This is a genomic window from Klebsiella sp. JN_Kp127, assembly GCF_040062505.1.
GTDB classification, from domain to species: Bacteria; Pseudomonadota; Gammaproteobacteria; order Enterobacterales; family Enterobacteriaceae; genus Klebsiella; species Klebsiella quasipneumoniae.
This window is the reverse complement of the sequence record NZ_JBEAHS010000031.1, coordinates 168407-225409: the sequence shown is the minus strand read 5'-3', so window position 1 is coordinate 225409 and position 57003 is coordinate 168407. Positions and strand designations below refer to the sequence as shown.

Sequence of the window (57003 nt, the reverse complement as noted above, 5' to 3'; positions counted from 1 at the left end):
GCCGCGCCGACCCTGATGCGTGATACGCTCTACTCCATCATTATGATCGTCACCGGCGGTCTGGTCGGTTTCTCCCTGCTGCTGGGCGGGCGTAAATTCGCCACCCAATATATGAATCTGTTCGGCATTAAGCAGTATCTTATCGCCCTGTTTCCGCTGGCGATTATCGTGCTGGTGTTTCCCATGGCGCTGCCGGGCGCGAACTTCAGCACCGGGCAATCGCTGCTGGTGGCGGTGATTTCGGCGGCCATGTACGGCGTTTTCCTGCTTATTCAGACCAAAACCCATCAGAGTCTGTTTGTTTATGAGCATGAAGACGACGGCGATGATGACGACCCGCACCACGGTAAACCGTCCGCCCACAGCAGCGGGTGGCATACCGCCTGGCTGCTGGTGCACCTGGTGGCGGTGATCGCCGTCACTAAAATGAACGCCAACCCGTTGGAAACGCTGTTGACCAGCATGGATGCCCCGGTGGCCTTCACCGGCTTCCTCGTGGCCTTGCTGATCCTGTCGCCGGAAGGCCTTGGCGCGCTCAAAGCGGTGCTCAACAATCAGGTACAGCGGGCGATGAACCTGTTCTTCGGCTCCGTGCTGGCCACCATCTCGCTGACGGTCCCGGTGGTCACCCTCATCGCCTTCCTGACCGGCAATGAGCTGCGCTTTGGCCTTGGCGCGCCGGAGATGGTGGTGATGGTCGCCTCGCTGGTGCTGTGTCATATCTCCTTCTCCACCGGACGCACCAATGTGCTGAACGGCGCGGCCCATCTGGCGCTGTTCGCCGCCTACCTGATGACCATTTTCGCCTGACCTCGCTTGCCCGTCCGGCGGAGTCCGGGCGAAAAAAAAGCCTGCCGGTTTTGACGCCGGCAGGCTTTTTCAGTGATGCGGTCAGGCTTACTTGCTGGTATCCAGCTCGTCGAAGCTTTTCACCAGATCGTCAATCGCTTTCATCTGCTTGAGGAACGGCTCCAGTTTATCCAGCGGCAGCGCGGACGGGCCGTCGCATTTCGCGTGGTCCGGATCCGGATGCGCTTCGATAAACAGACCGGCGATACCCACCGCCATACCAGCGCGGGCCAGCTCGCTCACCTGCGCGCGGCGACCGCCGGAGGCAGCGCCAAACGGGTCGCGGCACTGCAGCGCGTGGGTGACGTCGAAAATAACCGGCGAGTTGTTGGAGGCTTTCTTCATCACGCCGAAGCCGAGCATATCCACCACCAGGTTGTCGTAACCGAAGTTCGCGCCGCGGTCGCAGAGGATCACTTTGTCGTTACCACCTTCGATGAATTTATCGACGATGTTACCCATCTGGCCCGGGCTGACGAACTGCGGTTTCTTGACGTTGATCACCGCTCCGGTTTTGGCCATCGCTTCCACCAGGTCAGTCTGGCGCGCGAGGAAGGCGGGAAGCTGGATCACGTCCACGACGTCAGCCACCGGCTGCGCCTGGCTGGCTTCATGAACGTCGGTGATGATTTTCACGCCAAAGGTCTGCTTCAGCTCTTGGAAAATCTTCATCCCTTCTTCCAGACCCGGCCCACGATAGGAGTGAATGGAGGAACGGTTGGCTTTATCAAAGGAGGCTTTGAAGACGTAGGGGATGCCAAGCTTCTGCGTAACGGTGACGTAATGTTCGCAGATGCGCATCGCCAGATCGCGTGACTCCAGCACGTTCATCCCGCCGAACAGCACGAACGGCAGGTCGTTCGCTACGTTGATATCACCAATGCTAACCACTTTTTGTTTCATAAATTCGCCTTATCAGGGTGTAACCGGAATGGTTCCAGACTAATGCAATGTAATTTGTTTGTGCGAAATCGTGTTGATTTGTGCGCGGATCATCTCGCTGATCGGATCCTCCGGACACTGTTCGACAAAATAGCTCAGGTCCAGCAGCGCCACGTGATCGCAATCCAGCTGGGCGTATATCAGCCCGCGGTCGCGGATCTCATACGGATCTTCCGGGTTAAACTGCAGCAGCGCTTCGCTGGCGCGCAGGGCCAGCTCCATCTGCCGCTCTTCCATCAGCGCCGACTTCAGGGTGTCCAGCAGCTTGCGGATCACCTCGGCGTTATCCGCTTCGTCGAGATCTTCATTAAACAGTTCCGCCACCGGCCCGATGTTGCCCTTCAGCCATACCTCCAGGGTATGTTCGTCGAGGGTTTCGCCGTTGAACGGATTAATCAGCCACATCTCTTCGCTGGTTTCCGGGTCCGCGCGCAGCAGCATCTGGGTCGGGAAGATCACCGGCACCACCGGCAGCCCCAGGCGCTGAGCGATCCACAGCAGGATCGCGCCTAATGACACCGCGCTCCCCTGGCGGTTGACCAGCACTTTATCGAGCCATAGCGCGTCGGATAGACGATAAACGCCCTGCGAGGCGCCAAAGCCCCACTCCTCGTAAAACAGCGCCAGCAGGCGTTCTATCTGGCGTTCCTGGTCCCACGAAGGCGCAATCTCCTCCTGCGCGAGGCGCAGCAGCCGCTGCAGCTCTTCCTCGACAAAACGCGTCGGAAAATCGTCGCGGACCTGTTCAGAAATGAGGACCATGCCATCACACAATGGCGCTTTGTTAAATTCGAAATCCGCTAATGACCCCATGACCTACCCCAGTATCGGTATTCTTGTGATGGCGAGTTGAATGATGATAAACAACACCACCAGCGCCAGCAGGAACGCGATAAAGCGGCTCTGCTGGCTGCGCGGACGACGACGGCCCAGCGCGATAAAACCTAATGCGATGTAAATGATAACGCCAAACAGCTTTTCAGTCAGCCATGCGCCGTCTTCTGTGAACGGCAGGTAGTGCGTTATCGCCATTAATCCCGCACCGCTGAGAAACAGCAGCGTATCGCTGCAGTGCGGCGCAATTCGCACCCACCGCTGGTTCAGCAGCGGGCTCTGGTGATACATCCACCAGTAACGTAAAACGAACAATCCTACCGACACCACCACGCTGGCGATGTGCAGGTAGAGGACAGCCGTGAATAAGTTCATCAGCCAACGTTCTCCATGTCGGGTAAACGTCCGAGGGTCAGACGCTCATTGTCGCCATAGTCGCGGCAGGTCGCGACATCCAGATAGCCCGCCTCGCGAAACAGGGCGCGTACCGCTTCGCCCTGGGTCCAGCCATGCTCCAGCAGCATCCAGCCGCCGGGCTGCAGATACTGCCGCCCCTCGCGGATAATCTGCGCCAGATCGGCCAGCCCCTGGTCGCCTGCCACCAGCGCCGTCAACGGCTCAAAACGCACATCGCCTTCGGCAAGATGCGGGTCGGCGGCGTCGATATAGGGGGGATTGCTGACGATCATGGCGAAGCGCTGCCCGGCCAGCGCACTGAACCAGTCGCTTTGCCGTATCGTCACGTTAGCAATGCCCAGATGAGCGGCATTACGCAACGCCAGCGCCACGGCGTCCGGCATCACGTCCACCGCGATCACTTCACAGTCAGGACGTTCGCTGGCCAGCGCCAGGGCAATGGCGCCGGTCCCGGTGCCGAGGTCGAGAATACGGCACGGCGCGACGGGCAGACGCGCCAGCGCCTGCTCCACCAGACATTCGGTATCCGGGCGGGGGATCAGCGTCGCCGGGGAGACAAACAGCGGCAGCGACCAGAACTCCCGCTGCCCGACCAGATGGGCGATGGGCTCCCCGCGCTGGCGTCGCTGCAGGAGCGCCTCCAGCGTCGTCGCCTCGTCGGCGGACAGCGTCGTTTCGCCGAAGGCCAGGATCCAGGTGCGCGCCCGACCGGTGACGTGTCCTAGCAGGATCTCGGCGTCGCGTCGCGGACTGTCGCTCTCCGCCAGGCGGGCGATTGCCTGCTGCAGCCAGGCCTGAAAGGTCATCATTCCTGCTCGGACAGCGCCGCCAGCTGATCGGCCTGGTGTTCCTGGACAATCGGCTCAATCAGCATGTCGAGTTTGCCCTCCATCGCCTCATCGAGACGGTAAAGGGTCAGGTTGATGCGGTGGTCGGTCACGCGGCCCTGCGGGAAGTTGTAGGTACGGTTGCGATCGCTGCGGTCGCCGCTGCCCAGCAGGTTGCGGCGCGTGGAGGCTTCCGCCTGCTGACGCTTGGCCACTTCGGCGGCGCGGATCCGCGCCCCCAGCACCGACAGCGCCTTGGCTTTGTTTTTATGCTGGGAACGTTCGTCCTGACACTCCACCACGATGCCGGTGGGCAGGTGGGTAATACGGATCGCCGAGTCGGTGGTGTTAACGTGCTGACCGCCCGCGCCGGAGGAACGGAACGTATCGATGCGCAGATCCGCCGGGTTGATATCCGGCATTTCCGCCTCCGGCAGCTCCGGCATCACCGCCACCGTACAGGCGGAGGTGTGGATACGCCCCTGCGACTCGGTGGCCGGCACGCGCTGCACGCGATGGCCGCCGGATTCAAATTTGAGCCGGCCATAGACGCCGTCGCCGCTGATCTTGGCGATCACCTCTTTAAAGCCGCCGTGTTCACCTTCGTTGGCGCTGAGGATCTCCACCTGCCAGCGGCGCGATTCCGCGTAACGGGTGTACATGCGGAACAGATCGCCGGCAAACAGCGCCGCTTCGTCGCCGCCGGTCCCGGCGCGCACTTCCACGAAGGCGTTACGCTCGTCATCAGGATCTTTCGGCAGGAGCAGGACCTGTAGCTGTTGCTCCAGCTGTTCGCCTTTATCTTTGGCGTCCCGCAGCTCTTCCTGCGCCATTTCGCGCATTTCCGGATCGTCGAGCATCATCTGCGCGGTTTCAATATCCTCCTGCACCTGACGCCAGTCGGTATAGCAGCGCGCCACATCGCTTAGTTGAGCATACTCCCGCGACAGCGCGCGGAATTTATCCTGATCGGCAATCGTCGCGGCATCGCCGAGCAGCGCCTGCACTTCTTCGTGGCGCTCGTACAACGCTTCCAGTTTGGCAACAATAGAAGACTTCATAGGCGTGAATTCACCCTGTCCTGAAAATAAGAGAAAGGTGCGCTATTCCAGCCCGAGGCTGTTGCGCAGAATATGCAGGCGTTCGTCGTCCCCGTCACGGGCGGCCTGCTGAAGTGATTTGGTTGGCGCGTGGATCAGGCGGTTGGTGAGCTTACGCGCCAGATCCTGCATAATTTCCTGGGCATCACCGCCCTGCTCCAGCGCGGCCAGCGCCTTCGCCGTCAGCTCCTCACGGACCTGCTCGGACTGAGAACGGTATTCGCGAATGGTCTCGCTGGCGCTCTGCGCGCGCAGCCAGGCCATAAATTCGCTGGTCTCCTGCTCGACGATCGATTCCGCCTGCACCGCCGCGGCCTTACGCTGCGCCAGGTTATGCTGAATGATGTTTTGCAGATCGTCGACGCTGTAGAGGTATGCGTTAGCCAGTTTGCCGACCTCCGGTTCGACGTCGCGCGGGACGGCGATATCCACCAGCAGCATCGGCTGGTTGCGCCGCGCCTTGAGCGCACGTTCCACCATGCCTTTGCCGATGATCGGCAGCGGGCTGGCGGTGGAGCTGATAATGATGTCGGCCTCTTTCAGCCGTTCGTCGATATCGCTGAGGGCAATCACCTCGGCGCCCACTTCTTCCGCCAGCGCCTGGGCGCGTTCACGAGTGCGGTTGGCGATCACCATTTTGCGCACGTGATGTTCGCGAAGATGGCGCGCCACCAGTTCGATGGTTTCACCGGCGCCGACCAGCAGCACCGTCACGCTCGACAGGGATTCAAAGATTTGCCGCGCCAGGGTACAGGCGGCGAACGCGACGGAAACGGCGCTGGCGCCGATATCGGTTTCGGTACGCACGCGCTTGGCCACCGAGAACGATTTCTGGAACATCCGCTCCAGTTCGCTGACGTTAAGATGGCCGCGGCTGGAATCGGCGAAGGCTTTTTTCACCTGACCGAGGATCTGCGGTTCGCCCAGCACCAGCGAATCAAGGCCGCTGGCGACGCGCATCAGATGGCTGACGGCATCGTTATCCTGGTGCCAGTAGAGGCTTTTACGCAGGTCTTCTTCATTGAGGCCGTGGTAATCGCACAGCCAGCGGATCAGCGCTTCCTGCAGGTTATCCTGCTCTTCTACGCTGAGATAGAGTTCCGTGCGGTTGCAGGTCGACAGCACCACCCCACCCTGCACCATCGGCTGAGCCAGCAAGCTCTCCAGCGCCTTATCGAGCGTTTCCGGCGAAAACGCAACGCGTTCTCGCAGGGCGACCGGCGCTGTTTTGTGATTGATGCCAAGAGCTAAAAGGGTCATTGTGAGGGAGTAGTACCAGCGTTGCTAAGGTTAGTCTGAGTGCATCATACAGGATGCGCGTAATCAATAAAAGAGAGGCTCCCCTTTTGGAGTAATAGCCAAAGCAAGACCGCCATTAAGGTTAATTTTTTGATTTCAGACAACTTGAACGTAGACGCTATCGCCCGGCGACGCTAGCATTAAGGATTATAAATGTAACCTGCTACACAAATCGGCCCGCTGTTCCCCTGCCGCCGGATTTCACTGTAGACATCAAGGATTTGTCATCATTATGAATCGACTGTTCCGCCTGCTGCCGCTGGCCAGCCTCGTCCTGACCGCTTGTTCTGTTCATACCCCCGAGGGGCCTGGCAAAAGCCCGGATTCGCCGCAGTGGCGCCAGCACCAGCAGGCTGTTCGCAGCCTCAACCAGTTCCAGACCCGCGGGGCGTTTGCCTATCTCTCCGATGAGCAAAAAGTCTATGCCCGCTTCTTCTGGCAGCAGACCGGCCAGGACCGCTATCGCCTGCTGTTGACCAACCCGCTGGGCAGCACCGAGCTGTCGCTGACCGCGCAGCCTGGCAGCGTGCAGTTGATCGACAACAAAGGCCAGACCTACACCGCCACCGATGCCGAAGAGATGATTGGCCGCCTGACCGGGATGCCGATCCCGCTGAACAGCCTGCGCCAGTGGATCATCGGCCTGCCGGGCGACGCCACCGACTATTCGCTGGACGATCGGTACCGTCTGCGTGAACTGAACTACACGCAAAACGGCAAAACCTGGCACGTCACCTACGGCGGCTACACCAGCGATACCCAGCCCGCCCTGCCGTCTAATGTCGAGCTGAACAATGGCGCCCAGCGCATCAAGCTGAAGATGGATAACTGGATCGTGAAATGATGAGCCGCTGGCCCTCACCTGCAAAACTGAATCTGTTTTTATATATCACCGGCCAGCGGGCCGATGGTTACCACACCCTGCAGACGCTGTTTCAGTTCCTCGACTACGGCGATACGCTGACCATCGAACCGCGCGCTGACGGCGAACTGCGCCTGCTGACGCCGGTGGTCGGAGTGCCGGACGAAGAGAATCTGATCGTTCGCGCCGCGCGTCTGCTGATGCGCGCCGCCGGCGAAAGCGGCCGCCTGCCGGCGGGCAGCGGCGCCGATATCAGTATCGATAAGCGCCTGCCGATGGGCGGCGGTCTGGGGGGCGGCTCGTCCAATGCCGCCACCGTGCTGGTGGCGCTCAACCATCTCTGGGGCTGCGGACTCTCGGAAGATGAGCTGGCGACCCTTGGCCTGCAGCTGGGGGCCGATGTGCCGGTCTTCGTGCGCGGCCATGCCGCCTTTGCCGAGGGGGTAGGTGAAATTCTGACGCCGGTGGAGCCTGAGGAAAAATGGTACCTGGTGGCCCATCCGGGCGTCAGTATTCCGACGCCGATCATTTTTCGCGACCCGGAGCTACCACGAAATACCCCGCGCCGGTCAATTAATACGTTATTAAATTGTGAATTCAGCAACGATTGCGAGCTTATCGCAAGAAAACGTTTTCGCGAGGTTGATGCCGCGCTTTCCTGGCTGTTAGAATATGCGCCGTCACGCCTGACCGGCACAGGGGCCTGTGTGTTTGCTGAATTTAACACCGAATCCGCTGCCCGTCAGGTGCTGGACACTGCCCCGGCATGGCTAGATGGCTTTGTGGCGCGCGGAGTAAATCTCTCGCCGCTCAAGCAGGCCCTGCTCTGAATCCTGCGCCGTGAGGGCGCATCGTTCATGAGTCAGCCGGGGAAATTGAGTTACGGTGACAACGTCACCCTGTTCCAGACGTTGCATCGTGCTCTTTAAATACACCGACTGGATCGAATGGCGCCAGCCCGCACATTATTGGCCCATTCATCCACCACTGGACGCATGCCTGAGGTTCTTCTCGTGCCTGATATGAAGCTTTTTGCTGGTAACGCCACCCCGGAACTAGCACAACGTATTGCCAACCGCCTGTACACTTCTCTTGGCGACGCCGCTGTAGGTCGTTTTAGCGACGGCGAAGTCAGCGTACAAATCAATGAAAACGTACGCGGTGGTGATATTTTCATCATCCAGTCCACTTGTGCTCCCACCAATGACAACCTGATGGAACTGGTTGTTATGGTTGATGCTCTGCGTCGTGCTTCGGCAGGTCGTATCACCGCCGTTATCCCTTACTTCGGTTATGCTCGTCAGGACCGTCGTGTTCGTTCTGCTCGTGTGCCAATCACCGCGAAAGTGGTGGCAGATTTCCTGTCCAGCGTCGGCGTTGACCGCGTGCTGACCGTTGACCTGCACGCAGAACAGATCCAGGGCTTCTTCGATGTGCCAGTTGATAACGTGTTCGGCAGCCCAATCCTGCTGGAAGATATGCTGCAGCTGAACCTGGACAACCCGATCGTGGTTTCTCCGGACATCGGCGGCGTGGTTCGTGCTCGCGCTATCGCTAAACTGCTGAACGATACCGATATGGCTATCATCGACAAGCGCCGTCCGCGCGCCAACGTCTCCCAGGTGATGCATATCATCGGCGACGTCGCGGGTCGTGACTGCGTGATGGTCGACGATATGATCGACACCGGCGGCACCCTGTGTAAAGCGGCAGAAGCGCTGAAAGAGCGCGGCGCGAAACGCGTATTCGCTTACGCGACGCACCCGATCTTCTCCGGCAACGCTATCCAGAACATTAAAAACTCTGTGATCGATGAATTTGTCGTCTGCGATACCATTCCGCTGGCACCAGAAATTAAAGCGCTGGATAAAGTGCGTACTCTGACGCTCTCCGGTATGCTGGCTGAAGCTATTCGCCGTATCAGCAATGAAGAATCAATCTCTGCTATGTTCGAACATTAATCGAGCCGAGCACAAAAACCCGCTGCGGCGGGTTTTTTTGTCTCTGAATTTTTAATTCTTCCACAAAATCATTCGGCATGCGTCAAGGCGGCAAGTGAATGAATCCCCGGGAGCGTACAGGCAGTACGTGACCGGGATAAATGAACGCAGCCAACACAGAGGCATCCCGAAGGATGATGTGGCAATGACCGATGCCTCCTTCACCTGCCATTCAGTTGACAGATGATGCGCTCATGGATGAAACATTATTGTGAACAGATTATTTTCCTCACATGTGATGCCTTTCCGCGCCCTCATCGACGCTTGCTGGAAAGAAAAGTACACCACTGCCCGCTTTACCCGCGACCTGATCGCCGGGATCACCGTCGGGATCATTGCGATTCCGCTGGCGATGGCGCTGGCGATTGGCAGCGGTGTGCCGCCGCAGTACGGCCTCTATACCTCAGCGGTGGCAGGGATTGTGATCGCCTTAACCGGCGGATCGCGCTTTAGCGTTTCCGGACCGACCGCCGCCTTTGTGGTGATCCTCTATCCGGTTTCCCAGCAGTTCGGCCTGGCGGGGCTGCTGGTGGCGACGCTGATGTCGGGGATCTTTTTAATGCTTTTCGGACTGGCGCGCTTTGGCCGCCTGATCGAATATATCCCGCTGTCGGTCACCCTCGGCTTCACCTCCGGGATCGGTATCACCATCGGTACCATGCAGATTAAAGATTTCCTCGGCCTGCAGATGCCCCATGTGCCGGAACATTATCTGCAGAAAGTGGCGGCGCTGGCGATGGCCCTGCCGACCATTAACGTCGGGGACGCCGCCATCGGCGTCGTCACCCTCGGCACCCTGATCCTCTGGCCGCGGCTGGGTATCCGTCTGCCGGGCCACCTCCCGGCGCTGCTGGCCGGCTGTGGGGTGATGCTGGTCGTCAACTTGCTCGGCGGCGATGTGGCGACGATCGGCTCGCAGTTCCACTATCAGCTGGCGGACGGCACTCAGGGCAACGGCATTCCGCAGCTGCTGCCGCAGCTGGTACTGCCCTGGGATATGCCGGGTTCCAACTTTACCCTGAGCTGGGCTTCGCTGCAGGCGCTGCTGCCCGCGGCTTTCTCCATGGCGATGCTGGGCGCTATTGAATCTCTGCTGTGCGCGGTGGTGCTCGACGGCATGACCGGTACCAAACATAAAGCCAACAGCGAGCTGATTGGCCAGGGGCTGGGCAACATCGTTGCGCCGTTCTTCGGCGGGATCACCGCCACCGCGGCGATTGCCCGCTCGGCGGCGAACGTCCGCGCCGGCGCCACATCGCCGATCGCCGCCGTGATCCACGCCCTGCTGGTGATCATGGCGCTGCTGATCCTCGCCCCGCTGCTTTCCTGGCTGCCGCTGTCGGCGATGGCCGCCCTGCTGCTGATGGTGGCATGGAACATGAGCGAGGCGCATAAAGTCATCAATCTGCTACGCCACGCGCCGAAGGACGACATTGTGGTGATGCTGATGTGCATGTCGCTGACGGTGCTGTTTGATATGGTGATCGCCATCAGCGTCGGGATCGTGCTGGCTTCGCTGTTGTTTATGCGCCGTATCGCGCGCATGACCCATCTGGCGCCGGTCAACGTCGAAGTGCCAGACGACGTGCTGGTGCTGCGGGTGATCGGTCCGCTGTTCTTTGCCGCCGCCGAAGGTCTATTCAACGACCTGGAGACCCGGATCGCCGGCAAGCGCATCGTGGTGCTGAAGTGGGACGCGGTGCCGGTTCTCGACGCCGGCGGTCTGGATGCCTTCCAGCGCTTTGTGAACAAGCTGCCGGAAGGCTGTGAATTGCGCGTATCTAACCTCGAATTTCAGCCGCTACGCACGTTAGCGCGCGCCGGCGTCAAGCCGCTGCCCGGACGCCTGAGCTTCTACCCCGATCGTCAGGCCGCGCTGGCTGACCTGTGATCACCCGGCGGCAGGCCCCTGCGCCTGCCGCATCAAGGCTCCGGTCGCCTGCTGCAGCCAGCTCAGCACCGCCGGCGTCATCCAGGTGCCCTTCATCAAATGCGGCTCCTGCTCCATTGCCTGACGAAACTTCTGCAACGTCTGCGGCCGGGTGCCGGCGTAGGACTGAAACAGCTCAAGCCACGCCCGGGCCAGCGCCTGACCCGACGCCGAGTCCGGCGCTACGCCCTCACGGCACGCCTGATGCAGCTTCGCCACCAGCGCTGGCCACTCCTGTAGCCGGTCGAAGTAGTGCCGGCGGGTGAACGCCATCTCCTCGTCGTCGAGATACCGCGCCCAGATAGCCAGTTTGCTTTCGGCAAAGGCTTCGGTGATAAAGGCAATGATGGCCGGGGTGACGCCGGTCTGTTCAACCATTTGCGGCTCGGCGGCATGCATCTCGTTCAGGCGGGTCAGAAACTCCGGGCGCCCAGCCGTATCCTGCTCCAGGCGCTCCATCCAGCGCGTCGCCAGACTCATCGCCTGCGGACTGTCCGTCGGGCAGCCGCTCGCCATCAGCGTCTGCACCTCCTCTGTTAGCTCGCGCCACGCCTGCGCGCGCTGTTCATCCTGTGCCGCAAACGGCAGCACGGCTAACTCCTGTTGACTAAACCAACGATCGTACATTTTCATTAACTCCAGCGTAAGTAGCCAGGACTCCAGATCGGGTTCATTGCCGCTCGCCAGCGCCTCGCGCAGCGCCAACAGCCGGTCGCGCAGCCTGCCGACATCGCGCAGTTGGTCATTAAGCGTCTCTATCTGCTGCGTCAGCAGTTCGGGCAGCGACAGCGTTCGCCGATCGAGATAGTCCTTGATGGTGGCGAGCGTCAGCCCGGTCTGCGCCAGCGCCTTGATCATATGCAGGCGCTGAACCGCGGACAGGTTATAGAGCCGATAGCCCGCCTCGCTTCTGGCCGAAGGCGTTAACAGCCCCGTCTGTTCATAATGATGCAGCGTACGCACCGTCAGCCCGGCGCGCTTCGCCAGCTCTCCCACCTGAATTAACATGACTGCTCCTCTCTGTGGCCAGGACCGCTACTCTGCTGCCTGACGTAACGTCAGGGTCAAGCGAAAAACGCGCTTGATATTCACTTTTGGCGGCAACCATAGCATCCCGAAGCTCAGGTCGGAACGGGGGTCGTCAAATGGCGGGAAAAAGAAGAAGAGATAACGAGAGGCACAGTAAAACGCATCGGTCTTCAGGGACCGATGCGGGAATCATGCTACGGTTAGCTGTGGCGATGCTGATTACGACGGCAGCGTTTATCGTAGTGGCGCACCCACCAGTAGCGGTCGCTGACCTGCTCGTGACCGCCAATACGGGCACCGGCCAGCCAGAGCACCGCACCAACGAAGATGCTTAAGATTGCGCCATGCGCAAAGAATTGTGGCAGGTTAAGCTGCGGAAGCTGGTTCAGAATGGAGTAACCCACCCCCACAACCATCACCACCAACCCTAACCCCATGAGTACGTTACCGAGTAACGAAGCGTTTTTGCGTTTCATGTGTCACCTCCGGACTTTGGGTTGCCAGGGAATGTCCCCAAATCTTATAGGTGTAGTATAGACAAGGTCTCTTCTGTGGAGTGCGCCCACGATCACATTAGTGAACAGCAAATAGACAAAAATTTACAAATAAGCCTATGAACAATATCAAATTCTAATGATTTAGAGAGTAAATCATCAATGCTGGTATTGTCTCGAGGCCAGAACTTTGTCAAGCGCGCCCGCAGACAGTACACTACGCGGCAGAGAATGCCCCATGCAGGAAAGAAAACGTGACCATTAAACTGATTGTCGGCCTGGCCAACCCCGGTGCGGAATATGCCGCCACCCGGCACAACGCTGGCGCCTGGTATGTGGATTTACTGGCGGATCGCCATCGCGCGCCGCTGCGCGAAGAGAGCAAATTCTTCGGCTATACCTCGCGCATCAACCTGGCGGGCGAGGATGTTCGCCTGCTGGTGCCCACCACCTTTATGAACCTTAGCGGTAAAGCCGTGGCCGCGATGGCGACCTTTTATCGCATCAACCCGGACGAAATTCTGGTTGCCCATGATGAGCTGGATTTACCGCCGGGCGTGGCGAAATTTAAGCTTGGCGGCGGCCATGGCGGCCACAACGGCCTGAAAGACATCATCAGCAAGCTCGGCAATAACCCGAACTTTCACCGCTTACGCGTCGGGATCGGCCATCCGGGCGACAAAAACAAGGTTGTCGGCTTTGTCCTCGGCAAACCACCGGCCAGCGAGCAGAAACTGATTGATGATGCCGTCGACGAAGCGGCGCGCTGTACGGAAATCTGGTTAAAGGATGGTCTCACTAAAGCGACCAACCGTTTACACGCCTTTAAGGCGCAATAAGCCGTTGTCGTGCGGCATTTTTGCCGCGCACCGTGTATAATAGGCAAAGCTATTCAATTTTCTGCAATCTGTTCCTGATAACAGATTGATTATCCAAAGATTAAGGTGATTTAAATCATGGGATTCAAATGCGGTATCGTCGGTTTGCCCAACGTCGGCAAATCCACCCTGTTCAATGCGCTCACCAAAGCGGGTATTGAAGCGGCCAACTTCCCCTTCTGTACCATTGAGCCGAACACCGGTGTCGTACCGATGCCCGATCCGCGTCTGGACAAGCTGGCTGAAATCGTCAAACCGCAGCGTATCCTGCCGACCACCATGGAGTTCGTTGATATCGCGGGCCTGGTGAAAGGCGCGTCCAAAGGCGAAGGTCTCGGCAACCAGTTCCTGACCAACATCCGCGAAACCGAAGCTATCGGCCATGTGGTTCGCTGCTTTGAAAACGACAATATCATTCACGTGGCAGGTAAAGTAAACCCGGCGGAAGATATCGACGTTATCAACACCGAGCTGGCGCTGTCTGACCTTGATACCTGCGAGCGCGCGATTCACCGCGTCTCCAAAAAAGCCAAAGGCGGCGATAAAGACGCGAAAGTTGAGCTGGCCGCGCTGGAGAAATGCCTGCCGCAGCTGGAAAACGCCGGTATGCTGCGCGCGCTGGATCTGACCAAAGAAGAGAAAGAGGCCATCCGCTATCTGAGCTTCCTGACCCTCAAGCCGACCATGTACATCGCGAACGTCAACGAAGACGGTTTCGAGAACAACCCATACCTCGATCAGGTTCGCGCTATCGCCGAGCAGGAAGGGTCTGTAGTGGTGCCGGTGTGCGCCGCGGTTGAAGCGGACATCGCCGAACTGGACGATGAAGAGCGTGATGAGTTTATGGCTGAGCTGGGTCTCGAAGAACCGGGCCTGAACCGCGTGATCCGCGCTGGCTACGCCCTGCTGAACCTGCAGACCTACTTCACCGCTGGGGTGAAAGAAGTTCGCGCATGGACCATCCCGGTCGGGGCGACCGCGCCGCAGGCAGCCGGTAAGATCCACACCGACTTCGAAAAAGGCTTTATCCGCGCGCAGACCATCGCTTATGAAGACTTTATCGCCTACAAAGGCGAACAGGGCGCGAAAGAAGCCGGTAAAATGCGCGCTGAAGGTAAAGACTACATCGTGAAAGATGGCGATGTGATGAACTTCCTGTTCAACGTCTAATCCCGCTGGCTGGCGTTTCTGCCGCCATCGAGTAATAAAAAATCCACGCTCCGGCGTGGATTTTTTTCCTGTGCGCAAGGCGGCGCGCTACTCCACGATATGGGTCTCTTCTGCCGCCTCGTAGCCATCAACGATCTGCACAATCTTTTTTAACTCGTCCTCAATAAAAGCCGGGGTGGCGCTTTCCCCTGAGACCGGGTGATGAAGCTCCACCGAGATGCCGCTGGCGGCATTGGTCAGCGACAGGCTGATCTCCTGCGGATCCGCCGCAGACGAGGGTCGCCCGATATGCTGCGCGATGGTCGCCGCCACCACGCGCGTATCAACTTCCGCGAGATGCCCCCACCTCATTTCAACATGCCCCTGCTGCCCTGCCTTTATCACCTGCAGCGTGTAGCCGCTTTTTGCCGTTGCCATCTCTTTTCCTCCGGTTTCGTTGCCCGGGCGTCATATTCTCAGCCCGGTTTTATCAGCAAAGTTCGAACATTTCTGCCTTGCCGTTAATGACTCTTTTCCACATAGGTCTGCATGTTTTCTTTGGTCACTAACTCAAACGGGATCCAGACATGGGACTCGACTTTTTCTCCTTTAATCAGCTTCAACGCCACCGCTAAGGCCGTTTTGCCCTGACCAACGGCATCCTGGAAAACCGTTACCTGGATCTTATCGCTGGCCAACGCTTTCAGCCCATCCGGCGTGGCGTCGATGCCGCCGATCAGCAGCTTCTTCTGGCTCTTCTCCAGCGCCATCGCCGCGCCAATCGCCATCTCGTCGTTGTTCGCCGCCACAATATCAATCGCTTCCCCGTTGCCTGTCCAGTTCTGCATCAGATCCATTCCCTCGCTGCGGGAATAGTTGGCCGGCTGTTTCTGCACCACTTTCATCGCCGGATATTTGGCCACCACCTGCTCTACGTCCCTGGTGCGCTGCAGCGCGCCGGCATCGGTGAGATTACCAATCATGATGGCGACGTTGCCTTTGTAGTTCGCCAGCTTCGCCAGCGCTTCCATCTGCAATGTGCCGGACTCCCGCTCGTCCGAACCGACAAACACCACGCCAGGGGGTAACGTTTTGTCCCCCGGCGTCCGGTTCACATACACCAGCGGCATCCTGGCCTGCTGCGCCATCTTCGTCAGCTGCGGGGTGCTGGCGGAGTCCACGGGGTCAACGATGATCGCGTCCACGCCGGAGGCAATGAAGCTCTGCACCTGATCGGCCTGGCGCCCGGTGTCGCCGCGGGCGTCTTCGAACTGCACCTCGACCTGGCGGGCATGAGCTTCTTTCTCAATGGACTGACGAATAATGGTGAGAAAGTTTTGATCGAAGTAAGCCATCGAGACGCCGATCTTCTCCGCCAATGCCGAAGCGGAACTGGCCAGAAGGCCAACTAACAGGATGATGTTACAGTGCTTCATAGCATGCCCTCAGAGGTCGAAATAAAATTTTCAATATAAAATTAAACGGTATATTTAAATCATTTTCAGACTACGAAGGGCGTAGAGTTCTTGCAATCATGATGTAAAGAAAATGTTGCCATGCGCACACTTTATTTCACCGCCTCACTCACCGAAGGCCCACCGGTTGCGGGTCGCGCAGCGGGCGGTGGCGCCGGCTGTTTTCGCTTCAGCAGGGCATACTCCACGATCAGCTGTTGCAGATGCAGTTCGGCGAGACTGCCGCGGGCGGCTGGCCAGGGTTGACCTGCGGGGAGCGCGGCCAGCTCGCGCAGCTGCTCTTCCAGCGGAACGGCGCGGTTAAGCGACTGAATGATGGCAAACACCGCCGTTTTCAGTTCGCTCACCGTCAGGTACTTCCCCTTCTGCTCGTCGAGGGCATTGAGCTGATCGGCGAGCCGTTGCAGCTGACGCATGCCCTCCGCCCAGCCGGTGAGGTTTTCCGCGGGCAATGCCGCAGCGCTTAGCTGCCGCTGCCACTGCTGCGCCAGGGGCTTTGCCTGTTCCGGCCAGCGGCTCAGGGCCAGCTGGACCAGCCGGTCGCCGTAGCTTATCGCCCAGTCCGGCGCCAGCTGGGCGAGATCGTCAAGCTGGCGCTGCGCCTGGCGCAGATCGACCGGCGCGTGGGGAGATGCCCCCGGGAGGTCCGCTAGCGGCCCGGCCTGTTGCGTCATCACAGTTGGCGGCAAATCGGTCTGGCGCAGCGCCAGCCATCCACCGACGGCGATGCCCGACACCGCCAGCATGGTGACCATTCCGGCGATAAATGGCTTCCAGCGCGCCGCGGCGACCGGAGTCGATGCCATCCCTGGCGCGGGCCGCTTTGCTGGTGAAGACGGAGCCAGCGGCTCAGCCTCTGGTCTACGTTGTCGTTCTGGCGCTGGCTCAGCCTTCGCAGCATCCTCTTCGCTGACCAGAGCGTCGGGAAGTGCCGCCTCAGACATCGCCACCGGCGGCGCGACGGGAGGCGCTGGCGCAGGGTCGAGGTTCTCGAAGCGGGTTGCCGTGCTGCGCAGCAGCGCCCGCAGGTCACTAAGCGGGTTTTCAGGCGCGATCTCAAGGCGCTGGAGCACCGCGTCGAAGGTTTGCAGCGAACACTCAGCCTGGCTAAGCGACGCAAGATCGTCCGGGGTGAGGTTCAGGGTGCGGATCACCTGCCGCAGCCGCTTGCTCAGGGTGCGGAAAATCTCGGTGCGGGCCGGGAGCGTCTGCGGCCACAGGTTTTTACCCTGGTGGGCCAGCAGCGTTTCCAGCAGCGATAGCCCCTCGTTGATCCCTGCCAGGCCGTCCAGCCTGGCGCGGGCCAGCGTATACCAGGCGACAGTCTGCAGATCCGCGCCGTGATGCTCCAGCAGCGCACGGGCAAGCTGCTCGGCATACGGCCAGTTAATATCCGGCCGCGCCGGGTGGCTGAGCTTGTTCATTTCCGCACGCAGGGCAATAAAATCAGCCAGCGTGCGTGGGTCGCCACCGATTTTATAGCGGCGGTCTTTATGTGTTGTCATCATGATGTCTTTCAGCGAGAGATTAGAGGGCGGAGCGGGCGTCAAGGTACTGCTGACGTTTAAGGTGGCGGATCAACACCCTGCCTTCAGGCATAAACTCTGTACCGTAACGTACCAGACCGATATCCTTCAGCTCAGCATCAATGGCATAGCGCAGTTCGCCGGGCGCATCCTGATCGAGCATCACCACCGCGATCCGCTGCAGGCGCGGTTCGTATTTCAGCAACACCGCCGACAGCGTGCTCATCAGCTGATGCGCCGACGCCGGCATGCCCTGGAGGATAGCGGTCATATCCGGCAGGCCGTAGTCCGGCAAATGCGCCAGCGTTCCGGCCCGACAGTTGAGGATGCGCTGCATGTTATCGAGCACCGACAGGATGACCTGATCCGTTTCGCTGACGTTGTTCAGGTCCAACCCGCCGGCGAAATTGCCGTAGAGGATGTCGTACAGGGAGGGACGAGGCATTTCACTTCTCCTTAAGCGGGTGCAGCGTCAGTTGATTTTGGCTGGCTTCGATAATGCGCGGTCTCGCCGGGTCGAGATCGTCCCGGGTGAGTACCAGCCGCCAGCTATTTAGCGTCAGGTCTGGATCGATAAACATGGCCGCCACCGCCACAAACTGCGCGCTGTTTTCCATGGGCATATCAACGGTCACCGATTCGCCCGGACGCAGGCGAATATCTTTTTCCGCCACCCGGTCCGCCTGCAGCGCCTGGCCATCGCCGGCAAACAGCGACGGGTAGTCAGTATTGTCAAACGCCTGCCGGTCCTTCAGCTGGTAAATACGCACCACCGTCGCCAGGGAGGCGCCTTTGGCGTTGTTATTCACGCCTTCCCGGGCGCGAAGATCCAGATGAAGCGTTTTCACCTGGGGGTAAAAAATAGACTGGGTCACGGAAACGGCGCCGTCTTTTACGGTCTGCGTCAGGCCGCAGCCGGTTAAGAGGGTGACCATGAGGAATGCCAGTAACGTGGCGGAGGGTTTAACTGCGGTAATCGCCATCTTCATCGCTCTCCCTGCGGTGGAGGTTTTCCCGGACGCGCTGATAGCGCCCCAGATAAATCGTGATCCTGTCGTCAGCCTGCTTCTGCGCATCCAGCGGTTGCAGCACAGCCGTTCTCCCGAGCTGGACGGCATGCGCCTGCTGGCAGCAAAGTTGCGCATTCGGCAGTAAATGGCGGGCGACGCAAAGCTGCAGCCGCACGTCGAGATGAGATCCGAGCCAGACGTGCAGGAGCGCCATCAGGTCGCTGAACAGTTCGCCGCCGGGCAGCCAGCCGCGGACCTCATCAGGCTTTTCCGTCGCCAGCTGCAGCAACACCTGACCGTTCACATCCGTAGCGTGAGTTCCCATCACTGGCCGATGTTGCAGGCTAACCGGCTGGCGGACGCTCATCGCTAACGGCTGCGACAAGGGGATCCGGCAGGGATCGTGGTGGTACACCGTCGCCCGGGTCCCCGGAGCCAGTAGCGCCACCAGCGCCTCCATGCCTTCCCCGGATCTCCCCGGCAGCATCATTACCGGCAGCAACGCCAGAAATCGCGACAGCGGCGCTGCGGCAACGGCGGCACATCCCGGTATACCCAGCCCCGCCAGGCCCAGCAGATACTGCGAGGTGTTGTCCGTGCCACCCGCCCGAAAGGTTGCCGGGTAGGAATATTTGCGCCAGATACGGTAATACTGGACGATCAGCCGATGGTTAAAGATATCGAGAAAATCCTCGGTCGCCTCGACGCCTTCCCGCCGTTGCGCAATGTCATCGCTATAGTGGGTCGGCAGCGGGGATTCCACGCCGTAGAGTCCCATAAAAGCAACGCGCACCGTCGGCAGCCGGGACGGTTCGGGATCGTCCATTCCACGGATTTCGCCGGCCGGGAAACCCATCCCCGGATGAGGGCGAAAGCGTATGGGTTCATCACCTAATAGCCAGCCGCTGCCGATGATCGGCGCCTTCGGCTGGATCTCCTCCAGCAACTGGCAGAAGCGGTAAAAATTCATGTACGGCAACTGAGGCCGGAGCTGCGCCATCAGCCGGGCAGGCGCAGACTGTGATTCTCTTTCCACCGGATACATTTCCCTTCAGGTTGAACAATGAGCGTTAGCTGGTTGAACTGATTCATATCGGCATACAGCGCGAAAAAGCGGTTGAGCATGTCGCCAAACAGATGGACATCCCCCATGCCGGTAAATCCACTGCCGTCGAGCGTCACTTCGATATCCAGCCCGCGCAGCAGGAATCCCTGTTCGAAACGCTGAATTCGGTGATGGCTGACCGCCAGAATGGCGTCCAGACGACGGTTATTGAGCTCATCCTCCCGCCAGTTGTAGAGCGACAGCGTACCGCGCAGTACCTCGGCGCTGCTCATCATGTTGAGAAAACGGGTGCCCAGATGGCTCATGACCCGCCAGTGGTAGCGGTCTTCCGCCGGGGGATATGCCGGCAGCGTGGGTTTACAGAGATTACGGACGGTAAGCGGCGTGGCTGATATCGACTCACAGCGATCCAGCAGCGTGCTCTGTAGCGCCCGGCGCGGCAGCTGGCCGTTAGTGCCGGTGATGCGCAAGGAGACCGTTTCCCGCGCCAGCGCCCGGTCAGCCTCCCATTGCTGTCCGCCGAGGATAAGCCAGGTATCGTGCATGCCGGTGACGCCCCGTTTGACGCGGGTGTGGTAGTAGCGCTCCGGCGCATGGCGACGCATCATTCCCCCCTGGTGACGAAAGCGGGTGAAAGGCACATAGCGCGCCTCCCCGGTGCGCCCGGAGCCGGTCACGCTGTCGACAGAATAGATTTCGGTATGCCCGTCCTGCAGGCGCTTCGGACGCAGGAGGTATTCGCTCTCCAGCCCGCTGATGGTCAACGGATCGGCCTCGAGGGTAAACAGGTTAATCACCGGCACACAGTGCAGGCGCAGGCTGCTTGCGCTGACGGGTAAATCGCTTTGCCAGACCTCGCTGAACACCACCTCAAGCGTGAAATCCGATATCCCCGCCGGCAGGGTGATGTTTTCGAGGCCATTTAGCTGCACGAACATAAATTTTTCGCGAAAGGTGAAATACTCGAGCAGCAGCTGATAGCCGCTGAAAGCGCTCTCCCCCTTCGGCCATAAACGATCCTCCTCGCTGAATCCCCCCGGCGAAAAATAGCCGTCCAGACTTACCCGCTCCGCCTGCCCTGGCAGACGCAGGTAAATCGCGGCCTGGCGTCGGGTCAGCCACAGATGAAGAGCGCTGCCGGTAACGGCGTCTTCCCCCAGGTACAGCGGCAGGCGGCGGAGATCGGTCTGCGACCAGTCTGCCAGCTCGCTACAGGTGAAGCGTAGCCGCAGGACCGAACGTCCGTCCGGATCCGCCGTCATCACCGCCTCCTCTATCGCCAGCGGATTAAGCGTCAGATCGCGGGTGGTTCGGTACCGGCACACGGTATTTTTCGGCCCCAGTGGGCGGGAGCTTATCTCAAACCCGGCGGGCACCGTTTCCACCATCTTCATCGCCGGCAGCGTTGGGGTCAGCGCCACGATCGATAACGACGGAATGGTGCGCAAATAGTGCGGCCACAGCATGCTGACCAGCCCCTCGGTCAGCTCCGGCAGATCATCATCAATTTTTTCGCGCAAGCGACCTACGGAAAAGGCAAAGCCTTCAAACAGGCGCTCAACGTAAGGGTCCGGCGTACCGGCTTTATCGAGATCCAGCATCGCCGCCCGGTCGGGGTGAGCCTGCGCGAACGCTTTTGCCGCCTCGCGCAGGTAGCGCATTTCAGCGTCAAAATATCGCAGGGTTAAATCGTCCATTATGACTATTCCATTATTCGTCTTCAGGGAGACACGCAGCATGGCTGCGCGGGCAGATTAGTTGGCCGCCGGGCGGCCATGAGCAGAGGAGGCCCGGCGTCGCAGGTCAACGCCAATCAGTGAGGGAGGCGGTTTCAGTATCCCTCTTCGCCGGGTATATCGTCGGTCAGCGGAACACGCTCAGCAGGCGCGCGCACGCTGAATATCGTCTCAGGTAGCGTAAAGTTTCGCAGGGCCAGCAGCGCCAGCGGTCCTTCCCCCGACTCGGTGCGCAGGGTGTAGTTCAGCGACAGACCATCCGGCGCTTTCCAGCTCAGGCTCCAGCTGCTGCTCGTTCCGGGATAAGCGCTGACCACCGCCTTATCCAGCAGGCGGATCCAGCCCCAGGCGCCCGGGAAATCGCCATACTGGCGGGTGCCCGCCCGGGTACTGATCCAGCTCAGACTAGCGCCCGGCGCTTCGGTGTCGGCGGGCCAGCTGAACCGCCGCCAGGCCGGCATCTGGTTCATGTAGACAAGTTTCTGGCTGTCAATCACCAGCTCCGTCTGCATCACGCCATCCGCCGTGCCCGGACGTAGCGAAAAATGCAATCCCGCTTCGCCATTGGCGAACGCGACGTCGGAGAGATGGCTCAGGGTATTCATCGCCTGCAGAAAGGCCGGGTTAAACGTCAGTCCTTGGGCATTGATACTGTCCGCCATCCAGCGGCTCCCCTCTTTATGTAGCACGCCATTCAGCCGGGTCTGCAGAAAGCGAGCGATGCGCCCGGTCTCGCTATTGAGATATTTTGCCAGCAGCGGGAGAGAGACTTCACTGCTGGTATTTTTAAAGGGGTAGCGGCCGCCAAAAGCGCGATTCCAGTCCTCCACCACCGCGCTGCGCCACTGGGCGTTGAGACTTTCCGCCGCCGGCGTCAGCACCTGCTGCCAGGCCTGCTCCATCGGGCGAACAAACAGCGTCTGTCCAAAACCACTCCACTGCTGGCCCAGTCCCGCCGCCACCAGGCTGCCGTAGTCGCGCGTTTCGGTTAAATCCACTGCCTTGCCCTGGAACACCGTCTGCGCAAGCAGGCGGGTCATCGCCTGCGGGTCGGTGGCGTTGGTGACCTGCTGCAGGCGCGGACGCACCTGGGTGACGCGGGTCAGGAAGGTCTGCAGGCTAAGACGGCTGGTGGACGCCCCGCCGTCGCGATTGTCCAGCAGCGCCAGTACGGGCCCGAAGGTGGCATCCAGAGGACCGCGCACGCCACCCTGCTGGTCGATGGCGGGCTGCCCGTCGCGGTTAAACAGATTTTTCGCTGATTTGACAAGCTAATCGGCAATAGCTTCCCCGGTCTGGCCGGTTCGCCCCTGCACGCTCAGGGTGTTCATCAGCGCCACCAGCGGCGACTGGCGCACATCGGCCATCAGGGTCAGCTGGTCGATGGCATCGGAGAGGGTCTCCACGCGCTGCCAGCGTAAGCTGTTGAGAAAATCCAGCCAGGCGCCGCTGAAATCAGCGAAATAACGCTCCGCCAGCCGGACTCGCAAGGCTTCCGGCGACGCCGACTGCGCGGCAGGCTGCTTCGCGTCGCTCAGCACCCAGTCCATGTCATCGCGGCGTTCCGCGACCACTTTCTCAATGGCGGGCTGCACCGTCTCTTCCCAGGCTTTCCGGCTGAACATCCCCGGCACCACCTCATCGGTGGTGAACAGGCGCGACGCGTCGGTGTCGCCGGTCATGTCCGCCAGGTGCAAGTCCGCATACTGGTTCGCCACCTGCGCGAGCATCTTCTGATAAAGCGTGGACTCACTGTTGCGCTGGCCCAGTTGGCGAATTAACCGTGTGCGCGCCTGGCTGACCAGACCGTCATCGACAGGCAGACGCCACTGCGGATGCGACGCCAGGCTGGCAGCGTAAAATGCCAGTAGCGAAGGGCCGCTGCCCTGCCAGACGGCGTCCGCCACGCCGGAACGCTGCGGCCACTCGCGCATCAACGCTCCCGCAAACCACGCAGCATCCATTCTCTCCGGGCGGGTCAACATCAGGTACAGTTTCAACTGGTCGTAAGCGGTCTTCGTCATCTTCTCACGCAGCGGGCTGTCCGGCGGCAGCTGTGCGAAGGCGTTCAGCTGCCGCTGAAGGTGCGCTGCTGCCGCATCGCGCAGCAGCGGCTGCGCCCTCTCTCCGTAGCGCGGAAACAGCGCCGCCAGCAGGTCATCGTTCTGACTGAGGCCAGCGCGGGCATACCACGGCGCGCCGTGCTGCGAGCGGTATTCCAGTTGAGAAAGCGTTTTCTGTAACGCGGAGAGCGCATGCAGGCGAACGGCCAGCGGCTGTTTTCCCGCCGAGGCCTGCTGCACCTGCTGCTGTGCGGTCGCCACCAGGTGGCGGTTGGCGATAAAAGAGACTGTCATTGAGGCGGCCCAGAGTAACATCAGGGCAGCAGCGGCCACGCTCATCCCACGCATCCAGTCGACGCCCTGTTTGCGCGGACGTAGGCCGGCTGGCAACCACAGCACAGAGTCTGGTATCGTTTCCCAGCGGTTATCCCGTCCCCAGTGATGACTGACACTGCGACCAGCCTCTACTGATGCCTCACTAAATACCACCCCGGCCAGCGGCAATGGTCGGTATGGATTAAGCAGTATCGATAACGGTTCCACCACCGCTTCCGCTTCCCGAGTCAACTGGTCGGCCAGCGCGAGTAAAAAATTGTGCTGTGGTTGTCCGCATATCTGCTGGATGCCCTGCTCTATCAGTAATGGCGCCAGGGCAGTGAACTGTTCGGCAACTATTTGCGGCGTACAACCTGCGGGTAACAGGCAGCCTACAGGCTGAGTGATACGTCCATTTTTTTCGTTGCCCCCCTCATACAGCGACCAGACGTATAGGGGAAGTTTCCATCCAAGAGCTTCGTAGCGTAGCTTTAGAGAGTGAGACACATTGTCCATTTCATCTGGCGTGAGCCTGGGCTTCGTTCTGTTCATCGTTGTCAAAACGCCGTCAAAGCCCGATGTTACCCACACCATACCATCAGCCGGGCGATAACGCAGTTTACGCAGCGCTGTGAACCAGGCGTTATCTACCGCTGCCCCAGGGTCTCCACCCCACAGCAATAATGTACCCTGATCTTCCTGCCAGAGTTCCTGCGTGAGCTTTGGGGTCAGTTGTTCTACGTCTCTGACTGAGCCAATTATCAGCAGAATACGGACTTTGCGGGACCAGGCGCGTCCATACTGATAGCGCAGAGTCTGGCGAATTTCCCCCACCGTAATATGATGAGGAGGTGTCAGTGCCACGCGCCCTTCTTCGCCGGGTAAGACGTTGGCCTGCTGCGACTGCCGGCGATATAAACTCTCCTTCACACGGCGGGACATTGCAGGAAGGTAAAAAACAAATACCAACGCCAGACAGACCAGAACAAACGCCAGTACCTGCTCGCCCCGCGTATTGATATTCAGCATGCCGCCATAGCGGGTGATCCCCCCCCATATTGCAGCCATCCCGGCCAACGTAAGCCCGGCCAGGCCAAACCGGCCCAGGCCATTACCCGGTATATTCATCTTCACTCCCTGTGGTGATGGTACTGATAAAATGTTCCTGTTCGCTGGAAAATAACGCCAGCAGGGGCTGTTTACGGAGGCTGACCAGATCGGCTGCCAGCGCGGTCAGGAGCCAGGGCGCTGCGGGTCCCGGAATACCGCACCATTTTTCCAGCAGCGCGATATCTTCAGCTTTCCATGGGGTATGCATTTTGCCGCCCTGCGTGATAAGCGCGGCGCTTCTTTCCGTCCATTTTTTTGCGTCCCCGATAACGGAGGGCGTCTGGCAGGCGACAGTCTGGGTTTCCAGAAACAGGGTGATATCGTCTTCAAAGTTCGTCATATCTAAGGGCATAGGACGTAACAGCCGTGATGAGTGCGGCAGATGGTATTTTTGCGCCACATCATCGCTGGTCAGCAGCAACACGGCCAGCCCGTCGGAGTATGCTGTACCACCGTTGAGCTGGATGACCAGGAGTAGATTGACCGTCAGTACAGGCTGCTTCAGGCGCTCCTCCACTTCCGACAGTGAGAATGAGCCGGTAACGGTAATATCATCGGACACGGCGCGGCCAGGAATGTGTTCTTTCCAGAGATTACTGAAACTGCTGGTCAGCTCAGGCGAGGGATTATCCGTGATCAGGGTGACATGCAGCGGTAGCTCTTCCGGTAGGCACTGCACGCGCTCTTCTATACTGGTCAGCAGCGCATGCATCGCACTCAACTGCACGGGCTCTTCTGCCGGAAGGTAATTAATCCTGCGGGTAAGTCCGTATTGCTGAGGCCGCTCACTCCCCCAATGCGCCGCAGAAGTATGATCCGGCAACAGCACTGCACTGCCCAGAACGGCCAGCCAGCGCCCGGCCCAGTCTTCCCACCTCTGCTGTCCGTATTCCGCCTCTTTCAGCAAGAACTGATGCGCTTTCAGATCCCTGTCCCACAGGTAGCAACGCAGACAAAAAATCAGCAACCAGCATCCTGCAGGCATCAGGGATACCCACCAGATATTTATCACTGAGAGAATTTTTACGGTGCCGGAAGCATGGAGGATAAAGAGCAGGACACCGATAATCGCCATCAGTACACCGGCAAACAGCCATCGGGTCAGTGAAGGAGCCGATGGCTGCTCCATGGTCAATGCTTTTGTTCGTACCCAGCCCATTTTTTATCCTATCGCGCATTCCGGCGCGCCGGAAATCACCTGGCAACCGCACTGACATTTGCAGCCATCGACCACGATGGCTTTACCATCGGAAGACCATTCCGGCGCTCCCTCAATAATGGCATTAGTGCCATGTCCCGGAATCGGGCAGCTGACTTTATCCCCCACCAGCGCTACGGGCTTTCCATTTACAATCATGGTGGAGGATGCGGAAATAACAGCACCGCCGTGCGTGGTTTTATCGCCGAGTAATACAAAACCTTTGGACATTGAATTTCCTTTTATATATCAGCGATACAGTAATTATTAATTAGAATACTCAATCGCATCAATTTCAACCTAAAGAGTGAGGCAATAACATTTAATAACAGACAAAAACCGGCTACTCCTATCAAAGAAATAATAATAAACATAAAATAATATCTGGAATATCTGCACGCCTCTCTTTACTTAATATATACTTCTTCCCCCAGGTGATATCCCCTACATTAATAACTTTTCACTTCGAACGCCAATTGCCAGACGACCTTATATTCGCGAGATCCGCCTTAATTTCTATTGCATGCTTTATACAATAAAAAATACACTAGCAACAAAATAATCAGAATTATAAGAAAATAAAACAGACATTTTCTGATTAGGTGGCAACAGTGGGTATACCTCGCTAATACGACGACTATAGCTCTCTATCGTTTTGCGTTCGCCATAACCTATGGGAAATCCGAAGCGTTCGCGCATCCATCGCTGCGTCATTACTGATTCAAGACTAAATGGCAGCGGATTAGGAAATAACCAAGCCGTTTTTTTTCATCTTCTAACCGCAAAGTCACTTCCTCAAGATTTTTTCTGGTTATTGATAGAAGATAAAAATATTCCTTATCGCCTCATATCCAGCCTGAAAATATCATCACTAACAGTACTTTTTGGTTTTTTTGTAGGGAATTAAACGTTGATCATAAATATTCTAACAAGGTTTACCTAGTTGCTTCACAAGTGTTCGATATCAATATTCATTTGCCACCAAGTCGCTTTTTCTCCAGCGCAATATGAATCTCCTTTGCTCGCTCCGGTGGATAAAAAGTCACGGTTTCTGAAAATAAATCCTTGTTATAGGTAAATCCGACAAAACTATTTTGATGAGGCATAGGTAAGGTATATATCTCTTTTCCCCCCTATAAGCAGTCATAACAATTTTTGCTTCAACGTAAACCATCGGAAATCCTAGATAAGCCCGCACCCACTGCTGAGTCATAACTCGTTCCAGACCAAACGGCATAGGATTAGGAAACAGCCAGTCAGTTTTGGCTTCATCTTCAAACCTTAACATTTCTTCTTTCAGATTTTTAATGAGCACCACTTTTTTCCGTTGACAATCATCGTTGATGACGATGAATTAATTTCACTACTGTATATGATTTTACCATCCATTAGAAAAAAACCTTATATGTTGAACGCCACCGATTTTTTAAAATAAGATATAGCATCACACATTATTTATTAACGACACAACGAAATACATACTGCGGACCAACACCATATTTTTCATAGTCATCGTCTTTATCGATCTTCGGAACTGGCAATTTTGATTGCCTGAACATGGTTAAAGCGTACTGTCTGTCGCCGCCAATATATCCGCGCAGGACTTTTTTAGTACCCTGCGCAGGTCCCTGGGGATCGTTTACCGGAGAATGAGAGTAATAATCTGCTGCATACCAGTCATTAGTCCATTCAGAGCCACTGAGCCCCATATCATACAGACCCAGGGGGTTTGGGGGATATTTGCCTACTGGGTAAAATGGGAAACCAAAACCATCTGTATATTTATCTAATTCATCTTTACCCGGAACATTTTTTCCAGGTAAATACTCACCATTATTTGTTGGAAACTGAAAGTATTGACCTCTGGATCTTGCTGCATATTCCCATTGCGCCTCTGTTGGTAAATCAATCGTTTTACCAGACCCCTTACCTAACCACTGACAATAGTCTTTTGCCTGTTGCCAGGTAACACCAACAGAATAACCTCCTTTTTGCAAGGATGGATAATTTTTTAAAAAAATATGGATGGGTGATTTTTTTCCCCCTGTTATTTGCAGATATTTATTATAATCATCGTTGGTAACTTTAAACTTTGATATCGAAAAATCACTTAATACAACCTTATGTAATACCTTATCATCCTGGTTTATGCTGAAAGGTAGTTTTTGACCGACTAATGGTCCAAAATCCCCCATTAAAAACTCGCCGCCCTGAACGGGAACCATGTCAGAAAGCGACTTAGCAACAAGCGCTTCAGACAGGGTTTCACGCTTGTCAGTACTCTTCTGGTCACACCCGAGCAGTAAACTGGCGGCAACAGAAGCAACTACGATTAATTTTCTCATCTTATCACCTCAGCCTTTGCATCAGGCAGTCATTGTCCCCGCCGGGTGCTGGTCGTCGATCATGGCAAGATATTCTGACATCAGGCTATCCGGGACAGGTTTAAATAGTCTCTCCGGTTTATTGGAACATTCATTCAACGCTGTTGCTCCGGTTAAAATGATATATGTCACCACCAAACGACATTATTTATTGATGACGCAACGGAAAACATACTGCGGACCAACACCATATTTTTCATAGTCACCATCAACTTCTTCTGGGAGTGGTGAAGCAGATTGTCTAAACATAGTCAATGCGTACTGTCTGTCGCCGCCAACATTCCCACGCAACACTTTCTCGGTCCCTTGCTCTGGTCCCTGAGGATTCTTTACCGGAGAGTTGGAGTAATAATCTGCTGCATACCAGTCATTGGTCCATTCTGAACCACTCAATCCCATATCATACAGCCCTAAGGGATTTGATGGGTATTTACCTACTGGATAAATGGGAAGCCCCATCCCGTCAGTGTATTTATTCAGTTCATCCTGGCTTGGGACATTTTTTCCTGGTGTAAACTCACCATTGTTAGTAGCAAACGGAAGATACTGACCTCTGGATCTTGCTGCAAACTCCCATTGTGCCTCTGTCGGCAAATCAATTTTTTTACCGGATTTTTTACCTAACCACTGACAATAATCTTTTGCCTGTTGCCAGATAACACCTGCAGGATAATCCCCCTTTAGCAGAGAAGGATGACGTTGTGCCAGTATATCCACAGGTGGATTTTTTTTATCTGTTACTTTCAAATAAATATTAAAATCATCGTTAGTGACTTTATATTTTGATATCGAAAAATCACTTAAAATAACCTTATGTAAAGTTTTATCATCCTGTTGTATGCTGAAAGGTAATTTTTCACCAACTAATGGACCAAAATCACCCATTAAAAACTCACCACCCTGAACGGGGACCATATTAGAGACCGATTTATCCACAAGTGCTTTAGCTGCTTTTTCACTCCCGGTGGTATTTCCCTGATCGCACCCTGTCAGTAAACCGGCAGCAACGGAAGCAACTACGATTAATTTTCTCATCTTATCACCTCAGCCATTGCATCAGGCAGTCATTGTACCCGTCGGGTGCTGGTCGTCGATCATGGCAAGATATTCTGACATCAGGATGTCAGGTATGGGTTTAAATGGCTCATCCGGGTCAACAAAAACCGGGAGGTTATTATGCAGTAAGGTGAGCTTTTCGCCATAATTGGTGTAAAAAATCAATTTTTGTTCCCCGATACCTAAAAAGTTAATCACATCTTTTTCATTCAGTTCTTTATTACCTTTCTTCTCCCCTGGTGACAACGTCAAATGCTGCATGACATTGTTATAATCTGCCTGACTTTGTATCCACTTCAGCGCCATAAACACCGCTTGTTTTCGCCTCTTTAGAGGACCGAGCTTCCAGCTGTTAACGGAAAAAAAATCATTATTCTGATTGCGAGGGTCAAGCCAGTCCACCCAATTCTGATCAATTAATGTGGCAATCACTGCCCCTTTTGTTTCCGGAGGGGTATATTTAAGCTGGTCGGGGTTTGACAAAATACTATTCATCAGATGAACGCGCTTATTTTCATCTTCAAGATCGGTTTCAATTCGTCGTAATATTATTCCCATATTCTTTAGCATGGCCTCCCCCGCCTGTATCCCTTGTGCCGCCATAATAATAGGAATTGCACATAAAGAACGGAAGGCATCTCCTGCCATCATCTGCTCAAGCTTCTGATAATCCACATTTCTCAGCATATAAAGAAAGCTCTTCATAAAAGCCGCAAAGCTGCTGCCATCAACTTCAAAACCGACTTCCCCTTTGGCTCCCACTCCCCAACATAAAGCCGCTTTACAGTAAATACGAAAACGTCCCTGAATATAGGTGATATAAAAAACCCCACTTCCCCCTGCGCCTGCCTGCACCGTCATCCCCGCTTCCAGTTTGGCTATCGCGGCAAACTTCTTCTCTTTATTGACAATGGGTTTGTTATCTTTCTCAACACCTATAGCTACTGGCGTATCATCAGGATGCGGGTCAAACCACTCAATGGCACCACTGATATTACCTCCCGCCTGAGCACCAACAAAAACACCAATTTCACCTCCCCCCTGTGCTTCAGGTATTGTTGAGGTCTTTAAATTCACATGCTGCTGTCCTGGTAACGGTGGGGCAGTCAGGGTTGCAGGGCGGCCTTTAATGCCATAGCCCTTTCCCATTTCTCCACTCCAGTCTACTGTCACCCCTAATTCAATTGCAGCACTGGCACCTACGCTACCTGACAATACCAGTTTCATGGCAAAACGCAGCGCTCCCATATTACAAACACCATCCGGTGTCTGTGGAGTCACTTTTTTCGCCGGAAATAAAAGGCTGACACCTAACCTGTCCGGCAGGTACAGGGCCGTTTCGGCCTTCGCCTCCCCCAGTGCAAAACTGGCATGACCTTCTATTTTGCCCTCCAGTTTTTTTTCTGACGGATTATATTCCGCTGATGCACCCGCTCCATGGCTGTAGCGCATCAGTTGAGCCTGCGCGCTGATATCAACATACTGGTGATAAACAGATTCGTCGACTTTACCATCCCCCTTTGGCCAGGTCAGAGATTTGTTCATTTCCTCTGCCCAGTGACTGACAATAACATTCGTATCGTCAACAAGATCGAATTTCAGTGAAACAGGTACGTTACTTAGTTGTTTTTTTAGTTCCGCTGTATCTATTTTTCCCTGACGTATGGTTTTATTCACCGGATTACCATTCGCATCCTGAGAAACAATAGTTTTGTTTTTATATTTTATGAAACTGGCTTCACCACTTTCTTTATCAACTTCGCTGAGCTTATATGTTCGCCACTGTTGTTTTATTTTATCGGAACGCACATAAGTTTTTTTGAATCCTTTCACTGTGTTATTTTTAAGCGGAATAAGTTCCATTATACCAATGGCAGTATCTTTCATTTTATCATTAAGCAATTCCCCCTCCGGAGGATTCGCTGTTAGTGACATAAGCTCTTTCCGCAAAGCCTGATTTGCTTTGTTTAAGGCTTCATAGGCTTTAGTGATTTCACTTTCAAATTTTCTTGCTGGCACTCTGCCTGCCTGAGTGATTGCTTCAAAATTAATATCATCAAGATTTTTTTGCGCCTGTTTCTGAGTTTCAAGCAAGCCAGACAGAAAATCATGCTCCTGTTCGATAATTTTAGTATCTGAAGCCGCCAGAAAAAGCAATGTTGCGCTACCTGGGTGAAAATAACATTCTGGGCCATACTTTCCTTTTACAACCGTTCCCGTCCCTTGTACCGATGTTTTACTTTTCTCTTCTCCGGTAGCCATATGCTATTCCTTCATTCTTTAAAGTAATTCTATATGCAGGGCATCAGGCAGGGCAGTATAAACTGCAACAGTTTTACCTTCCGCATCGGTCCTGCCTTCAAATACTTTACCTTCACCGGTTGTTATCCTGTACCGGGTAAAAGGTAAAATCTCCCCGGACTCTTCATCTTTTGCAGTAAAAAACTCACTGAAACCGACGGGAAGCTCAGGTTTGTTTGCATCATAATCAGCTGCGCCCATTTTCTGCACATTGGCCGATTTCAGCAGAATATTCCCCGGGCAGCCCAGCTCGATATTGCCACCACTTAGCCTGATATACGCTCCCGCACAGTTCACCACCAGTTCCTTCGCCGCCGTGATTTCCACTCGCCCTTCCACGCTGGTCACGGTGATATCCTTTTTCGCCGTCGCCTCCAGCGCATCATCCTGCGCCTGGATTTCCATCTTTCCCTTCGCCGCAAACAGCTTAATCCCCGCCTTTCGTGCCAGCAGGCTGACGGCTTCTCCCGCCGCTACCGTAAAACGTTTCAGCGCACTGATGTCCGTATTCTGCTGTGACACAATCCCCACGCTGGCGCTACCCGAAGACAACCGTACCGCCTGCGGACTGCTGATGCTCACGCCCTGCGGCGCATTCAGCACTATCCCCGGCTGCGCCAGCTCTTTCAGCGCATCGTTCAGCGTCTGCTGGTTGCCGGTATCCGATGGCAGGGCCTGAGCCGATTCCGCTGCCGACGCCAGGCTTTTCGCAATACCCAGGGCATTTTCAAGCTGCGCAATCGCCTCCTCCATTGCCAGCATCCTGTCGCCTGCCGAAGGCTGTTTATCCGCACTGATAAACACTCCCGCACCGGCCCGGATGCTCACCCATTTATCCGTACGCAGTTCCGCCCCCTCGCCCCGCAACTCCCTCTGCGCATCCACATTATGCCCCAGGTTGAGCTGCGTCTTGCCGCCGTAATCGGTGCTGAGCTTGATATGCTCCTCGCCGCGCTTGTCCTCCATTCGCAGCTTATTATTGGCCGGAGTACGAATCACATTGCGGGTGCTGTTTTTCTCCGTCACAGGGTCGACATGCCGCGAGTCGTGCAGCGCATGCGCAATGTACGGCCGGTCAGGATCGCCTTCGTGGAAAGCAATCGCCACCTCCGTGCCCTGGACCAGCGGGAAGTGAAAGCCGTACACGTCGCCGCCGTAGGGTTTGGCGAGACGCACCGGCATGCTTTCCTGACCCTGCCCTTTCTCCTCTCTGTCAGCGTCAAATTTCACCCGGTACAGGCCGGACGCATCCTGCCAGGCGTAGATATCATTCGCCTTCGCGCTGGTCACCCGCGCCGTCATGGTGCCAGTCACCTTCGGGCGCGGCAGCAGCGGCGGACGCCAGCACAATGTTTCGCTGTAGGGCACCGCCAGCAGGGACACCCGCAGCGCCTCCCGGCGGCTGGCGGTAAAACCGGTGCCGGTGATTAAAAGCGGATCCTGCACGGGCGCAGGCAGGGTCGGTGGGAGGCTGTCGGTAACGGTCAGCACCTGGGCCGGCGTCAGCCAGGCTGCCGTACTGCTCGCGGTAATCAGCGTCTGGCGAGCGAGAAAACGCTCATGGTCGAGACGGGCATAGAAGTTGGCGGTCTCCGCCTGCGGGACGATTTTATCGCCCCGCTCCCGGTGGCGAAGCTTATAGTGGTATACCTCTCCGTAAGTGATGCCTTCACCATTTCCCCGGGTCATATCCGCTGTTGCCGACTGGAGAACGCTCTGCGCATCGCGGGGGTTATAATCCCGGGTAGTGACGTTCGCCTCTACGACGTTATGCGTGATGCTCAGACCCCATATCGATTCCGTACCGCTGTCGCTCATCCCGGACGGGCTGTTAACCGGCAGTGTCTTATCGAACATCAGCGCCCGCTGCGCGTCGGCGAAGTGGACCACTTCGCTCTGGGCCTCTTCCTGCAGGGTGAAGAAATAAAATATCCCCACCTCTGCCAGCAGGCGCTGGATAAACGCCAGGTCACTCTCCTGATACTGATTAATTTGCTCGCGCCGCGGATAGTGTTGCTTGAGATTAAACTCATACTCCCAGTCATGCAGGTGATGTTCCTGCAATACCTGCTCCACCACTTCCGGCACCGATTTATTGACGAAGAAACGATGGGTGCGGAACTGTTTGTCCAGCAGCGAGAGGAAGGGTTCGAGGGTTATCATGTACTCTGCCTGGTCGGCAGAGCCACTGATACGCTCAAAATGCGTGACCACGCCATGCACCCGTTTGCATTCGGTCAGGCTCTGTAATATGCCGCCGCCCATCGTCAGCGTCGCCGGTTTGCTCAGTAACTGGCTGGCGTCGATATTTTTATCCGTGCTGGTGAAATAAATTGTCCAGAGATACGTTTCACTGAGTTTTTCTTCACCGCTGAATTCTTCCACATCCAGCGATGCAGTACATGACGGAATATCCAGCTGGTAACGGTTGAGGGTGGTGCCGGTAATTATTGAAGAGGTATCCATTATATTCCTGTTTTACTCCGCAGTAATGACCATCAAACATCGATTAACAGGCCATACGGTTTAATTTTGTTTAATGATAATCATCTCATTCTTCATAAATATATTTAAGTGCATATCGATATATCAGATACCCCACCAGGAGTTTCATTACTAAAAGGAAACCCCAGGGATATTTATTTTCACTTACTGAGAAATAAAAAAGCACACAGAAACCGGAGCCTTCAACGTTTAACGCTGCCAGCATTTCTCTGGCAATGTCCTTAGCGCTGTCGATGCAGATCTCCTTTATCCATCCCACTGTCCCGCACTTCACCCCCGCAGAGGCCCCACTTGCCGACAAGATTGACTGGCTGCAGGCACGCTACCGCCCATCGCTATTTCCTGTTTATCAGGGACCCGTAGCGCACAGGGTCAGGCAGGCAGATTGTTGTTGTTCAACGTCCTCGTTCGGGGTCGCGGATTACTCGGTTTCGTTTTTTAATGCGGCAGCCCCGGCTCCTGAGGTATTAGCCGTGCCCGGCGTCAGACAGGCGTCCTTCTGCGGGACCAGACTGATCTCCACCCGGCGATTTTGCGCCCGCCCGTCTGGCGTCTCGTTGCTGGCGACAGGACGACTTTCGCCGTAGCCCTGCACCGCAAAACAGCTCTCCGGCACATCGCCGGTATCGCGCATCCAGTCGCGGACCGCCTCGGCACGCTTCAGAGAGAGCTGTTGATTGGATCTATCGTTGCCGATGCTGTCGGTATGGCCTGCCACCACGATCAGCCAGCCGGGTTTCGCCTTAATGCCCAGCAGCGAGTTCACCAGCAGCTTTGTCGAACCCGGTTTCAGCGTCGATTTGCCGGTATCGAACAGCGCCATGCTATCGAGGCGGATCGTCTGCAGCCCCTGCACAACCTGCTTAATGACCGGACGCGGCGGCGGGGGCGGCGCCCAGTCATTGATCGCGGCTTCCACGAAGGGGATCAGCCGCAATCCCTGATACAACCCCAGCCGGTAACGCAGCGGCTCTCCCCGGCGCAGCCAGTCATCCAGCAGGCGGCTGTCGGCACGCAGACGCTGCTGCGCCTGCAGCTTCGGCGTCGGCGGCGCGCCGCTAAGGCGGTGGTAGACCGCCAGATGATCGCCGACGCTGCGCACGAGGCGCTGGTTGTTGATAAAGGAAGCCAGCATCGCCAGCGCCAGAAAGAGGAAGCCCATGCCAGCGGCAAGACCGGCAGCGCGCATCCGGCGGCTGACCCCGTGGCGGTGCGGCAGTGTTGACAGAAGAAGATCCGGCAGCGGGTGAGGACCTGGCGCCGCGGCGTTGCCCGGGGAGAGCGTGGTGATCCCGGCGATTTGCCGCTGCCAGAGGTTATTTGCCACCGCCGTCACCGGCGTCAGGCAGATGCCCATGGCGCACAGGTCCAACGGCGAAAGTTCCGCCTGGCGAGTGCTTAGTGGCCGGAAAAGAACGTTTTCTGCCAACGCCAGAATGCTCTCCAGCCACAGCGTATGATGCAGGCGTGAGGCAGAGCTGCCCTCTCGCTGCCAGTCGGCAATCGACTGGGGCGCTTGTCCCTTCTGCCGCACCTGGAGACCAGGCCGATCCGGCGTGACGGTAAACCAGCGGCTTTCCGCTGCCTGGCCGCCAGGCGGCGTCACCCAGAACACGCTCCACACCGGCGGCAGACCGTTTAACCAGGTTCGGCACTGAACAATACTCCGCCGCCAGTCGCGTAGCGACTGCACCAGGTGCTCCCCGGAGGGGTGGTGCTCCGGTACCACCGCCAGCAGCACGGAAACCTGCGATACCAGCGCCGGACGCGCCGCCGCCAGGTACTGCGCCAGCCGCGGCAACTGCTCCGCGCTTTCCCCCCGTAGATACCAGCCGAGGCGGGTTTCGCAGTGCGCCGAACGCCCGGGAAACAGACCGTCGGTATCCCCGCAGACCAGAACCACCGCCCCCTGAAAATCCTCGGGCGGCAGGACGATTTCCGGTCGCTGACGGCTGACTGCCCGGCGACGCTGACGCCAGAGCGCCGCGCTGCCCGCCAGCAGGATGCACAGACTGAATATCACCTGGTTGCCGATGGACAGCGGCCAGAAGCCCAGCGCCAGCCACAGGGCCAGGATGACGGTCAATATCGTAAGCAGACGCCGGGCGTTATCACGCATCTCTTATCCCTGCCCTGCTATCTGCGCCACCATCTGTGACAGCATGGAGGAGAAGGTCAACCACAGCGCCGCCAGCGCCACAATGCCAGCCGCCCAGCCGCACCAGTACATCCGCCGTCCGCTGCGCAGCCGGGAGGCACGAACCACCACCGGCGCCTCCTGGGTTATGCTGAACGGCGGAACCCGCGCGCCAAGCGCATGCGCTACATCCTCACGCCGTTCGTCATCCTGGGCGCGGTACTGCCCGACAAACCCCAGTTGCAAAGTACGATAGAAACAAGTCAGCACTGCCGCATCCGCCGTGGGCTCTCGCAGCAGCTGGCGGATCCGTTCCCAGAGCTCTTCCCCGGCGTTGAGAGTGCTGAAAAAACGCGCCTGCAGCGGATCCTTGCGCCACCTGCGCCAGCCATCATCCTGACTGGCGCGGTTGAGGACGCTCTCATCAAGCAGCGCGCAGTAGGCATAGAGCATCTGCTCAGCGCTGGCTTCACTGACGCCTGCCGCCGCCAGCGCCTCGCGCGCCTCGGTCACCCATCGACAGGCCTGACGATAGAGCGCCTCGCCGTCGGTCACCGGCTGGCCGCAGCGTAACTGACTGACCATCAGCCAGCCCGGGTAAAAGGTTTTGTTGATCAGATCGCTTTCAGAGATATTCATGAGCGCAGTACCGCAAAGAGTTCAAGTTTCACGTCGCCAAGCGATTCCGGGGTATAGAAGGTGCAGTTGCCAGCCTCCAGCATCGCGCGGGCGGCATCCGTGGAAAGATCCAGAGCGAAATATTGGTTTTCCAGACGTAGCGGAATGGCCGCCGGCACGTGGCTCAGCGGTTTGATCGCAATGCCGCTGAGGGCAATGTTGACGACCTCGGCGACATCATCATGGCTACCCGCCTTACAGAGCTGCGGAAAGCGGCTCTGAAGCTGGTGAGGGGGAAGTGAAGAACGCACCGACAGATAAAAATCCGCCCCCTCGCGCAGCCGTGCATCGTGCAGCCTCCCCCGCCAGATCTCCCGGTCAGCACCCTGCTCCAGCGCGATGGCGATCACCCTTGAGGGCAAGCTGACTTCGAGCAGCGTATCCAACGGGGCAAACAGCGGTGGGAATACCTGCTCCGGCGAGGCATGCCGGTAGCGGGGGATCGCGTCCAGATGATGTTCAAGAGAGAAGGTCAGCAGACTGCCGGCCAGCCTGGCCAGTTCACGATAGAGCAGCTCCGGATGGCGCGAAGGGTCCTGATGCAGCTCGCTGAGCACCGGCTCGGCGCTGTTCAGTGCGTTGAGCAGCCAGAACAGGGAAACATCCGCCACGGCAAAATCAGCCATCCGCGCATTGCTTTCACGGCGCATGGCCATGAGGCGTCTGCGTCGGGCCTGCAGGCGATGTAGCAGCTCGCCCAGCTCGCTGACCAGCGTCGGGCTTGCGGCCAGCGACAGCAGCGGCGGGATGAATTTCGGGTCAAAGATCCACTGCCCCTGGGCGTCGCGTACCAGACGCGCTACCGGGCAGGTTAGGAAGGCTGCGTTTTCTTCGATGGAGAGACGCAGCGTCAGCGTGTGCCGCAGGACGGCCAGCTCGCTGCGTTCATGGCCTGCCAGCTCCTGCACGGTCACCTGCTCGGCGCGCCAGCGGCGCGGGCGGGCGCTCTCCTGGCCGTCATCAAGATTGCCGCCGCTGGCGCTGAGCAGCGGCAGAGCAAGCACAACCTCCACGCTGTCCAGCATCACGCCCGATACATCGCGGACCGGTGGCAGAGTATCCGCCAGCTCGGTGTCAATCAGCGTTCCGTCGGCGAAACGAACGATCAGCCGGGTGGCGTTGAGCCGGGAAAGGGTGAGCGCGCTGGCGTCAAACTCCGCGCGCAATCCCCCCCACGGGTGGGCGAGCGCCATGCGGGAGACCGTATCGGCGACGTGCGCATCCCAGCGAGCCTGTTGCTGAAACTGCTGCGGAACCAGAAAAGCCCCATCGCGCCATAATGGGCGGAAAATCTTCATCGCACCTCCTGTGCCTTTCACTTTCATCTGTCTGCAGACAGGACCAAATGCCCGGTGGGATATCCTTCATATACCTTGCGTTCGCCTCAGCCCCTGCATTTGCTCTGGCCTGTTCCTCACTAGCGGTTTTTCTCCCGAACGTCGTTCGTCTCGATTGATTGCCTGCCGCTTCAAGGAAAGGAAATATCTCCCCTGCCCGCGAGAATTTCGAAATCAGATGGTATTTTTTGTTCAAGGGAGGTTTATCTTAAAGTGAAATAGCCAGGGGAGGTAACGCCTGGCCCTAAATAATATCTGAATTCAACCCAAGGATGTTTTATAACTCCTCTTCATTCCATTCACGCAGCTTATTCTATAAGCCGTCCATTTATTATTTCGCTATTAAATATTATTTATATTCACCTGCAAATAATAAAAAAACTCAACACTAAAATTGTCACTGCAGTAAATATGCCACCGACAGCGCCGGCGCCTGAATCTCCCCGGCATCAGAGAGATGCCTGCCCCCACCCGGCCATTGCCAGGCGCTGAATTACCCCGTATTTTGGTTTTCCGCTCCGCTGGGGGCGGGTATCAGGGCGAACGAGAGAGAGAAAATGAAACCGCTATTTGTCTATGGGACGCTCTGTCCCGGTCGCAGCAATGCGCATATTCTGGAGGCGATCGGGGGCGAGTGGCGTCCGGGTTACGTTACCGGTACCTTTTACGCGCGCGGCTGGGGCGCAGCCGCTGATTTTCCGGGGATCGTCCTCGACGCCAACGGTCCGCGGGTCAACGGTTATCTGTTCCTGTCCGACCGGCTGGCGGCGCACTGGCCCATGCTGGACGACTTTGAGGAGGGGTACGATCGGGTGCCGGTGGAGGTGACCACCGACGATGGACAGCAGGTCAGCGCCTGGATTTATCAGCTCCAGCCCCGGGAGTAATCCCCGGCCAGTCTCGCGCTACCGGGCACAGCGGCCCAGTACGTCCGCGGGTCTGGCGTCGTTTCCGCCAATGCAGGTATACTTGCCAGATGTTTCCTAAGCTTCAGATACGCAAATGACAAAACTTACCTTACAAGAGCAGATGCTCAAAGCCGGCCTGGTCAGCAGCAAAAAAATGGCCAAAGTCCACAGAACGGCGAAAAAATCCCGCGTGCAGGCCCGTGAGGCCCGGGAAGCGGTGGAAGAGAATAAAAAAGCCCAGCTGGAGCGCGATAAACAGCTCAGCGAGCAGCAAAAGCAGGCGGTGCTGGCGAAAGAGTATAAAGCTCAGGTCAAGCAGCTGATTGAGATGAACCGCATTACGGTCGCCCGGGGCGATATCGGCTTTAACTTTACCGATAATAATCTGATCAAAAAAATCATGGTCGACAAGACCACCCAAACCCAGCTGATTAACGGTCGCCTGGCGATTGCCCGCCTGGCGGTGGACAACAAACCTGAAGGGGAATATGCAATTATTCCGGCGATTGTGGCTGAGAAAATTGCCCAGCGCGATGCCAGCAGCATCGTGTTGCACAGCGCCCTGAGCCAGGATGAGCAGGATGAAGACGATCCGTACGCCGACTTTAAGGTGCCCGACGACCTGATGTGGTGATCGCGGGCTTCCGGCGGCAGGCGATCAGAACGAGCTTGCCTGCTGGATATGCATCGGCTCGCGACTGACGGGGTGGCGAAAACGCAGTTCGCTGGCGTGCAGCATCAGCCGCGGAGCCTGTTCCGTGCCCGGCAATTCCCGGCCGCCATACAGATCGCAGCCAAGGATCGGATAGCCCAGCAGCTGACAGTGGATCCGCAGCTGATGGGTGCGCCCGGTCTCCGGGGTGAGCGCCACCCTCGTCAGCGCCAGCGCCCTCTCCCCTTCCCGCGTCTGGTACATACGGTCAATTACCCGGTAGCGCGAACGCGCCGGTTTGCCGTGCCGGGCGCAGATCGACATGCGCGGGAAACGGGCCGGGTCTTTGGCGATCGCCGCCTCCACTATCCCTTCATCTTCCGGCAGATGGCCGCACAGCAGCGCCGTATAGACCTTACCCACCGTGCGCTGACTGAACTGCTGGCACAGCGCGGCGTTAATCACCTTGTTGCGGGCGACCACCATCAGACCGGAAGTGCCGAAATCAAGGCGGTGTACCAGGGTGCAGCCCGGAAAGCGCTGGACCAGTCGATGATGCACGGAGTCGAGGTTGCGCGGATCTTTGCCTGACAGGCTCAGCAGCCCGGCAGGTTTATTGATCAGCAGCAGGTGTTCGTCCTGATACAGGAGGGTTATCTGCTCGCGGCACGGCGGAGCGACAAAGGTATCGATAATGGTGGACATCAGACGGCCCGAAGAAGGAGTGGCCGGCGATAGTAACCCATTTTGCCCGCCGGTACGACGCTGGCGCACGATCCGCCCTCGCGGCGGCGTCATTTATCACCCACACTTATCGCAAAGGCATGGTCTGCGCAGGCAATGTGCTTTACACTGCGCGCTGCAAAATTTGAGTTAACCAACGAGTAAGAACGGTAATGGCGATGAACGGAACAATCACAACGTGGTTTAAAGATAAAGGTTTTGGATTTATCAAAGATGAAAACGGCGAAAACCGGTATTTTCATGTGATTAAGGTCGCCAATCCCGATCTCATCAAGAAAGACGCGGCGGTGACTTTTGAACCTACCACCAACAATAAAGGGCTGTCGGCCTACGCGGTGAAGGTCATTCCGGAAAGCAAATATATCTATATCGCCGGCGAGCGGCTGAAGCTGACCTCCATCAAATCCTATGTGGTTTACCGGGAAGAAGAGCCGGTCGAGACCCGTGTGGATAAAGAAAACGCGGTGCTGTCGGTCGGGCTGCTGATGAACAGCATCCGGCCAAAATCCACGGTGCAGCCGGGAGAGATGCGCTCGGTGAAAAAGCTGGCGATCACCACCTTTCAGGGGACAACCCTGATCTTCTCGGAAGACGAAATCGATATCGATGCCACGGTAAAACTGCTCAAGGTATGACGACCCGGCGTGCGGTCAGCCGCGCGCCCAGTCACCTGCCGAGCCGATTTTCGTCGCCATCGCCCCTCACCGGACGGGGCGAGGCGCCAGACAGCCGATAAGGATGCCGCCGCCATGCCCGTAAATTTTGACTTCAACGATCTCTATGCCTTTCGCGCCCTGATGGAGTATGGCAGCTTTCGGCTGGCCGCAGAATCCATTTGCCTGTCACAATCGGCCCTCAGCCGCCGCATCGAAAAGCTGGAAACCGCGTTAGGCAACCGGCTGTTCGAGCGCACCACCCGCCGCGTGACCCTTACGCTGTATGGACAGAATTTTGCCGAACGTTCGGAGCAGCTGCTGGCCCACGTCGAGACGGTGCTGGCGGATATCAGCCAGGTCAGCAAGGCGCGTACCGGGCTGGTGACAGTGGCGACGGTACCTTCCGCCGCCTACTACTTTATGCCGGAAATCATCCGCAGCTTTCAGGCGCGCTTTCCCCAGGTGCGTATCCGGCTGATCGACAGCAGCGCCGGGAATGTCATTGAGGCGGTGAGCAGCGGACAGGCTGACTTTGGCCTCTGCTTTGCCAAAAACCTGCCGGCCAGCATCGAATTCACCCCGCTGGCCGACGACCGCTATGTCGCCGCCTGTCGGCACGACCATCCGCTGGCGAGCAGGACGCACCTCAGCTGGCAGGCATACTTTGAACAGGATTATATTGGCCTCGATCGGGTCTCCGGCAACCGGACGCTGCTCGACAGGGAGCTGGCGCATCTGACGCCGGCGCGGCCAAGCATTTGCGAAACCCGCCACGTCACCACGATGCTGGGGATGGTGGAAGCGGGCATCGGCATTGCCGCCGTGCCCGCGATGTCGATGCCCGCCGGGGAGCATTCCGTTCTCCGCGCCGTACCGCTTACCGAGCCGGTGGTCACCCGTACGGTAGGTCTGATCCGCCTCAGCGGCCGTATTCAGTCCTACGTGGCGGCAGAGCTGGAGAAGCTGATTATTGAACAGTATCCTTCTGGCTGACCGGCGCGGCGGCAGCTACGCTTCGCATACCGGTGGCGTGGATGGTCTCCTGCGCCGCCGGTGAGGCCAGATACGTCAGCAGCGCCTTTCCTTCCTGCGGGTGGTCGGCGCTGACGGTCACCGCCCCGGCAAAGCGGGTGATGTACTGCAGGTTATCCGGCAGTTCGCCGACAAAGGTCACGCCGGGCACCGGCAGCAGTTCGCTCACCTGCTGAAAACCGATCGCATACCGTCCCTTCGCCACTTCCGAGGCTACCGGAATACGCTCCACCATCTGCGCTTTGCTCTGCATCGCCTCATCAATGCCCAGGCGGTGGAACAGCGTCGAGCTGACATAGCGTCCGCTGGCGCTGTCGGAGTACGCGACCGACGGCGCAGCCAGCAGCGCCGCCCGCAGCTGGTCTGCGCTGCGGATAGCCGGCAGCGGCGCTCCCGCTTTCACCACCACGCCGATGGGCGAGTCGGCCAGCTCCCGGCGCGAATCCGGTTGCGTACGGCCCGCTTTCTCGAGGCCGGTCAGCGCGTCGCCGACCATAATCACCACGTCCGCGTGTTCGCCCCGCGCCAGGCGGTTAGGGATCGCCTGCGGCGTTTTCCCCATCGACGGCCCGGGGATCACCACGAGGTGGTTACCGCTTTGTTTTTCCCATGCCGGGGCCAGCTTTTCCAGCGCCGCTTTGAAGCCGCCGGAGATCATCACGGTGACCTCAGCGGACAGCGCGCTGCCGCCGGTGGCGGCCAGCAGCAGCGTGGCCAGCAGGGTTCCTGTCGTTTTACGCATCATCATCTCCCTGATTAACGTGCCGTCTGCAGCGTAACGGCGCTGCGGCGATAGAGGTAGCAAGTGGCCAGCAGGCCGCAGACGGCGGCAAAGCTCATCCAGTAGCCTGGGGAAGCTTTATCACCGGTATATTCAATCAGCGCCGTGGAAATCACCGGCGTGAAGCCGCCAAACACCGCGGTCGCCAGGCTATAGGCCAGCGAGAAGCCTGCCACGCGCACTTCGGCGGGCATAATTTCGGTCAGCGCCGGGATCATCGCCCCGTTGTACATGCCGTAGATAAAGGACAACCACAGCAGCACGCTCAGCATCATCAAAAAGCTCGGCGCGTTCGCCAGCATGGTCAGCGCAGGCCACGCGGTAGCCAGCGCCAGCAGGGTCATGGCAATCAGCACCGGCCGGCGGCCAAAGCGGTCGGACAGCGCCCCGCCCACCGGCAGCCAGAAGAAGTTGGAAATCGCCACCAGCAGCGTGACCAGCAGGCTGTCCGAGGCGCTGAGCATCAGCACTTTTTTGCCAAAGGTCGGCGCATAGACGGTGATCAGATAGAACGCGGTGGTGGTCATCGCCACCATCATCATCCCGGCGATGACCACCTGCCAGTTCGCCAGAAGGGTGGCGAATACCTGGCGCATCGCCAGATGATGGCGGCGGGCAGTAAACTCCTGGGTCTCCTCCAGCTTACGGCGCAGCACAAAAATGAACGGGACGATCAGGCAGCCGAAAAGGAACGGAATACGCCAGCCCCAGTCGCTGATGGCGCTCTGCTCCAGCACGGCGTTGAGGGCAAAGCCCATCGCGGCCGCCACCATAATGGCGACCTGCTGGCTGCCCGACTGCCAGCTGGTGTAAAACCCTTTGCGGCCCGGGGTGGCGATCTCGGCCAGATAGACGGATACCCCGCCCAGCTCAGCGCCGGCGGAGAAGCCCTGCAGCAGGCGGCCGATCAGCACCAGCAACGGCGCCCACAGGCCAATGGCCTGGTAAGAGGGGATCAGCACGATCAGGAAGGTGCCGGTGGCCATGATCGACAGGGTCACGATCAGCCCTTTGCGCCGCCCTACCTTGTCGATATAGGCGCCAAGCACGATGGCGCCGATGGGCCGCATCAGAAAGCCGGCGCCAAAGACCGCGAAGGTCATCATCAGCGAGGCGAATTCACTGCTCGCCGGAAAAAAGGTATGTGCGATGTAGGTGGCATAAAACCCGAACAGGAAAAAGTCGAACTGTTCGAGAAAGTTACCGGACGTGACGCGCAGAATGGCGCCGAGCCGGTCACGGGTACTCATCAGTGAGGTTGTCGAATGCATGCAGGTCTCCAGTTTGTTATCCACGCGTTGTCGCGCGCCTGTTGCTGAAGACTGAAACAGAACCGGGAATGAAATAAGCGTAATAAACGCATCCATTGATGCAATTTACGCATAAATAACATTTAACTAATTAACATTACTTTTATATACAATCATTTAACACTCTCTGCGCCATCAGCGTCGACGGCAGGGATGAAAAGGTGAGTTTTCCGTTTTGTGACCGAGGCCAGGGTACGCCGCTGCGCCCCGGGCGCCAGGCGGTAAAAGACATACCCGGCCCGGCAGGGTTAACGCGACGCCGAGCGGCGAGATGTTAATAATCCGGACGTGACCTCAGGGCGCCGGCGCCGCGGCGGCGTTCCCCAGCGTCTGCAACAGGGAGATCAGCCAGCGGGTGGCCTCGCGTTTCCCGCTGCGTTTGTGGGCGTAAATCTTGACGTCAAATGGGGGAACCGGAAACGGCAGCGGGAAAATGGTCAACCGGGCGGCGCGAGCCATCGTCTCCGCCGCCCGCCGGGGCAGCGCCATCAGCAGATCGCTCTGCTCAATAATAAAGGGAGCGCTCAGCATCGAGGGCGTTTTCACCGCCACCTGCCGCGAATAGCCCTGCCGCTCCAGCTCACAGTCCAGCACCCCCTGCCGCTCATTCCATGGGGTCACCACCAGATGACGGGCCGCAAGGTAGGCGTCCAGGGTGAGCGCCGTTCGGTCGGCCTGGCTGATAACCACATATTCGTCCCGCAGCCAGTTAATCTCCTCGAGATCGGGATGAGCTGGCTCGTCAGGGGTATTGAACCCGAGAGCCAGATCGACCTCGCCCGCCAGCAGCTCGGTCAGCGCCGGGCTGTGGGGCAGATAACGGAGCTCAAACCGCAGCCCGGGCGCCTCACGCTGCAGGTGGTGCATCAGCGTCGGAAAGACGCAGAACGCGGTGAAATCGGTGATCGCAATCTGCATGCAGTCGGTGCTGGCGGCCGGCACAAACGCCGCCGGCGGCGTCAGCTCCTGATTGAGAAATTTCAGCGCCGAAGCGATAGAGGGCGCCAGCTGGCTGGCATAGACGCTGGGACACATCCGGTGACCTTCCCGATAGAACAGCGGGTCGTTGAGGGCGCTGCGCAGCCGGGAGAGCGCATGGCTCAGCGCCGAGGTGCTCATCGCCAGCTCTTCTGCCGCCAGGCGCACCGAGCGGGAGCGATAGACCGCGTCAAAGACCGGCAGCAGGTTGAGGTCGATACGGCGCAGGACAGGATGCATAATATTCATCGTTTGCTGATTTCATTGCACTTAATTCTTTTCACAATACCGCTTATGCTCTGGGTCAGCAATTTTGCTTTCCTTCATACCATTCAGACAGGACGACCCATGAGCATCACGATCCGCCAGGCCACCCCGGACGACGCCACCGCTATTTATGACATGATTTATGAACTCGCGGTCTACGAGAAAGCCCCCGAAGAGGTGGTGACAACGGCAGAGGAGATCAGAGAGATGCTGTTTGCCAGCAGCAGCAAAACCGAGGCGCTGATCTGCGAGGTGGCGGGCAAAGCGGTGGGCTACGCCGTGTTCTTCACCAGCTACTCCACCTGGCTTGGCCGTAACGGCATCTATATGGAGGATCTGTACGTAACCCCCAACTATCGCGGGATCGGCGCCGGAAAAGCGCTGCTGAAAACCATCGCGCAATATGCTGTACAGCGTCAGTGCGGGCGTCTGGAGTGGAGCGTGCTCGACTGGAACCAGCCGGCGATTGATTTCTATCTGAGCATTGGCGCGCAGCCGCAGGATGAGTGGGTGCGTTATCGCCTCACTGGCGATGCGCTGCGGGCCTTTGCGGAGTAAAGCGGCTCGCCAGCAGGTCGGCGCCAGGCGGCGACCGGCTGGCCGCGGATCAGGCTTCGACCGCGCTATTCTGCAGCTGCGGACCGGCCAGCGCCAGACGCGCGCCCGCTTCGGTATCGCTGTACTGCTTAAAGTTATCCATAAACAGCTGAGCCAGACTCTCCGCCTTCTCCTGCCACTTATCCGCTGAGCTCCAGCCATTACGCGGATCCAGCACTGCGCTGTCGACGCCCGAAATGCTCTGCGGGATCGCAAGATTGAACACCGGGATCGCTTCATCGCGCAGCGGGCCGGTGGTGCCATTGAGGATCGCGCTGATGATGCTGCGGGTATCGCGCAGCGACAGGCGTTTGCCCTCGCCGTTCCAGCCGGTGTTGACCAGCCAGGCTTCCGCACCGGATTCCGCCATCTTCGCCGCCAGTACGCTGGCGTACTGGGTCGGGTGAAGCAGCAGGAACGCCGCGCCGTAGCAGGCGGAGAAGGTCGGCGTCGGCTGGGTAATGCCGCGCTCGGTTCCCGCCAGCTTCGAGGTGAAGCCCGACAGGAAATGGTACTGCATCTGCTCGGTGGTCAGACGGGAGACCGGCGGCAGGACGCCAAACGCGTCTGCGGCAAGGAAAATCACCTTCGACGGATGGCCCGCCCGGGACACCGGCTTGACGATATTGTCGATATGCGACAGCGGATAGGAGACGCGGGTGTTCTCGGTTTTGCTGCCGTCGGCGTAATCCACGCTGCCGTCGGCGCGCACCACCACGTTTTCCAGCAGCGCATTGCGGCGGATGGCGCCATAAATCTCCGGCTCCGCCTGCGGGTCGAGATTGATGGTCTTGGCGTAGCAGCCGCCTTCGAAGTTAAACACCCCATCATCGTCCCAGCCGTGCTCGTCATCGCCAATCAGTTGACGATGCGGATCGGTGGACAGCGTGGTTTTGCCGGTACCGGAGAGGCCGAAGAACAGCGCGACGTCCCCTGCTTCGCCGCGGTTGGCCGAGCAGTGCATCGACGCGATGCCTTTCTGCGGCAGCAGGTAGTTCATGACCGAGAACAGCCCTTTTTTCATTTCGCCGCCGTACCAGGTGCCGCCGATGAGCTGAATACGCTCGCTCAGGTTAAAGGCGACGAAGTTCTCGGAGTTCATGCCCTGCGCCTGCCAGTTGGCATTGGTGCAGCCGGCGCCGTTGAGCACCACGAAGTCCGGAGTAAAGCTGGCCAGCTCGTCGGCGCTCGGCACGATAAACATGTTTTTGACAAAGTGGGCCTGCCACGCCACCTCGGTGACGAAGCGCACGCCAAGGCGGGTGTCCGGGCTGGCGCCGCACCAGGCGTCGATGATGTACAGTTTTTTGCCGCTCAGCTGGCCTGCGACCAGGCTTTTCAGGCTGCGCCACACTTCTGGCGATAACGGCTTATTATCATTGCGGCCGAGGCCGGAGTCAGCCCACCATACGGTGTCGCGCGTCTGCTCGTCTCTGACGATATATTTATCGCGCGGCGAGCGGCCGGTGAAGATGCCGGTATCCACTGCCACAGCGCCAGAGTCGGTCATTACGCCGCGGGCCGCGCCGGTCAGCTCAGGAGCGGTTTCATGTGCAATAAGCAAATCGTAATCAGGGTTGTAAAACAATTCGCCGCTTGCATTAATCCCCAGCTCCTGCAGAGCCATTTTTACTGATTCAATTTGTTGTGACATGGAACTCCTGACAAACTATTTAAGGTAAGAGGCCTGGGTTATTCATTGCTTTCGTCATCGTCGCCAGCTATTTAATAAGATAAATCCTGGGTAATGAAATAAAGCAATAAATAACCGTGAGTCGCGATTTCATATCGTGCTCATGTAGGGTCGCCGATACGCATTCATAAATCTCAACTTTCCAAAAAATGTTAACACCTGTCGATAATTATGTTAATTGCATAGTTTCTATGCGCTATGCTAAAATTGCATAGCCTTTATTGCGTTTTTGAGGACTGGATCGGTGTTGGCAAATCTGGAAGTTAAATGGCTGTATGATGTGATTGCTCTCGAGGAGTCACGCAGCTTTACCCTGGCGGCCAAAGCCCGCAATATCTCCCAGTCCTCGTTCAGCCGACGCATCCAGTCGCTGGAGGCTTCCCTCGGATTCAGCATCTTCGACCGCAGCGCCAACCCCCTGCAGTTGACCAACCGCGGGAAAATTTTTGTCGGCTATGCGCGAAATATGCTCGACGACATGGATTTTCAGATCAGCCGAATTAAAGGTTTAAATAACACCACGCAGAAAATAAGAATCGACGCCGCCCCTTCGCTGTCGGTGTTATTGCTGCCGGAAATTATCGCCGGTTACACCGACCGTAAAAATAAGACTTTTCATGTTGAATCGATTAACGTCAACGACGCCGTATTTAACCTGAAAGAGGGTAAAAGCGATTTTATCCTCTCCTTCTATAATGAAGAATTAATGAACTATCCGTTTATTAATCATAAAATTTTTGATTCTTACCTGCACCTGGTCTCCCCCTGCGACGAACATGGCCGGCCGCTGTTTCATTTACATCGCGGCGTGCTGCCGCTGATGAAATACGCCAACGACAGCTATATGGGGCGCCAGGTGAACCAGGTCATCGACCGCACGCCGGAGATCACCTTCTCCCTCACCTTTGTCTCTTCCATGAGCGAGCTGCTCAAGCGCATGATCCTCAATGGCGACGGCGTGGGCTGGCTGCCGCAGTACTCCATTCAGCGCGAGCTGGACGAAGGGCGACTGACGATCCTCGATGAGAGCCTGTCGCTGCCGATCGGCGCCTGGCTCTACCGCTCCGGCTCGCGGCTTAACCAGGCCGCCGAACGTTTCTGGCAGCACATTAAAACCCGTAACCAACCGCGGGATTAACCCTCTCAGCCGCTGATCCCTAGATACGCCTTACGCACCTCCGGGTCGTTGAGCAGCGCCTGGCCGCTACCGCTCAGGCGGATCTGGCCGTTCACCATCACGTAGGCGCGGTCCGACAGGTTGAGGGCATGGCGGGCGTTCTGCTCCACCAGAAACAGCGTCATCCCCTGGGCCGTCAGCTCGCGCAGGATCTGAAATATCTGCTTCACCACCAGCGGCGCCAGTCCCAGGCTCGGCTCATCCAGCAGCAGCAGGCGCGGCCGGCTCATCAGCGCCCTGGCGATGGCCAGCATCTGCTGTTCGCCGCCGGAGAGGGTCATCGCCCGCTGTCCCCGCCGCTCTTCCAGCCGGGGGAACAGCTGGTACATCCGGGCCTTGTCCTCGGCCTGATAGCGGTTGCCAATGGCAATGGTCCCCATCAGCAGATTCTCCTCGACGGTCATATCGGGAAAGATGCGCCGCCCTTCCGGGGCCTGGGCGATGCCGTTGCTGGCGATAAAGTGGGTCGATTTCCGGCTGATCGCCTCCCCGCGATAGAAAATCTCCCCGCCGGCAATACGCGGCTGCCCGAAGACCGACATCAACAGCGTCGATTTACCCGCGCCGTTGGCGCCGATCAGCGCCACCGTCTCCCCCTCGTTGACGGTCAGGGAGACCTGCTTCAGGGCCTGGATCGGCCCGTAGAAGACATCCACCTCATCAAAGGCAAGCAGTGGCTGGCTCATCGGCGCGTCTCCTCTTCCTCAGCGCCAAGATAGGCGGCAATCACGCTGGCGTTGGCCTGAATCGCCTGCGGCGCGCCGCGGGCGATGACGTCCCCGTGATCGAGGACGATGATATGATCCGAAATCTCCATCACCATCCCCATATCATGTTCGATCAATAGCACCGTGATGCCGTGCTGCTGGCGCAGAAAGCGGATGATCCGGCTCAGCGCCTGGGTTTCAACCGGGTTGAGTCCGGCCGCCGGCTCGTCCAGACAGATCATCTCCGGACGGGTACACATGGCGCGGGCGATCTCCAGCCGCCGCTGCTGTCCGTAGGAAAGCGTTCCCGCCAGACGGTTGGCGCAGTCCACCATCTCCACCACCTCCAGCCAGTAAAACGCGCGATCCAGCGCCTGACTTTCCGCCTGCCGATAGCCGCGGGTGTTGAGGATCCCGGCCAGCAGATGGCGGTTGACCTGGGTATGCTGGGCCACCAGCAGGTTCTCAATCACCGACATCTCGCGGAACAGGCGAATATTCTGGAAGGTGCGGGCCAGACCGGCGCGGTTCACCAGATGGGTGCCGCCGAACATCTTGTAATAGATCCGCCGCCCCAGCTGCGCCGGGTGGAGGAAATCGTCCGGGTGAAGCTTTTGCCCCAGCACCTGAATGACGTCGGTGACCTTTTCCCGCGCCCGTAGCACGATACTCCCCCCCGTCGCCCGGTAAAAGCCGGTCAGGCAGTTAAACACCGTGGTCTTGCCCGCGCCGTTGGGGCCGATCAGGGCGGTGATCGACCCCCGCTCCACCTCCAGATTGACGTCATTCAGCGCTTTGATGCCGCCGAAATGCATCATCAGATGCTCAACGCGTAAGATGCTGTCGCTCATGGCGCGACTCCTTTTCGCAACGCGACCCCGCTGCGGCTGGTGCGCACCAGGCCGCGCGGCCGCCAGATCATCATCAGCACCATCAGCACGCCAAACAGCAGCACGCGATATTCGTCAAACCCGCGCAGCAGCTCCGGGGTGACCGTCAGGACAAACGCCGCCAGCACCACCCCAAGGGTGGAGCCCATTCCCCCCAGCACCACAATCGCCAGGATCAGCGCCGACTCAAAAAAGGTGAACGACGTCGGATTAACAAATCCCTGATAGCTGGCGAAGAACACTCCGGCGATGCCGGCGGTCGACGCGCCGAGCATGAACGCCGAGAGCTTGACCAGCACATGGTTGAGCCCCATCGCCCGACAGGCGATCTCATCCTCGCGCAGCGCCTCCCAGGCGCGGCCGATGGGCATCCGCGTCAGGCGATGCTTCACCAGCAGCACCAGTATCACCACCATGCACAGCACGGCGTAGAGGAAGATGAATTTCAGGTTGGGGTTGTAACTGACGTGGAAGAACTCATGGATAGGGATACCGCCATCCTTTGCCCGGCGGGTAAATTCGAGGCCAAACAGCGTCGGGGACGGCACCGGGACGCCGTTGGGGCCGCCGGTGAAGCTCACCCAGTTGTTAAGCACCAGGCGAATGATTTCGCCAAAGCCGAGGGTGACGATGGCCAGATAGTCGCCGTGCATGCGCAGCACCGGAAAGCCCAGCAACGCCCCGGCGAGGGCCGCCATCACCGCCCCCAGCGGCAGCATCGCCCAGAAGCCGAGGCCCAGGTACTGGTAGCCCAGCGCCAGGCCGTAGGCGCCGATAGCATAGAACGCCACATAGCCCAGATCGAGCAGCCCCGCGAGACCCACCACGATATTCAGCCCCAAACCGAGCAGGACGTAGATCAGCCCGAGGATCGCCACGGTCAGCAGGTATTTGCTGGCGAGAAACGGAAAGGCGATAGCCAGGCCCACCAGCAGCGGCATTATCCAGCGCAGCCGCGAGCGGTAGCCCGGGGGCCGGACGTACACCCCGTCATCCGCCCCCTCAAAGCGGGCAACCAAGGCCTTGCCCCGCCGGCTCTGCAGCAGCAGGCTGAGCGCCAGTCTGCCGGCCATCACCACCGCCACCAGGATCGCCACCCGTGCGGGCGCGAGGGTAAAGCCATAGCCTTTGAGCACCACGCCGACGATCGGGCCAAAGACAATTAACGCGCAAAGACCGGCCAGCACGCTGTCGATCAGCGCGCTTTTGATATCCCGCGCAGGCTGGCGCGTCAGTTCACCCATAGAGCCCCCTCAGACCTTGGCCACCAGCGGACGACCCAGCAGCCCCTGCGGGCGAAAAATCAGGATCGCCACCAGCAGCGCAAAGGAAAAAACGTCTTTGTAATCCGAATTCACCATTCCGGCGAACTGCGCCTCGGCCACCCCGAGCAGCAGTCCGCCCAGCATCGCGCCAGGCAGCGAGCCAATCCCGCCCAATACCGCGGCGGTGAAGGCTTTGATGCCGATAATAAATCCGATGTAGAAGTCGAAGGTGCCGTAGTTCATGGTCACCAGCACCCCGGCCAGGCCGGCCATCGCCGCGCCGATAACAAACACCAGGGAGATCACCCGGTCGGTATTGATGCCGAGGATCGCCGCCATGCGCCGGTCCTGCTGGGTGGCGCGGCAGATGCGCCCCAGCCGGGTGTACTGGATAATCCAGGTCAGGATCAGCATCCCCACCAGCGCGGCGACGAGAATAAACACCTTGGTCCAGGTGATCTGCACTACCCCATCGCCCACCGTCATACGCAGCGCGCCGCTGAGCAGCGTCGGGATCCCCTGCTGGTTTGGCCCCTGGCTCAGCTGAACATAGTTCTGCAGGATCAGCGACATTCCAATAGCCGAGATCAGCGGCGCCAGGCGCGTCGAGTTGCGCAGCGGCCGGTAGGCGATGCGCTCGATCGCCCAACCGTACACGCCGGTGACCACAATGGTGAATACCAGGGTGGCGAAAATCAGCAGCGGAAACGAATGGATCCCGAAGAAGGAGAGCAGCGCCAGGCCGATGGCGCACAGGTAGGCGGAGACCATATACACCTCGCCGTGGGCGAAGTTGATCATGCCGATGATCCCATACACCATGGTGTAGCCGATGGCGATTAAGCCGTACACCGCGCCCAGCGTCAGCCCATTGATCAATTGTTGCAGAAAAAACGCCGTCATAGCCCCTCCAGCCGCCAGGCCGACGGCCGCCGGGATCGGTACCCGGTCGACCGCCGTCGTGAGACGATTAGCCAATCAAAACAACGGATAGTTACTGGGTGGTAGCCGATCAGAGCTGGTGATATTTGCCCTTGTCGTCCCACTGATAGACCACATAGTCCGACACCTTGAGGTCGCCTTTGCCATCCCAGCCTTTTTTGCCCATCACCGTCTCGACGTCGTGGCTCTTCAGCCAGTCGCTGGCTTTGGCGTTATCGGTGCCGACGGCGTTCCAGGCGGCGGCGATAGCCTGAATAGAGGCATAGGCGTAGAGGGTATAGCCTTCCGGCTCAAAGCCGCTGGCGCGGAACTTCTCGATCACCGCTTTGCCTTCCGGGAGGGTGCGCGGGTCCTGACCAAAGGTCATCAGCACGCCGTTGGTGAACTGCGGCCCGCCGGCGGCCGTCACCAGCTCCTCGGTGACAATACAGTCGCCGGAGAAGAATTTCGCCTGCACTCCCTGCTCGCGCATCTGGCGCACCAGCGGGCCCGCCTCAGGGTGGCAGCCGCCAAAATAGACCACGTCCGGCTTGAGGGCGCCGATCTTGGTCACCAGGGCGTTAAAGTCTTTTTCACCGCGGGAGAGGCCTTCGTACAACACTTCTTTGGTGCCCCGCTTCGCCAGCGCCGCGCGGGTGGCATCGGCCAGCCCCTGGCCATAGGTGTCTTTATCGTGGATGACGGCAATTTTCTTCGCCTTCAGCACGTCCAGCATATAGTTGGCGGCAATCGCCCCCTGCTGATCGTCGCGGCCGCACATGCGGAAGAGATCCTTCATGCCGCGCTCGGTGATCTGCGGATTGGTGGAGCCGGGGGTAATGGTCAGAATCCCGGCTTCGTCATACACCTCGGAGGCCGGCATCGTTGAGGAAGAGCAAAAATGCCCCACCACGGCGGAGACTTTCGCTTCGTCCACCAGCCGGTTGGCCACCGCTACCGCCTGTTTCGGTTCGCACGCGTCATCCCCCTGCACCAGCACAATCTTTTCGCCTTTGATGCCGCCGGCGGCATTGATATCAGCCACCGCCTGCGAGGCCCCCTTCCAGTACTGGGCGCCGTAGGTAGCGTTGGGGCCGGTGAAGGGCCCGGCGACGCCGATCTTCACGTCAGCCTGGGCGTAAAAGGCCATGCTCATACAACCTGCTATCACAACATGAAGCGTCATTGTTTTCAGTTTCAAAGACATTCGGATATTCCTCAGCGATTTAGAGCCTGGCGTCATGGAATGACGCAGAAAATATCACTTACCGTGTGGTACCGACGCAGGCGCAGCGCCAGGACGGCCAGGGTGGAAGAAGCAAAAATCCCGCCAGGTAGAGAGATCGCGCCGGAGAGCGGACGCCCCGGTCGGTGCGCACGCGACGACAACCCGTGCCGCATCCGGCAAGGGCGCATTCCCTTTCAGGTCAGGAGATCGGTTGCCATCACGTGGCGAGCCGGACAACGCGGTATCCGTACCGGCCCGTGAGCTAAACATAGATGCAGTTAGCGGTCGCTGCGCGCCAGCGTGGTGCAAAAATGCGAATATGATCAACAGTGGTGATTATTTTGTTGCGGTAATGTGAAGATGATAACAGGAGAGCCCGTTAAGGGCTCCCCTGTGGCCCGGCGGCCGCTCAGAGCTGGCTGGTGAACGTTCGCGAGATCACATCCTGCTGCTGCTCGCGGGTTAGCGCGTTAAAGCGGACCGCATAGCCGGAGACGCGGATCGTCAGATTCGGATACTGCTCCGGATGTTCTATCGCATCGAGCAGCTTTTCCCGGTTCAGTACATTGACGTTGAGGTGCTGTCCCCCCTCCACCATCTCCTCGTGATGGAAGTAGCCGTCCAGCAGCCCCACCAGGTTGTTTTCCTGCGCCGACGGCGCTTTGCCGAGGGCCGCCGGCACGATGGAGAAGGTGTACGAGATGCCATCTTTGGCGTAGGTAAACGGCAGTTTCGCCACCGAGGTCAGCGACGCCACCGCCCCTTTGCGGTCGCGGCCATGCATCGGATTGGCCCCCGGGGCGAACGGCGTCCCCGCCCGACGTCCGTCCGGCGTGTTGCCGGTTTTCTGCCCGTACACCACGTTGGAGGTAATGGTCAGGATCGACTGGGTCGGCACCGCCTGGCGCCAGGTGGGCAGCGCCTGAATTTTGCGCATAAAGCGCTCCACCAGGTCGCAGGCGATGGCATCGACGCGATCGTCGTTGTTGCCATATTGCGGATAATCCCCCTCAATGACAAAGTCCACCGCCAGCCCGTGATGGTCACGCACCGGCTTCACCCGGGCGTACTTTATCGCCGACAGCGAATCCGCCGCCACCGACAGGCCGGCGATGCCGCAGGCCATCGTGCGGTAAACGTCGCGGTCGTGCAGGGCCATCAGCGCCGCTTCGTAACTGTACTTATCATGCATGCAGTGGATGATGTTCAGCGCGCTGATGTACTGCACCGCCAGCCAGTCCATAAAGTGGTCGAGGCTGGCCATCACGCTGTCGTAGTCCAGCACCTCATCGCGCAGCGGCGCGGTTTTCGGCCCCACCTGGATCTTCAGTTTCTCATCCACCCCGCCGTTAATCGCGTAGAGCAGCGTTTTGGCGAGATTGGCGCGGGCGCCGAAGAACTGCATCTGCTTGCCGATCACCATCGGGCTGACGCAGCAGGCGATGGCGTAGTCGTCACTGTGAAAATCGCTGCGCATCAGATCGTCGTTCTCATACTGCAGCGACGAGGTGGCGATAGAGACCCGGGCGGCGTATTTTTTAAACGCCACCGGCAGCGCCTGCGACCAGAGCACGGTCAGGTTCGGCTCCGGCGCCGGCCCCATGGTGTGCAGGGTATGCAGGTAACGGAAGGTAGTTTTACTGACCAGGGTGCGGCCATCCAGCCCCATACCGCCCAGGACTTCCGTCGCCCAGATGGGATCCCCGGAGAACAGCGAGTCAAATTCCGGGGTACGCAGGAAACGCACCATGCGGATCTTCATGATGAAGTGGTCAATCAGCTCCTGGGCCTGCTCCTCATTGAGTAAACCGGCGCGCAGATCGCGTTCAATATAGATATCGAGGAAGGTGGCCGTGCGTCCCAGCGACATGGCGCCGCCGTTCTGCGACTTCACCGCCGCCAGGTAGGCGAAGTAGAGCCACTGCACCGCCTCCCGGGCGGTGCGCGCCGGGTGGGAGATATCGCAGCCGTAACGGGCCGCCATCTCCTGCATCTGCTGCAGCGCGCGCCGCTGTTCGGCCAGCTCTTCGCGCAGGCGCAGGGTGGACTCCAGCGCCTCGCCGCGTTCAAGGGCCGGCTGTAGGTCGGCAAACTGCAGCTCACGTTCGCGGACCAGATAGCGAATGCCGTACAGCGCCACGCGGCGGTAATCGCCGATGATCCGTCCGCGACCGTAGCCGTCCGGTAGCCCGGTCAGCACCCCGGACTTACGGCAGCGCAGCATATCCGGGGAATAGACGTCAAATACGCCCTGATTGTGGGTCTTGCGCAGCGCCGTAAACTGATACTCAAAATCGGGGTCCATTTCGCGGCCATAGGCCTCGAAGGCGCTTTTGATCATATTGATGCCGCCAAAGGGATGCAGGGCGCGCTTCAGCGGCCGGTCCGTTTGCAGGCCGACGATCTTTTCCAGCGGCTGGTTGATATAGCCCGCCGCGTGGGCGGTGATGCTGGTGGCGACATTGGTGTCGAAATCCACCGGCGCATGGGTGGCGTTCTCGACGCGGATCCCGGCCATCACCTGCTCCCAGAGGGCGGTGGTGGCCGGCGTCGCGTCGGCGAGGAAGGACTCATCGCCCTCGTAAGGGGTGTAGTTATGCTGAATAAAGTCGCGAACGTTAATCTGCGTTTGCCACGCCGTCCCGCGAAAGCCCTGCCAGGCGTCGGCGTATCGTGCGTCGTGGGTGTCG

50 protein-coding genes and 5 pseudogenes (2 of these 55 only partly in view) are annotated in these 57003 nt (G+C 58.2%); 14 read left to right on the top strand and 41 right to left on the bottom strand.

All coding sequences use genetic code 11. The features are described 5' to 3' along the window. Positions 1-810, top strand: partial view of a sodium-potassium/proton antiporter ChaA gene (gene chaA / locus ABLV04_RS09540; RefSeq protein ID WP_065881264.1) — the 3' portion only. It extends 291 nt beyond the left edge of the window; 810 of the gene's 1101 nt are visible here — the last part of the coding sequence; its start codon lies off the left edge, out of view; it ends in the stop codon at positions 808-810. An 87-nt stretch (positions 811-897) separates the two neighbouring features. Here chaA and kdsA read toward each other — a convergent pair whose 3' ends face one another. From kdsA to hemA, 6 genes are read right to left on the bottom strand one after another with little or no spacing between them, the layout of a single operon-like run. Then, positions 898-1752 (bottom strand): 3-deoxy-8-phosphooctulonate synthase, encoded by an 855-nt coding sequence (kdsA, locus tag ABLV04_RS09535; protein ID WP_002910393.1) that lies wholly within the window; start codon positions 1750-1752, stop codon positions 898-900. Between the two features lie 39 nt (positions 1753-1791). Further along, entirely contained in the window at positions 1792-2604 is an 813-nt protein-coding gene (sirB1, locus tag ABLV04_RS09530) for an invasion regulator SirB1 (protein ID WP_017899847.1), read from the bottom strand. Positions 2605-2607: 3 nt separating this feature from the next. Next, on the bottom strand, positions 2608-3000 hold the full coding sequence (gene sirB2 / locus ABLV04_RS09525) for an invasion regulator SirB2 (RefSeq protein ID WP_008804389.1): 393 nt from the start codon (positions 2998-3000) through the stop codon (positions 2608-2610). Next, positions 3000-3848 (bottom strand): peptide chain release factor N(5)-glutamine methyltransferase, encoded by an 849-nt coding sequence (gene prmC / locus ABLV04_RS09520; protein WP_032453303.1) that lies wholly within the window; start codon positions 3846-3848, stop codon positions 3000-3002. The genes sirB2 and prmC overlap by 1 nt, the downstream gene beginning before the upstream one ends. After that, a complete protein-coding gene (gene prfA / locus ABLV04_RS09515; RefSeq protein WP_004203214.1) occupies positions 3848-4930 on the bottom strand; it encodes a peptide chain release factor 1 in 1083 nt (360 codons plus the stop codon). Before prfA ends, prmC begins: the two co-directional genes overlap by 1 nt. Positions 4931-4972: 42 nt before the next feature. Then, on the bottom strand, positions 4973-6229 hold the full coding sequence (hemA, locus tag ABLV04_RS09510) for a glutamyl-tRNA reductase (protein WP_023290148.1): 1257 nt from the start codon (positions 6227-6229) through the stop codon (positions 4973-4975). Positions 6230-6500: 271 nt separating this feature from the next. Here hemA and lolB point away from each other — a divergent pair, with 271 nt between their 5' ends. The 4 genes from lolB to dauA all read left to right on the top strand — a co-directional run bounded on the left by lolB (position 6501) and on the right by dauA (position 11021). After that, positions 6501-7112: a lipoprotein insertase outer membrane protein LolB gene (gene lolB, locus ABLV04_RS09505; protein ID WP_023290149.1), complete on the top strand. Its 612-nt coding sequence runs from the start codon at positions 6501-6503 to the stop codon at positions 7110-7112. Continuing rightward, positions 7112-7960 (top strand): 4-(cytidine 5'-diphospho)-2-C-methyl-D-erythritol kinase, encoded by an 849-nt coding sequence (gene ispE, locus ABLV04_RS09500; RefSeq protein WP_348815646.1) that lies wholly within the window; start codon positions 7112-7114, stop codon positions 7958-7960. The genes lolB and ispE overlap by 1 nt, the downstream gene beginning before the upstream one ends. A 183-nt stretch (positions 7961-8143) precedes the next feature. Further along, positions 8144-9091 carry a ribose-phosphate diphosphokinase gene (gene prs, locus ABLV04_RS09495; RefSeq protein WP_002910407.1) on the top strand — a complete coding sequence of 316 codons (948 nt, stop codon included), beginning with the start codon at positions 8144-8146 and terminating at the stop codon, positions 9089-9091. Between the two features lie 250 nt (positions 9092-9341). After that, complete coding sequence (dauA, locus tag ABLV04_RS09490) at positions 9342-11021, top strand: C4-dicarboxylic acid transporter DauA (RefSeq protein ID WP_064157472.1); 1680 nt, start codon at positions 9342-9344, stop codon at positions 11019-11021. On the opposite strand, the gene ABLV04_RS09485 is transcribed toward dauA, so the two are convergent. Then, positions 11022-12068, bottom strand: a complete 1047-nt coding sequence (locus ABLV04_RS09485) for a MerR family transcriptional regulator (RefSeq protein ID WP_180265591.1) — start codon at positions 12066-12068, stop codon at positions 11022-11024. A gap of 221 nt (positions 12069-12289) precedes the next feature. Then, positions 12290-12565: a stress-induced protein YchH gene (gene ychH, locus ABLV04_RS09480; protein WP_002910437.1), complete on the bottom strand. Its 276-nt coding sequence runs from the start codon at positions 12563-12565 to the stop codon at positions 12290-12292. A 272-nt stretch (positions 12566-12837) separates the two neighbouring features. Between ychH and pth the strand changes: the two genes are divergently transcribed. Then, positions 12838-13422, top strand: a complete 585-nt coding sequence (gene pth / locus ABLV04_RS09475) for an aminoacyl-tRNA hydrolase (protein ID WP_004180389.1) — start codon at positions 12838-12840, stop codon at positions 13420-13422. Positions 13423-13539: 117 nt separating this feature from the next. Beyond that, the gene (gene ychF / locus ABLV04_RS09470) at positions 13540-14631 is read left to right on the top strand and encodes a redox-regulated ATPase YchF (RefSeq protein ID WP_002910443.1); all 1092 of its coding nucleotides are present in this window, start codon (positions 13540-13542) and stop codon (positions 14629-14631) included. Between the two features lie 87 nt (positions 14632-14718). Here ychF and ABLV04_RS09465 read toward each other — a convergent pair whose 3' ends face one another. The 22 genes and pseudogenes from ABLV04_RS09465 to tssK all read right to left on the bottom strand — a co-directional run bounded on the left by ABLV04_RS09465 (position 14719) and on the right by tssK (position 38468). Beyond that, a complete protein-coding gene (locus ABLV04_RS09465) occupies positions 14719-15048 on the bottom strand; it encodes a DUF1869 domain-containing protein (RefSeq protein WP_064154427.1) in 330 nt (109 codons plus the stop codon). An 83-nt stretch (positions 15049-15131) separates the two neighbouring features. Beyond that, positions 15132-16046, bottom strand: coding sequence for a sugar ABC transporter substrate-binding protein (locus tag ABLV04_RS09460; RefSeq protein WP_032453309.1), 915 nt, complete (start codon positions 16044-16046; stop codon positions 15132-15134). Between the two features lie 131 nt (positions 16047-16177). Further along, positions 16178-17593 (bottom strand): VasL domain-containing protein, encoded by a 1416-nt coding sequence (locus ABLV04_RS09455; protein ID WP_048297772.1) that lies wholly within the window; start codon positions 17591-17593, stop codon positions 16178-16180. 19 nt (positions 17594-17612) lie between these two features. After that, positions 17613-18056 carry a type VI secretion system baseplate subunit TssE gene (tssE, locus tag ABLV04_RS09450; RefSeq protein ID WP_048297773.1) on the bottom strand — a complete coding sequence of 148 codons (444 nt, stop codon included), beginning with the start codon at positions 18054-18056 and terminating at the stop codon, positions 17613-17615. A gap of 1 nt (position 18057) precedes the next feature. Continuing rightward, positions 18058-18594, bottom strand: coding sequence for a type VI secretion system lipoprotein TssJ (gene tssJ / locus ABLV04_RS09445; protein WP_178944678.1), 537 nt, complete (start codon positions 18592-18594; stop codon positions 18058-18060). After that, the gene (gene tssG, locus ABLV04_RS09440; protein WP_074186634.1) at positions 18575-19591 is read right to left on the bottom strand and encodes a type VI secretion system baseplate subunit TssG; all 1017 of its coding nucleotides are present in this window, start codon (positions 19589-19591) and stop codon (positions 18575-18577) included. Before tssG ends, tssJ begins: the two co-directional genes overlap by 20 nt. Before the next feature lie 29 nt (positions 19592-19620). After that, positions 19621-21384, bottom strand: coding sequence for a type VI secretion system baseplate subunit TssF (tssF, locus tag ABLV04_RS09435; RefSeq protein ID WP_064154423.1), 1764 nt, complete (start codon positions 21382-21384; stop codon positions 19621-19623). 134 nt (positions 21385-21518) lie between these two features. Continuing rightward, a pseudogene (locus ABLV04_RS09430) lies at positions 21519-24929 on the bottom strand (ImcF-related family protein). Next, complete coding sequence (locus ABLV04_RS09425) at positions 24913-26070, bottom strand: type VI secretion protein (protein WP_117145483.1); 1158 nt, start codon at positions 26068-26070, stop codon at positions 24913-24915. The pseudogene ABLV04_RS09430 and the gene ABLV04_RS09425 overlap by 17 nt, the downstream one beginning before the upstream one ends. A gap of 3 nt (positions 26071-26073) precedes the next feature. Then, positions 26074-26340, bottom strand: a complete 267-nt coding sequence (locus ABLV04_RS09420) for a PAAR domain-containing protein (protein ID WP_004175522.1) — start codon at positions 26338-26340, stop codon at positions 26074-26076. Between the two features lie 297 nt (positions 26341-26637). Continuing rightward, positions 26638-26823, bottom strand: a complete 186-nt coding sequence (locus tag ABLV04_RS09415) for a DUF6392 family protein (protein ID WP_113772805.1) — start codon at positions 26821-26823, stop codon at positions 26638-26640. A 375-nt stretch (positions 26824-27198) separates the two neighbouring features. Beyond that, positions 27199-27427: pseudogene (locus tag ABLV04_RS09410) on the bottom strand (DUF6392 family protein). Positions 27428-27560: 133 nt separating this feature from the next. Next, positions 27561-28454, bottom strand: a complete 894-nt coding sequence (locus tag ABLV04_RS09405; protein WP_180265589.1) for an SUMF1/EgtB/PvdO family nonheme iron enzyme — start codon at positions 28452-28454, stop codon at positions 27561-27563. Positions 28455-28475: 21 nt separating this feature from the next. After that, positions 28476-28592 carry a hypothetical protein gene (locus tag ABLV04_RS09400; protein ID WP_032453317.1) on the bottom strand — a complete coding sequence of 39 codons (117 nt, stop codon included), beginning with the start codon at positions 28590-28592 and terminating at the stop codon, positions 28476-28478. Positions 28593-28637: 45 nt separating this feature from the next. Then, on the bottom strand, positions 28638-29408 hold the full coding sequence (locus ABLV04_RS09395; RefSeq protein WP_257394944.1) for a formylglycine-generating enzyme family protein: 771 nt from the start codon (positions 29406-29408) through the stop codon (positions 28638-28640). A gap of 141 nt (positions 29409-29549) precedes the next feature. Next, positions 29550-29630 (bottom strand): annotated as a pseudogene (locus tag ABLV04_RS09390) (hypothetical protein); the annotation flags it as partial. Between the two features lie 248 nt (positions 29631-29878). Beyond that, a pseudogene (locus tag ABLV04_RS09385) lies at positions 29879-30908 on the bottom strand (hypothetical protein). 921 nt (positions 30909-31829) lie between these two features. Then, positions 31830-34316 (bottom strand): type VI secretion system Vgr family protein, encoded by a 2487-nt coding sequence (gene vgrG / locus ABLV04_RS09380; protein ID WP_180265587.1) that lies wholly within the window; start codon positions 34314-34316, stop codon positions 31830-31832. Between the two features lie 150 nt (positions 34317-34466). Then, positions 34467-34590: pseudogene (locus ABLV04_RS09375) on the bottom strand (hypothetical protein). A 186-nt stretch (positions 34591-34776) separates the two neighbouring features. Further along, entirely contained in the window at positions 34777-36474 is a 1698-nt protein-coding gene (locus tag ABLV04_RS09370; protein ID WP_178944683.1) for an OmpA family protein, read from the bottom strand. 3 nt (positions 36475-36477) lie between these two features. Further along, positions 36478-37131 carry a type VI secretion system protein TssL, short form gene (tssL, locus tag ABLV04_RS09365; RefSeq protein ID WP_178944684.1) on the bottom strand — a complete coding sequence of 218 codons (654 nt, stop codon included), beginning with the start codon at positions 37129-37131 and terminating at the stop codon, positions 36478-36480. Beyond that, a complete protein-coding gene (gene tssK / locus ABLV04_RS09360; RefSeq protein WP_348815629.1) occupies positions 37128-38468 on the bottom strand; it encodes a type VI secretion system baseplate subunit TssK in 1341 nt (446 codons plus the stop codon). Before tssK ends, tssL begins: the two co-directional genes overlap by 4 nt. A 596-nt stretch (positions 38469-39064) precedes the next feature. Between tssK and ABLV04_RS09355 the strand changes: the two genes are divergently transcribed. Both ABLV04_RS09355 and ABLV04_RS09350 read left to right on the top strand, forming a co-directional pair. Beyond that, a complete protein-coding gene (locus ABLV04_RS09355) occupies positions 39065-39394 on the top strand; it encodes a gamma-glutamylcyclotransferase family protein (RefSeq protein ID WP_032453325.1) in 330 nt (109 codons plus the stop codon). 115 nt (positions 39395-39509) lie between these two features. Next, on the top strand, positions 39510-40049 hold the full coding sequence (locus tag ABLV04_RS09350) for a DUF2058 domain-containing protein (RefSeq protein WP_178944686.1): 540 nt from the start codon (positions 39510-39512) through the stop codon (positions 40047-40049). Positions 40050-40073: 24 nt separating this feature from the next. On the opposite strand, the gene ABLV04_RS09345 is transcribed toward ABLV04_RS09350, so the two are convergent. Beyond that, positions 40074-40772 (bottom strand): RluA family pseudouridine synthase, encoded by a 699-nt coding sequence (locus ABLV04_RS09345; RefSeq protein ID WP_032428902.1) that lies wholly within the window; start codon positions 40770-40772, stop codon positions 40074-40076. A gap of 191 nt (positions 40773-40963) precedes the next feature. On the opposite strand from ABLV04_RS09345, the gene ABLV04_RS09340 reads away from it, so the two are divergent. Beyond that, positions 40964-41446, top strand: a complete 483-nt coding sequence (locus ABLV04_RS09340; RefSeq protein ID WP_004203243.1) for a cold shock domain-containing protein — start codon at positions 40964-40966, stop codon at positions 41444-41446. A gap of 114 nt (positions 41447-41560) precedes the next feature. After that, positions 41561-42460: a LysR family transcriptional regulator gene (locus tag ABLV04_RS09335; protein ID WP_023290175.1), complete on the top strand. Its 900-nt coding sequence runs from the start codon at positions 41561-41563 to the stop codon at positions 42458-42460. Here ABLV04_RS09335 and ABLV04_RS09330 read toward each other — a convergent pair. The 3 genes from ABLV04_RS09330 to ABLV04_RS09320 all read right to left on the bottom strand — a co-directional run bounded on the left by ABLV04_RS09330 (position 42435) and on the right by ABLV04_RS09320 (position 45817). After that, positions 42435-43244 (bottom strand): substrate-binding domain-containing protein, encoded by an 810-nt coding sequence (locus ABLV04_RS09330; RefSeq protein ID WP_072096615.1) that lies wholly within the window; start codon positions 43242-43244, stop codon positions 42435-42437. The genes ABLV04_RS09335 and ABLV04_RS09330 overlap by 26 nt on opposite strands. A gap of 11 nt (positions 43245-43255) precedes the next feature. Beyond that, complete coding sequence (locus ABLV04_RS09325; RefSeq protein ID WP_044523912.1) at positions 43256-44551, bottom strand: MFS transporter; 1296 nt, start codon at positions 44549-44551, stop codon at positions 43256-43258. Between the two features lie 333 nt (positions 44552-44884). Further along, on the bottom strand, positions 44885-45817 hold the full coding sequence (locus tag ABLV04_RS09320) for a LysR family transcriptional regulator (RefSeq protein WP_044523914.1): 933 nt from the start codon (positions 45815-45817) through the stop codon (positions 44885-44887). Between the two features lie 99 nt (positions 45818-45916). Here ABLV04_RS09320 and ABLV04_RS09315 point away from each other — a divergent pair, with 99 nt between their 5' ends. Continuing rightward, positions 45917-46393 carry a GNAT family N-acetyltransferase gene (locus ABLV04_RS09315; RefSeq protein ID WP_180265586.1) on the top strand — a complete coding sequence of 159 codons (477 nt, stop codon included), beginning with the start codon at positions 45917-45919 and terminating at the stop codon, positions 46391-46393. Between the two features lie 49 nt (positions 46394-46442). Here ABLV04_RS09315 and pckA read toward each other — a convergent pair whose 3' ends face one another. Further along, positions 46443-48086 carry a phosphoenolpyruvate carboxykinase (ATP) gene (pckA, locus tag ABLV04_RS09310; RefSeq protein WP_072413373.1) on the bottom strand — a complete coding sequence of 548 codons (1644 nt, stop codon included), beginning with the start codon at positions 48084-48086 and terminating at the stop codon, positions 46443-46445. Positions 48087-48369: 283 nt separating this feature from the next. On the opposite strand from pckA, the gene ABLV04_RS09305 reads away from it, so the two are divergent. Next, entirely contained in the window at positions 48370-49263 is an 894-nt protein-coding gene (locus tag ABLV04_RS09305) for a LysR substrate-binding domain-containing protein (protein WP_023290180.1), read from the top strand. A gap of 5 nt (positions 49264-49268) precedes the next feature. Here the strand turns inward: ABLV04_RS09305 and ABLV04_RS09300 are convergent, their stop codons facing one another. The 5 genes from ABLV04_RS09300 to ABLV04_RS09280 form a co-directional block, all read right to left on the bottom strand. Next, positions 49269-49988: an ABC transporter ATP-binding protein gene (locus ABLV04_RS09300; RefSeq protein WP_023290181.1), complete on the bottom strand. Its 720-nt coding sequence runs from the start codon at positions 49986-49988 to the stop codon at positions 49269-49271. Continuing rightward, complete coding sequence (locus ABLV04_RS09295) at positions 49985-50860, bottom strand: ATP-binding cassette domain-containing protein (RefSeq protein WP_044523916.1); 876 nt, start codon at positions 50858-50860, stop codon at positions 49985-49987. Before ABLV04_RS09295 ends, ABLV04_RS09300 begins: the two co-directional genes overlap by 4 nt. Further along, complete coding sequence (gene livM, locus ABLV04_RS09290; RefSeq protein WP_023290183.1) at positions 50857-52143, bottom strand: high-affinity branched-chain amino acid ABC transporter permease LivM; 1287 nt, start codon at positions 52141-52143, stop codon at positions 50857-50859. The genes ABLV04_RS09295 and livM overlap by 4 nt, the downstream gene beginning before the upstream one ends. A 9-nt stretch (positions 52144-52152) precedes the next feature. After that, positions 52153-53067 carry a branched-chain amino acid ABC transporter permease gene (locus ABLV04_RS09285; protein ID WP_023290184.1) on the bottom strand — a complete coding sequence of 305 codons (915 nt, stop codon included), beginning with the start codon at positions 53065-53067 and terminating at the stop codon, positions 52153-52155. A gap of 109 nt (positions 53068-53176) precedes the next feature. Beyond that, on the bottom strand, positions 53177-54235 hold the full coding sequence (locus tag ABLV04_RS09280; protein WP_075206763.1) for a branched-chain amino acid ABC transporter substrate-binding protein: 1059 nt from the start codon (positions 54233-54235) through the stop codon (positions 53177-53179). Positions 54236-54524: 289 nt separating this feature from the next. On the opposite strand from ABLV04_RS09280, the gene ABLV04_RS09275 reads away from it, so the two are divergent. Further along, positions 54525-54671 (top strand): hypothetical protein, encoded by a 147-nt coding sequence (locus tag ABLV04_RS09275; protein WP_004225356.1) that lies wholly within the window; start codon positions 54525-54527, stop codon positions 54669-54671. A gap of 51 nt (positions 54672-54722) precedes the next feature. Here the strand turns inward: ABLV04_RS09275 and pflB are convergent, their stop codons facing one another. Next, on the bottom strand, positions 54723-57003 hold the 3' portion of the coding sequence (gene pflB, locus ABLV04_RS09270; protein ID WP_147733389.1) for a formate C-acetyltransferase. It continues 14 nt past the right edge of the window; 2281 of the gene's 2295 nt are visible here — the last part of the coding sequence; its start codon lies beyond the right edge, outside the window; it ends in the stop codon at positions 54723-54725.

Excerpts from the sequence above, each read along its gene's own strand:
- lolB (WP_023290149.1), top strand. The coding sequence starts at position 6,501 with ATGAATCGACTGTTCCGCCTGCTGCCGCTGGCCAGCCTCGTCCTGACC.
- ABLV04_RS09405 (WP_180265589.1), bottom strand. The coding sequence starts at position 28,454 with ATGAGAAAATTAATCGTAGTTGCTTCTGTTGCCGCCAGTTTACTGCTC.
- ABLV04_RS09455 (WP_048297772.1), bottom strand. The coding sequence starts at position 17,593 with ATGATGACAACACATAAAGACCGCCGCTATAAAATCGGTGGCGACCCA.
- tssF (WP_064154423.1), bottom strand. The coding sequence starts at position 21,384 with ATGGACGATTTAACCCTGCGATATTTTGACGCTGAAATGCGCTACCTG.
- kdsA (WP_002910393.1), bottom strand. The coding sequence starts at position 1,752 with ATGAAACAAAAAGTGGTTAGCATTGGTGATATCAACGTAGCGAACGAC.
- livM (WP_023290183.1), bottom strand. The coding sequence starts at position 52,143 with ATGGGTGAACTGACGCGCCAGCCTGCGCGGGATATCAAAAGCGCGCTG.
- ABLV04_RS09350 (WP_178944686.1), top strand. The coding sequence starts at position 39,510 with ATGACAAAACTTACCTTACAAGAGCAGATGCTCAAAGCCGGCCTGGTC.
- pckA (WP_072413373.1), bottom strand. The coding sequence starts at position 48,086 with ATGTCACAACAAATTGAATCAGTAAAAATGGCTCTGCAGGAGCTGGGG.
- sirB1 (WP_017899847.1), bottom strand. The coding sequence starts at position 2,604 with ATGGGGTCATTAGCGGATTTCGAATTTAACAAAGCGCCATTGTGTGAT.
- ABLV04_RS09345 (WP_032428902.1), bottom strand. The coding sequence starts at position 40,772 with ATGTCCACCATTATCGATACCTTTGTCGCTCCGCCGTGCCGCGAGCAG.
- ABLV04_RS09280 (WP_075206763.1), bottom strand. The coding sequence starts at position 54,235 with ATGGCCTTTTACGCCCAGGCTGACGTGAAGATCGGCGTCGCCGGGCCC.
- vgrG (WP_180265587.1), bottom strand. The coding sequence starts at position 34,316 with ATGGATACCTCTTCAATAATTACCGGCACCACCCTCAACCGTTACCAG.
- prfA (WP_004203214.1), bottom strand. The coding sequence starts at position 4,930 with ATGAAGTCTTCTATTGTTGCCAAACTGGAAGCGTTGTACGAGCGCCAC.
- ABLV04_RS09485 (WP_180265591.1), bottom strand. The coding sequence starts at position 12,068 with ATGTTAATTCAGGTGGGAGAGCTGGCGAAGCGCGCCGGGCTGACGGTG.
- tssL (WP_178944684.1), bottom strand. The coding sequence starts at position 37,131 with ATGAATATCTCTGAAAGCGATCTGATCAACAAAACCTTTTACCCGGGC.
- ABLV04_RS09320 (WP_044523914.1), bottom strand. The coding sequence starts at position 45,817 with ATGAATATTATGCATCCTGTCCTGCGCCGTATCGACCTCAACCTGCTG.
- ychF (WP_002910443.1), top strand. The coding sequence starts at position 13,540 with ATGGGATTCAAATGCGGTATCGTCGGTTTGCCCAACGTCGGCAAATCC.
- ABLV04_RS09340 (WP_004203243.1), top strand. The coding sequence starts at position 40,964 with ATGGCGATGAACGGAACAATCACAACGTGGTTTAAAGATAAAGGTTTT.
- ABLV04_RS09415 (WP_113772805.1), bottom strand. The coding sequence starts at position 26,823 with ATGACGCAGCGATGGATGCGCGAACGCTTCGGATTTCCCATAGGTTAT.
- sirB2 (WP_008804389.1), bottom strand. The coding sequence starts at position 3,000 with ATGAACTTATTCACGGCTGTCCTCTACCTGCACATCGCCAGCGTGGTG.
- ABLV04_RS09420 (WP_004175522.1), bottom strand. The coding sequence starts at position 26,340 with ATGTCCAAAGGTTTTGTATTACTCGGCGATAAAACCACGCACGGCGGT.
- tssG (WP_074186634.1), bottom strand. The coding sequence starts at position 19,591 with ATGAATTTTTACCGCTTCTGCCAGTTGCTGGAGGAGATCCAGCCGAAG.
- ABLV04_RS09315 (WP_180265586.1), top strand. The coding sequence starts at position 45,917 with ATGAGCATCACGATCCGCCAGGCCACCCCGGACGACGCCACCGCTATT.
- ABLV04_RS09395 (WP_257394944.1), bottom strand. The coding sequence starts at position 29,408 with ATGGTCCCCGTTCAGGGTGGTGAGTTTTTAATGGGTGATTTTGGTCCA.
- tssE (WP_048297773.1), bottom strand. The coding sequence starts at position 18,056 with ATGCCTCGTCCCTCCCTGTACGACATCCTCTACGGCAATTTCGCCGGC.
- ispE (WP_348815646.1), top strand. The coding sequence starts at position 7,112 with ATGAGCCGCTGGCCCTCACCTGCAAAACTGAATCTGTTTTTATATATC.
- ABLV04_RS09285 (WP_023290184.1), bottom strand. The coding sequence starts at position 53,067 with ATGACGGCGTTTTTTCTGCAACAATTGATCAATGGGCTGACGCTGGGC.
- ABLV04_RS09295 (WP_044523916.1), bottom strand. The coding sequence starts at position 50,860 with ATGAGCGACAGCATCTTACGCGTTGAGCATCTGATGATGCATTTCGGC.
- ABLV04_RS09330 (WP_072096615.1), bottom strand. The coding sequence starts at position 43,244 with ATGATGCGTAAAACGACAGGAACCCTGCTGGCCACGCTGCTGCTGGCC.
- hemA (WP_023290148.1), bottom strand. The coding sequence starts at position 6,229 with ATGACCCTTTTAGCTCTTGGCATCAATCACAAAACAGCGCCGGTCGCC.
- ABLV04_RS09460 (WP_032453309.1), bottom strand. The coding sequence starts at position 16,046 with ATGAAGCACTGTAACATCATCCTGTTAGTTGGCCTTCTGGCCAGTTCC.
- ABLV04_RS09425 (WP_117145483.1), bottom strand. The coding sequence starts at position 26,070 with ATGGGCTGGGTACGAACAAAAGCATTGACCATGGAGCAGCCATCGGCT.
- ABLV04_RS09370 (WP_178944683.1), bottom strand. The coding sequence starts at position 36,474 with ATGCGTGATAACGCCCGGCGTCTGCTTACGATATTGACCGTCATCCTG.
- ychH (WP_002910437.1), bottom strand. The coding sequence starts at position 12,565 with ATGAAACGCAAAAACGCTTCGTTACTCGGTAACGTACTCATGGGGTTA.
- tssK (WP_348815629.1), bottom strand. The coding sequence starts at position 38,468 with ATGAAGATTTTCCGCCCATTATGGCGCGATGGGGCTTTTCTGGTTCCG.
- ABLV04_RS09335 (WP_023290175.1), top strand. The coding sequence starts at position 41,561 with ATGCCCGTAAATTTTGACTTCAACGATCTCTATGCCTTTCGCGCCCTG.
- prmC (WP_032453303.1), bottom strand. The coding sequence starts at position 3,848 with ATGACCTTTCAGGCCTGGCTGCAGCAGGCAATCGCCCGCCTGGCGGAG.
- ABLV04_RS09300 (WP_023290181.1), bottom strand. The coding sequence starts at position 49,988 with ATGAGCCAGCCACTGCTTGCCTTTGATGAGGTGGATGTCTTCTACGGG.
- ABLV04_RS09325 (WP_044523912.1), bottom strand. The coding sequence starts at position 44,551 with ATGCATTCGACAACCTCACTGATGAGTACCCGTGACCGGCTCGGCGCC.
- ABLV04_RS09355 (WP_032453325.1), top strand. The coding sequence starts at position 39,065 with ATGAAACCGCTATTTGTCTATGGGACGCTCTGTCCCGGTCGCAGCAAT.
- tssJ (WP_178944678.1), bottom strand. The coding sequence starts at position 18,594 with ATGGCGATTACCGCAGTTAAACCCTCCGCCACGTTACTGGCATTCCTC.
- ABLV04_RS09465 (WP_064154427.1), bottom strand. The coding sequence starts at position 15,048 with ATGGCAACGGCAAAAAGCGGCTACACGCTGCAGGTGATAAAGGCAGGG.